A 57,671-nucleotide genomic window follows, 5' to 3' on the forward strand; every position below is an offset into this window, starting at 1 on the left:
TCCCGAAGACAGAGCGCGAGTATATAGCGATCGCTTCCAAAAAGGTGACTACTTAGTAATTCTCGATGGTACAGACGCTGAAATCCACCAAGCTGAAGGGATTCTCAAGCATCGAGGTATTGAAGAATTTGCAATCTATGATGCCACTGAAATTAGTGAATATCGTCCAGGTTCCGACCGAGTAACGCATAATGACGCAGCAGTAGTTGATCCCATTCGCCCCAATTACTCAACAGAGCCTAATAGAAACGATCCTGCTGTAGTTATTGTCGATCGTCGTGATGAAGTACTTTAAGCTAAAGTAGTTTTCACTCGCACAAAATTGCAGGAGCAATAATTTGAAAACTTTGCTCCTGACTACCAAAACTTGCTCCTCACTTTTGCCGTAAATATCCACATATTTCACTTTCTGATTCAGAATTAAACCAATGAAAAAGCTAACCCCCTTTGTAATTAGTTGCCTTTTAGTGTTTGGTGTTGCTGCTTGTGATAACGCTTCTAAAACAAGTGAATCTGCGCCTAACAATCCTAATGAGGCTCCCCAAACACCGACTGCAAAAACAACAGAAGCTTCTCAAAAAGACGCACAAAGTGAAGTTCGGAGAAGACAAGCTAATTCTGATATTCGCGCCCGCGAACAGCGCAATAATACCACTGGTGGCGATACAAAAAGAGCTAAAGCTGACTTAGAAAGTGAAGTTCGCTCCAAATTAGAGGTTAATATACCCAAGAGCCAATTAACAGTTAACGCCGCAGACGGCGGTATTGTGACTGTCGCCGGAACTGTCACCAATCAGCAAGAGTTGGCTAAAATTGAAAAATTAGCTAAGGAAATTAAAGGTGTCAATAGTGTAGTTGTGAAAGCAACTGTTGCCAAAGTCACTAACTAAGGCAACTAACTAATAAATCAAAGCGAGCAGGTAGGCGTAAAGAGATTTAAATGCACCTGCTAAACCTGAGTGGTCAGTAATAAGTTTAACTGACCACTAATAATTGACAACTGACAACCTTAATAACTATATTTATTGATGCTCAGTTCAGTTATACAAAGTCTTGTAGTTATCAAACATAAAAACTATGGAAACCGAACAACAGCAACGTGAATCCATCAATACTTCCTCATCACAAGGTACGCTAGCACTTGAAGGTACTGATACTGCAAACTTGCCAAAGTTACCGCCAGCACCTGAACCTGAATCTCAATGGCAGCAAATTAGCAGACAAATTTCTCAATTTTTAGAGCAACTACCCCAATACTTAAGTGACTTTTTTCGGGACTACAAGCAGACTCTAATAACTATTGCTTTAATTTTGGCGGCAATTGTTACAGCTAGAGTAGTACTGACTGTACTAGCTGCAATCAATGATATTCCCCTACTCTCACCACTTTTTGAGTTAGTTGGAATTAGTTACACCAGTTGGTTTGTTTTCCGTTATCTACTGAAGGCTTCAACTCGCCAAGAATTAGCCGATGAAATTCAATTACTGAAAAGCCAATTCGTGGGCGAGTAAATTTACTCACCATTAAATTAGGATTTCCACGGGCAAATAGAATTTACAGCTATACAAACTCTCGCCCGCCTCTGCGGGCTTGGGTAAACCCTTCTATAGTTGCGTTTTCTAATTGCCCTTTTAATGTTAGGTTGACTCAACTAAAACCCTTGTTCTACCAAGAAATGTAAATCAACAGTATTTAGCCGGATTCCATTTTAGTCTTTTAGATACATCAAAAGATAGAGAATATAACATTATTTTAATTTTAAGTCACTTCTCAAGATAGTAGTTCGGAGATGAGAAACAACCTAATCTAGTTTTTGAAGTTATTTAATAGATTCTTTAACGAGGACATAAATTATGGCTAATGAAGCAGTTAAGAGAGATACAGATTCATCCGATCGCGCACAAGCCGATACATACGATCGCGGCATTATCCCAGCGGAAACAGCTGCTCGGATCGAAAGAGAAGGAGCTAATTACAAAAAACTCCCCACAGAAGAAGGCCAAGCAGATACATCTACCAATGACCAAACCGATCCAGAAAGTATAGACACCACTGGGGGTTACACTGTAGACAAAGAAGGTTTGTCGAATAACTATGCAGTTGAACCAGAAATGTACTACGAAGAACCGGGTGATGCACGCAAAGCAGCAGCAGAAGATACGGCACAACGTGTTGAAGAACTTGGAGAAATTAATCAGGACGAGGAAGGCAAGTTGACAGATAAGGGTGACAGCCGCGGTAGAGGCCCAGGAGTAATTTAATTAACAACTCTTTTGCTGGGTGTAATTATACGTAAGAAAGCTAAATAGGTGTTTTCTAGAGACGCAATAACTGCGTCTCTAATTTTATGGGCAAATAAAGCACAACCTGACATATCAGAATTTTTTAGCTTTTGATACATTGGGCTTGTAATAACTTGTGGTAGCCCATGTTAGAAGAAAAGCCCTTAGTTATCACTAAAGAAGATGATTTATTGCCGCTATTCCCACGTTTACCAATTCTCACAAGTCTTCAAGCAGGTTGGCACGGTGCTTCATTTGGATATATGTGTCAACCTGCTTATGAATTTCCTGAAGTTTGCACTTCCTTGTGGCACTCTCTTGTCATTTTTACTCATGGAGCGCGGGTAATTCACGCTGAACGGAAAATGGATGGACGCAAGCGCCATGACGCTGTAGTTGGAGGTGATATTATGATTACTCCCGTTAACGTCGGGCATCAGGCGACTTGGGATGCAGAAGGGGACTTTATTGTACTTGCTATTGAACCACAGATTTTTGCTTGTGCAGTTGACGAAACAGCAGATGCCAGACAGATTCAACTTTTGCCGCACTTCGCCACACCCGATCCCCTAATTTATCAAATAGGGCTAGCACTGAAAGGCATTTTGGAAAGTGATCCTCTAGGGAGCCGTCTTTACGCAGAGACGATGGTAAATGCCTTATCAGTACATTTGATGCAACACTATTCCACGCGCAAACCGATATTAAAAACATATAAAAATGGTTTACCACGTCGTCAATTACAGCAAGTTATAGACTACATTCACGAACATCTTGACCAAAATTTAGGTTTAGCAGAGTTGGCGGCGTTACTACCAATGAGTTCCCATTATTTTTCCCAGCTTTTCAAACAATCTACGGGGATGACTCCTCATAAATATATAATTTACTGTCGCGTGAAACGTGCCCAGGAATTATTACTGAAGGGGAAAATGACAATAGCTGAAATTGCTGGTGCAGTTGGTTTTACTAGCCAAAGCCATCTAAATTTTCACTGTAAGCGACTAACGGGTGTAACTCCTAAAGCTATTCAACAAAGATAGGATAAATCTGCAAAAAATCGGACGATTTTGCAAGACTCCATCTCGTAAATTCTCTAAAATTTTCAAAAACAGTATCTTGTTCCGAAATATTAGAGATTAGGGAAACCTTTTATTTATGGGCAGAATTGAAACCAAGACTGAGCCAATGGTGATTAACTTTGGCCCCCATCATCCTTCTATGCATGGGTGCTTTCGGATTGTTGTCACCTTGGATGGCGAAGATGTGATGGACTGCGAACCTGTTATCGGCTACCTGCACCGAGGTATGGAAAAGATTGCTGAAAACCGTACCAATATTATGTATGTACCTTACGTGAGTCGATGGGACTACTATGGCGGGATGTTTAATGAAGCTGTAACGGTGAATGCTGTCGAGAAATTGGCAAATGTTTCTATCCCCAAACGTGCTAGCTATATTCGGGTAATCATGCTGGAGTTAGCCAGAATTGTCAACCATTTGCTATGGTTGGGGCCTTTTGTGGGAGATACTGGCGCACAAACTCCCATATTTTACACTTTGCGCGATCGCGAAATGATTCTCGATTTGTTTGAAGCTGCTACAGGCTACCGAATGGTCAACAATAATTATTTTCGCATCGGCGGTGTTGCTGTTGACCTTCCTTACGGCTGGGTGGATAAATGCGAAGAATTTTGTAACTACTTTGCACCAAAGATTGATGAGTATGAAAGACTAATTACCAATAATCCCATTTTTCGCCGACGAGTTGAGGGTGTAGGTGTTTTAAGTCGCGAAGATGCGATTAATTGGGGAATTTCTGGCCCGATGTTACGCGCTTCTGGGGTGAAGTGGGATTTACGAAAGGTTGACCACTACGAATGCTACGACGATTTTAACTGGGAAATACAATGGGATACAGCAGGAGATTGTTTTGCCAGGTATATCGTCAGAATTGGGGAGATGCGTGAGTCAGTCAAGATTATTCACCAAGCACTTAAGGGATTACCTGGTGGTGCATACGAAAATTTAGAAGCTCAACGTATGGTAGCAGGTTATAAATCTGAGTGGAACGGGTTTGATTACCAATTCATTGCCAAAAAAGTTGCACCCACATTTAAAATTCCTCAAGGTGAAAATTATGTCCGTGTAGAGTCAGGAAGAGGAGAATTAGGAATCTATATTATTGGAGACGATCGCATTTTCCCTTGGCGTTGGAAAATTCGTCCAGCCGATTTCAATAATTTACAAGTTTTACCTCAGTTAATCAAAGGTCAAAAAGTAGCAGATATTTTCGTCATCTTGGGAAGTATTGATGTTGTGATGGGATCGGTAGATCGGTGAGTGGGGAGCAGGGGAGCAAAGGAGCAGAGGAGCAGGGGAGAAGTAGTAAGTCTTTCCCCAATGCCCAATGCCCAATGCCCATTCCTTAAATGATTAGTGGCTCAAGTTCACGATTATGCCATTGCCGCTGATACCATTCGGCAACCAAAGGACGGACAATAAACTTAGGCTGTCCATCGCCTTTAACGTCAATACGTAAACCTGAATAAGGTCGTCGCTTTTGAGAACCTTGACCGTTGCGACCAATGAAGAGATGCGATCGCGCCACTAATCTATTCTCCTCCATCAAATCTGCTCCCTCAATTCGCTGGCGTCGCAAACTAAACCCGCTACCGCCACAAACAATCCAGTGGATATGAGAATCAGCGTGTCCCGTATCCATCGTTTCCAGGTGTTCCAAGCAGTGGGCGTGACCGTTTAATACCAAATCGACCAAAGGACGACCCTGATTTAAAGAACCGATTTCTTTAGCTACCGCATCCAACACGCCACGCAAGCGATCGCGAACGATTAGAGTTTGTGCTTGTTGCCACTTCGTCGCCTCAGTTACATAAGGAGGATGATGAAAATAAATTATCCTTCCCCGAACTTCAGAATTATTCCAAGATTCAATTAATCTTTGCTTGAGCCAATCCAGTTGTTCAGTGTCAGTCAGCGTTGTTTTATTAGTGGCTAGTTGCTTATCGATATCAACAATAATTTCTTCAATTTGTGACAGCTTGGCATGGAAGTCATCTAATTGATCGGCTTCATCGGGATTTTCCGGGCGAAGTTTGGCTGAGGTTTCAATAATTTGCTGCTTTTCTTGCTCGAAATCTTCACGGCGTTTTTCTAAGAGTTTGCGATCGGCGTTACCTTTTTTTGTTTTCGGTAGCGGTGGTGGATCGTTGAATGTATTAGAATCCAAAGCAAAGAAATCAATACCGCCATAACGAAAAGTGTAATAGCGATTAGGAAGGCGGGTAAATTGCCCAGGTTGATAAGAAAGACAACGACCTGTATCTGTCTTGGCTGTGTAGTGCCGATCTAAGTGACTGGCTAACTCTTCTGGAAGCTGAAACGCCTTCAGATAGTCGAGAAATGCCTTTGCGTAAGCTTCACCGCATCCTGAGCCATGTAAACCCACATCTAGGTCTAAGCGCGATCGCAACAGGTTACGAATGGGTAATGTTGTTAGAGACGCCAAGCTCAATAAAATCGGTAAGTTATAGTAATCGTGATTTCCCGGCACTGGTAAAATGGGCAGCTTAAAAACCATCTGGTCATAAGCAATCCGTTTACGATGCTCTATGCCGGAGATAAACTCTCGGTAAGGCTGGATGAAGTTTTGCTGGTAATATTCACTCGATCCCACTAAATAGATTACATCCCCCGTATGCAGCATAAACCGGGATTCGTTGTGATGAGGCAGCATAAGTTCAGCTACTTGTCGCTGGGGATTGTGTCCTCTATGTCTACCGGAACCACTATCACCGACAACTAAAAATGAGAACTCAGAATTGTCTGTTTGACCATCTTCCAAAACCAGCCGAGTTTGGTCGATATCCCGTTCCACAATTAACGGATCTTGCCACCGCACCCGCTGATTCATTTTCCGAATTTTCTTAGCGATCGCTGGATCAGATACAAGTTTCAATGCAACCTACTCCTGAGTTTTCAATTGAAGGGGAGCAGGAGAATGAGGGCAGGGGAGCATGGGAGCAGGGGAGCAGAGGAAGTTGCAGTAAATTTTCCCCTCTGCCCCTCTGCCCCTCTGCCCCTCTGCCCCTCTGCCCCTCTGCCTCTTATGCCCCATACCCTCATTCTTCTACTGTGTCTTTCATCTCAATAATCAAATTAGGGAGTCCCTCTAGTTTTTCGGTAGGCTCAACTTCTTCTACTAATGGCACAAAAATTCTTAAGCCTGCTGGTACACACTTAATTTCTACAGGTGTTGTGCCGACTATTTCACCATCTAGAACAACTTTTTGTGGTGGCTCAGTCGTAATTTTAAATTGTTTCGCTCGCAGAAAACCAATATCATCCCGTTCAACGGCGTTACCTGTGGAAGCCGTTTGAAATAGATGAAACGTGGCAGCGATCGCTCCTGCCTTGTTAGTTGAAGCTACAATCGTTAAATCTAGTAACCCATCATCATAAATCAGACCTGCTGGGCCTTGAGCCAAAACTGAAGTGGGAGGCGCGGCATTTGCTACCGTTACTGCACAGGCACTAGTTTTAATTATCCTATCTTCAGTTTCAATCTCAACATCAAAGTTTTTTAAATTTCTTAATTGCTGGATTCCTGCCAAAACGTAGGCCATCATCCCAAAGCGATTTTTGGCGTCTCGGTCTGCCAATTCTACAGTGTCAGCTTCAAAGCCAATACCTGCCAAAAGTACCATTGGGCGATCGTTGCAATAAGCTACGTCTACATGGGTGGTTGCTCCCTGCAAAATTGTCTGACACGCACCTGCGATCGTGTCAGGAATTCCTAAAGCTGTGGCAAAAGCGTTTGCTGTTCCTCTGGAAATGATCCCAAAGGGGATATCAGTTCCCACTACCGCCGCCGCCGCTATTGAGAGAGTACCATCCCCCCCAGAAGCAATGATTGCATCTACTCCTCGCTCTACAGCTTGATATGCCAGTTGGTCAGCATCAATTTCTTCAGTTGTAAAATGAATATCTAGATCGATCTCTGGCTCTAATATTGCCCGAATTTCTGCTAGCTCTGTATCTGGGTCGCCCTGACCCGCAACAGGATTGAAGATTAAACAGGCGGAACGATTCATAAGGTATAATAACTAAGCTTGGATAACTAATGAAGATAACAAATTATTCTTAGCATTCGTGGAAATTTTCGACTTCTCTTTTAAGTCTGAGTTTTTTAGAGATATTGAGCAAGTTCAGCGGAATGTGCGATCGCATCATACACCAAGAAAAGCCAAGAATCTTTAAAACCTTCCCAAAGAAGTCTATTTTTAGCCGTCTGTTTCAAAAGACTCGCTCAACTGGAAGGGTATTTGGTTAGTCGGTAGAAAAATTTAAAGTCATCATCAGAATTGTATATAGACAGGTTTTAGGAAATTCCTATATTATGGGAAGTGAGCAAATTACTGTTCTTGAGTCGTAGTTTCAGCAAAGTGAAATCAGCGATCGCAAGTTTATCCGTTTAATAGCGAAATTTGAGTTGTATCGTTGCCTATTTTTTAGCAGTTGCCATTGTTATCGGGCAATTGGATTGAATTTTAGGCATCTTTTCAGTTGCGCTCCCATCAATGCGTAAATCCAGCTACCATCTCAATTGCTTAAGCAACTTATTAAAGGTAGACAAAGTTCCACTATAGCCTACTAGTAAAATGTCTAAATTAATCTTGAGAGTTTGTAGTAAGCACTTTAGTGCTTAGAAAATAAGGACTTCAGTCCTTACTACGAACTTAAACTTGACATACCACTAGTCAGTTTTGCGGCAATTACAACTCAAAGGGCTAATAACTGGGGATAAGGGAGACAAGAGCAACAAATGCTCTTAAGGATTGCTGAGTTGGAAATCTTCAGAACTCGGAACTGACTCAACGCCTCGCTAACAGAACTGTTTTGCCTCATACATAATGCCCAATCCCTGCAAATTTCTAGCTCTAATATGTCTATTCCTTTGTTAAGCTATTCCCCTTCATCTCGAAATCATCGTGTATCTGGATATGAGATTCTTGGCGACGAGCAACCTAGAATTTATACAGCCGAATATCTGCAATCATCACTAGAAATGGATGCCTTGATTAAGGCAGCCTATCGCCAGATTTTCCACGAACAACAGATGCTAGATAGCAACCGCCAAACCTGTCTAGAATCACAACTGAGAACTGGTCAAATCACAGTCAGGGATTTCATTCGAGGGTTAGCAATATCTGATGCATTTCGGCGACTCAATTACGAAAGCAACAACAATTACCGCTTTGTGCAGATATGCGTACAGCGCTTATTGGGTCGTGAGGTTTACAATGAACGCGAAAAACTAGCTTGGTCGATTGTGCTAGCTAGTAAAGGACTGCACAGGTTTATCGACGATTTGGTGGATAGTGAGGAGTATATGAGTAACTTTGGTTACAATACAGTCCCCTATCAACGGCGACGGATTTTACAAGGACGCTCTCTAGGGGAATTACCTTTTGCCAGAATGGCTCGTTATGGCGAAGATTATCGCGATAAATTGCCGCTTCCCTTGACGAGAAAGCAGGTTGAGCCTTTTAATTTACAGACCTTCTTACGTAGTTCTGACAGAGATGTGGTGTTATTGCTATTAGCTTCGACGCTGGCACTGATTGTCTTGTTTAGTTTGCTAACTACATTTGGTTATTTCCCAAAATTTGGTGGGTACTAGCTGATACTTGAAGGTGTTGCGATCGCCATTGTGAGCGATCGCAATATCCTCAATGCATAAAAATTCTATTATTTGAGATTTCACAAACAAGCTTTTGGTAAAGAATTGTAATCCAAAATCCAAAATCCAAAACCCAAAATTCGCATGAGTCCCTGACTACGGTAGTCTAGATGAAAGTGAATTTATCGCGTGCGATATTATATTGTTTTATGACTTCAGTTGTTTCTAGTCCCCCACGCACTATTCGGATCGGCTCACGTAAAAGCCAACTTGCTCTGGTTCAGACCTATTGGGTACAAGAGCAGCTCCAGAAAAGCTTTCCTGATATAACTTTTGAAGTCCACACCATGTCTACCCAAGGCGATAAAATCTTGGATGTAGCATTAGCTAAGATTGGCGATAAAGGACTTTTTACTAAAGAACTTGAAGTTGGAATGCTCAATCAAGAGATTGACTTTGCGGTTCATTCTCTCAAGGATCTGCCGACTCACTTACCAGAAGGGTTAACGTTAGCAGCAATTACTGAACGAGAAAACCCAGCAGATGCATTAGTGGTGCATGAAAAGCACAAAGATAAACAAATCGATACGTTGCCAGAAGGCGCGGTAATTGGTACATCTTCTCTACGGCGGTTAGCACAGTTACGCCATCATTTCCCTCACTTTACCTTTAAGGATGTGCGGGGAAACTTGATTACACGGTTGGCAAAACTGGATGCAGGCGAATACGATGCTTTGATTTTGGCAGCAGCAGGATTAGAGAGATTGGGAATGGGCGATCGCGTTCATCAAGTTCTATCCAAAGAAATCTCCCTCCACGCCGTTGGACAAGGAGCTTTGGGGATAGAATGCCGTGCTGATGATAGTGAAGTGCTATCTCTACTCAAAGCGATCGAACATACCGAAACACGCGATCGCTGTCTCGCCGAACGATCTTTTCTCCGTTCTCTAGAGGGCGGATGTCAAGTACCTATCGGTGTAAATACAGAAATATCTGGTGAGAATTTGACCTTAACCGGGATAGTCGCTAGTGTAGATGGTCAAAAGTTCGTCAAAGATACTGTCACTGGACTGGCCAACAACGCCGAAGCACTAGGCACAGAACTAGCAGAACTGTTGCGACAACAGGGAGCGCAAGAAATTTTATCAGAAATTTTTGCGGTGATTCAGCGCGGTTCCTGAGCAATTGGGCAAGCCAATGTGATTAGATAAGAATTGATCGCCGTTGCACTAAAGATGTGCCAGACGCGACAAATCGCGTTGAGCGGGATTTCAGAAAGTTAATTTGACAATATAGACTCAGGGAAGCAAAAATTACCATGCGGATTCTATTTGTTGCAGCAGAAGCAGCACCCGTTGCGAAAGTAGGAGGAATGGGTGATGTTGTCGGGGCATTACCCAAAGTCCTGAGAGAAATGGGGCATGATGTGCGGATATTCTTGCCTTACTACGGCTTCCTGCCAGACAAAATGGAAATTCCCCAAGAACCGATCTGGTGGGGAGATGCCATGTTCCAGCACTTTGCAGTATATGAAAGTATTCTGCCTGGTACTGATGTTCCCTTGTACTTATTTGGACATCCGTCCTTCATGCCGCGCCGCATCTATTCTGGAGATGATGAAGATTGGCGGTTCACATTGTTTGCTAATGGTGCAGCCGAGTTTGCCTGGAATTACTGGAAGCCAGATATTATCCATTGTCACGATTGGCATACAGGGATGATTCCCGTGTGGATGCACCAAGATCCTGATATTACCACAGTGTTTACCATCCATAACCTGGCTTATCAAGGGCCGTGGCGTTGGTATTTAGAGAAAATTACTTGGTGTCCCTGGTATATGCAAGGACACAACGTCATGGCGGCGGCGGTACAATTTGCCAACAAGGTAAATACAGTTTCGCCCACCTATGCCGAGCAAATCAAGACAGCTACTTACGGTGAAACATTAGAAGGTTTGCTGTCCTTTATTAGCGGTAAATTATCTGGGATTATCAACGGTATTGATACTGAGGTATATAACCCAGAAAATGACAAATATATTGAGCAAACCTTTACTGCTGATACTTTAGATAAACGCAAAGCCAATAAAATTGCTTTGCAACAAGAATTAGGATTAGAAGTTAATTCAAAAGCCTTTTTTATTGGGATTGTTACCCGATTAGTTGAACAAAAAGGCATTGATTTGATATTGCAAATCCTCGATCGCTTCCTATCTTATACAGATGCCCAGTTTGTGCTGTTAGGGACAGGCGATCGCTACTATGAAACTCAGATGTGGCAATTAGCATCTCGCTTCCCCGGACGCATGGCAACTTACTTACTGTATAACGATGCCCTGTCTCGCCGGATCTACGCTGGTACTGATGCCTTCTTGATGCCTAGCCGTTTTGAACCATGCGGTATTAGCCAAATGATGGCTTTGCGCTACGGTTCTGTACCCATTGTCCGCCGCACAGGTGGGTTAGTTGACACCGTAACCCATCACGACCCTGAAAATGCTGCCGGTACTGGTTATTGCTTCGATCGCTATGAACCGCTAGACCTTTTCACTTGTATGATTCGAGCTTGGGAAGGCTTCCGTTTCAAACCGCAATGGCAAGAACTACAAAAACGGGGTATGAGTGAAGATTTTAGTTGGTATCAATCTGCTAAGGAGTACGTAAAGTTGTACAGGTCAATTTTCGGTTTGCCAGAAGAAGAGGAGACTCCAGAACCAAAGTTAGTTTTAAACGAAGCAGTCACTAGCACCAGTAGCAAGTAAAAGGGCGGTTAGAAACCACGTCTACACACAAGTCGAATTACCCCCCTTAATCCCCCCTTATAAAGGGGGGAAAAAAGAAATCTAGTTCCCTCCCCTTTATAAGGGGAGGGTTAGGGTGGGGTAAAACCTTGGGTTTTTCAGCTATTTCAGACTTGTGTATACACGGTAAGGGGGAGTTAGAGGGGTCAGAAGGACTTGTGTATACACCGTAGCTTACTAAGAGAAGGAGAGACAAAGCGTAGCTTTGGCGGGGTGGGGTTCAAATTTTATGATTTATGGGTTTATTCATTACTCGTTGCTTTCGCCCTAATTAGCCAATCACGATCGCTAGTGCAAATTTCCCGACCGGAGGAGTCTCCTAAGCGGTCTAGCGCTAATAAACAAGCGTATTTCAAATCCCAAATCGGTGTATTCAGGCAAATTTTGATTTCAGGAATCGCTCGTGAATCACCCAATTCACCAAGGGCGATCGCACACGCCGCACGAGATTTCTGGAACTGGGGTTCGCGGTTGTGCAGATTTTCTATTAATAAATCGTAGGCGGGTGCATATTTTAGCCAGCCGAAAAGTTTCATTACATGATAATGAGCGCCATAGTCGTTATATGCTTTGTCGCCATAGGTTACTAGAAGTGCTTGGGGTGCTTCTTGTGGATAGATATCTAGTAAGGTTTTTGTCGCTAAATAGCAACGTCCAAAATCGGTTTCGTAGAGTTCGTTAATCACAAAATCTAGAACAGGGGTAGCATCATACTCATGTACTAAATCGAGGTCGTTGGGACGATCGTAAAGTACTTGCTCTAAGTAAGGTTGAATTTCTGTAAAGGTAATTTCACCACTGGGAACACCTGCATCCAAAAGCATCCGCAATCCTCGCAAGCGAAACACCAGAGATACAGGACAACGGGCAATTTCTGGGATGGCTTTGTAGTAGCGGGAATCAATTAGGTCTTGAATAGAACCGCGTCGTGCATTGACGCTAGAACTTTGCAGTAGCGCCATCACCTCTGTAATTTGGGAGTAATCACCCGTGAACCGACAAACTGTAGCGATTGCTGCACTACGGGTAGGTTCATCCTCAACTTTGGTAAACTTCTGTACACGTTCTAGGGAAGGCTGATAGTCTGCGTTAGCTAGAGTGTGAATAATGACTCGATAGATTTGACCTGGTTTATCAAGCAGTTGTGCTACCTCTTCGAGAATTTCTGGCTCTTTAGTGCCAATTTCCCCGATTGCCCACACGGTATTTTCAACAGTATAAATATCATCATCTTTAAGACATTGCCGAATTACAGGTAAAGCTGATTCCGCCTGCAATCGCCCCAGACTTTCTACAGCTTTGCGTCGGACAATGCGGTGGTCTAACTCATCAGGGTTACTGTTTTCAATTGCCCGCACCAAAGCCGCGATCGATTGCTCAGTGGGGAAGTTAATTAAATGGGAAACAGCAATATACTTATCAGAAGCGTCTTCGAGTTGTTCTAATGGTGTATCGATAATTGCGATCGCTTCTTCTTCTGTTAGCCCAAACATTTTAAAAAAACGTTTATCCATTGATCTATAAATGGCTCTTGGATAATTGCTTGCAGGTCACTTTTACTATCGTACTAGGGACTGGGTACTAGTGATTGGGGACTGGGAAGAAGAAGCCTAGACGGGGCGAGTACAAAATAACAACGTTTGGCCGAGGTAGAGCCAAACAAACTAAAAAACCGCATCATTGCCCTCAAAAAAACTGTACAAAAAGCTATTCATCCTCATCTCCTGATGGTCGTTCGCTGTCACTTTGTTGGGTGTTCCACTCTAAAACAATACGCTCTAGCATTTCCGCCTGCGTACAGTTATTTACAGCAGCGTATTGCTTAATTAGCTCTCTGACGTTAGGACTAATATGACGTATATCTAGTGGGTTGTTTCTTGTCGTTTCCACGATCTTTTTCCAGAATGTAGTTGGGTTCAACTTTTGAAGATTTACGTAAAAAAGCTTTACCAGTGGTAACGCGATCTGAGAAGATCATAATATATGCATTTGTCAGCTATTAGTTCAGTTGCCTCTTGCTAATTGTTCAGTTTTATGTAGCAGCTAAACGTTGGTCTTTAGCGAGTAACCAAATACAAACATTTTTGGGAACACCGATCGCACATCATTCATATAAACACATACTTAGGAAACCAAACTTATGGATGAAACCTCAGAATTGACAACAACCAATAACGTCACTGCTCAAGATGTATCAGAAGTGATTGCAGAACTTGAGCAATATCGTGAACGTCTAGTTCAAGAAACTACGGAAACAGCAAAACGGGCTAAGTTGATGAAAGTAAACGTCATGGCAAAACTGGAGCCTGAACTTGCCAAGATTGATTCTGCCCTCCAGGAACTCCGCGATCAACAGGCTGCCCTGAGTGTCAGCAACTAGTCATTCATCTTGATAATTCAACCAGAAGTTATATGCTCAACTCCGAAACTCAATTTGGGGCAGATTCTTTAAATCTGTCCCATACAGAAACTGATGCTTTATTTGCAGTCGTGAGTGAGCAATTAAGCTTAAACACCTTCAACTCAGATGATCAAGAGCTACTAAAGCGAATGGTTGAGAGTATGGGAGACTCACGGGGCATGGTTAGGTTGAGTTTTGCAGAGGCTTTGGGTAAAATCGGTAAACCAGCGACCCCTTTATTGATGGAAGCTGTGGCAAATCATCCCAACCCAGTTGTGCGGAGAGCCAGCGCTAAAACCTTGACACTGATCGCTGACCCGATCGCAATTCCCACTTTGGTCAATGCCCTCTTAAATGATGAAGATATGGTGGTCAAAACCTCGTCGGTGGGAGGGCTTGCCAAAATAGGTGAGGCAGCTGTACCAGCATTGCTGAAAATCTTAGCGTCAACCGAGTATCCAGAAAGTACCAAAGGTCATGCGGTATGGGCATTAGGATTTATTGGGGCAGAAGCAAAGGAGCATTTATATCGAGAGATTAACTCCAACTCGGCTGAAGTTCGGGCTGCGGTGGTGGGTGCGATCGCTAAAATTGCTCAAGAAGGCACTCAAGAAGGAGCATTTAATATTTTAATTAATGCCCTCAACGATCCATCTGAAATTGTCAGGTGTGAAGCAGCAGCAGCTTTGGGTAGCCTCACCTATCGCTCGGCAATTCCTAGCCTTGTTGAATTACTACATCATCCCGATTGGGAAACTCGAAAAGCAGCGGCTCTGGCATTGATGAAGATTGGCGACGCTGCTGCTTTAGAACCCCTGCAAGCTGCATTAACTGAGGAAAAAGAAGCGGGGGTTCAGGCAGTGATCAAGTTGGCGATTTCTCAAATTGAGAGGCAGTTAGAGGAAGAGGCTTGGGAATAAGGCGATGGACATTTCCAATTTGACCCTTACTTTTGACCAAGCTGCTTATAGTAGTCTACTAGCTGAAGTCGCTCCCAAGGTGATTGAGACGGAAGCGGAATACAATGGCGCCCTAACCATAGCAGAACGCCTAACATTTTGCAAAAACCGGACTCCAGAAGAGCAAGCTCTGCATAAGCTGATAGTAACGCTGATTGAAGCGTATGAGGCGCAGAATTATCCAATGGATGAATCTACACCGCATGAAATTCTCCAACACATTATGGAAGTCAGTAACACCCGTCAGGCTGACTTGGTGGGCATTATCGGGTCGAGCGGCGTGGTGTCTGAGGTTGTGAACGGTAAGCGGTCGATTAGTAAGGCACAAGCTAAGGCACTCGGAGATTACTTCAAGGTGATACCCAGTCTTTTTATCTAAATGTATCGGCTCTATTTTGATTGATAAAAGTACTTGTATTTAAGAGCGATCGCTATCCTCTCTGATAATTAATCACCCGATCCAATCGAGGCAAAGCACTCACTGCTGATTCACGAACATATGGATCGACAGATTCATCAATTGTTAATGCCGTCAGCACTTCCACTCCCCGCATATCACCCATCGAACCGAGGGCATTTACAATTGCTACAGCCAGTGCAATATTATCTATTGTTTTCAAAGCCTCTGCCAGAATTTCAAAGGCAGGAGAACCAATCTCACCCAGCGCCATCACGGATGCGATATAAACAACCGCATTTGAATCATTGAGCGCTGTTTTCAATCCCTGTAAGCCCTCATCTGGGAAAGGAACATCATGATGCTTTGCAGCAACCTGTGCCAGGGCATTAGCACAACTACCCCGAATAGTTGCATTATCGCTATTTACTAATGACTCTACTAGTGGTGGTACTGCATCTGTACCAATAGCACCTAGTGCCTTTACCGCCGCTCGACGATAGGTGACATCTTCCGCATCCAAAATATCCATCAAGCGAGGAATGGTATTTTCATCACGGACATCAGCCAGTTCCCACATGGCTCGTTCCCGCAGATTAGGGTTGGGGTGTTTCAACTGTTCAAATAGAGAATCTATTGTCATAAGAAAATCTCCCTGTTTAAATCCCCAAATTTAATCATTCATTACGAATTACAAACTTGTACTGAGCGACTTGCCTTGAGCGAAGTCGTTGGCGCAGCCTCTCGTAGAGAAAGGAGCCGAAGTATTACGAATTACGAATTATTAACAACAGAGGGACTCTTGGTCAGTCACTCAACCAGATACAGGCAAAGCGATAGACTGAGAGTCCCTAAGTTTTAGAGTATGACGATCGCCCGTCTACGTCTAGTCAATCCCTATTACTATGAAAGGGAGTTGATTACGTAGTCAAGAAGAGAGCGGAACTCAACCAACGCTTGAGGAGACAAATCGCGAGGAGAACAAGCGCGATCGCGAGTATAAGTCAACGCGGTAACGTAAGGAGCGGTGGGCAGATTCAAAGAGCGATAAACTTCGCGAGCACCTGCAATACCCCACTCATCCAAAGGACCAGTACCGCCCACAACTAAGCTGTAGTTGATCAAGCGTAAGTAGTGCTTGATGTCGCGCAGGCACTTGTCTTTTTTAACTTGAGTGTCGCCAGCTTCACCTTCTTGGCTCAGGTAAGGATATTTCTTGAAGGCAGCATCATAACCTTCCTTAGCTACGTTATCGATACCAGAAGCTAGCTTTTCAGCAGCTTCTAGACGAGCATTAGCACGCTGAATGCTACCTTGAACGGATTCTAGATCGGAACTGCTGGGAAAACGACCTGCTGCATCAGCAGATCCAATAACTGTAGTGATAACTGATTTCATTGCTTTTTATACTCCAGATTAGATTTGATCGAGTTTTAATTTCAGTTTGCTTGGCTAATAGCCTTTAGCCATGAGCGATTAGCTCAGAGCAGAAATAACACGATCGAAGTAGCTAGCAGCTTCAGCAGCTAGAGCAGAGCAGTCACCTTGGACAACTTCTTGTTTGCGGAACTTTTTACCACCGTTAGCTTCAGTGTTGGTGTTGGTGATGTGAGCGACGCTGATAGCCTTCAGGATTTGGAAAGCCCGTACAGAAGAGCCAGTGGGTACGCCCAAAGCTGTGTAGGTTTCTTTAAGACCGTTCAAAGCACGATCGTCCAATACGGAAGAATCACCAGCCAACAGCGCATAGGTAACATAGCGCAGGATGATTTCGGCATCACGTAGACAAGCAGCAGTCCGGCGAGTGGGGTACAAGTTACCACCAGCTTGCAGCAAAGCTGTGTTTTCAGCAGCAATCCCAGCGATCGCATCAGAAACTGCGCAGCTAGCGTTGCTGGCGATCGCATTCACTGCATCAAGGCGCTTGTTGCCTTCAGCGATGAAAGACTTCAGGGCTGCCAAGTCAGCACCACCGATAGGAGCGGTTTTGGCATCAGCCGTAATTACAGCTCTGGAAAAAGCATCAAGAACCATGAGTTCTCCTTAATATTCACAAATGGCGGATATTATTTTTGGCGTGTTCTCGATCAGGTTAACTGTGAGTAGCCAAACAAAAACATAGGGGATCAACAGTACCCTAGTCTTTACTATGAGAGACAAAGTAATAATCTGTAATATTTACCTATAATTGGCTGTCCCGCTCAAAAAATCAAAATTTAGCCTAAATTTGGACAAAAAATTAAGACTTACGCATCTTTATGGAACTTTGCCATTGCGTAAGTCTTTAGGAAAAAATCTTGGTTTTTACTGTATCAAGCTTGTTTTAACAAATGTTTGACTAAATTATCTTTCACCATCATCTGCCGTAAAACTTCTAGTAAAAATTCTTGAGCCTCTTGTTGACTCAAACTTTTTACCTGGTCTTTCAAATTTTGTAAGCGAAACTGTTGTTCTAAAGTTAATTCGACTGGAAAGTCCATCATTCACTCCTGTGATTGACTGAATCGAAAGGTATTTGTTGTTAGTGGAAGACGATCGCTTTTTCCTAATGTAGCACTCAGATATTAAAATGTCTACATTGTCAAGCTATAAGAAATCACACTCATAAAAGTTTACAATTGCATAACAATACCTCTACATATCCCTTTTTAGGGTGTTTATTGAAGCTGGCCGCTAATCGCTGTAATGTTTAGAATGTTTATATACCAACTACTCTAAAAAGAAAGAACTCGTAAAACATCATCCGCAGGAGCAATAAGTAGGAGTCAGAAGATTGATAGACGCAATGGAATTTTTTCAGCTAAGTGCTGGTAAGTGGCGATCGCAACGTGCAACTCATCATCTGGCGTTCAAGCGCTCAGAGATAGGAGAATCAGATATACAGGTAGAAACTCTTGATGCCGATCATCCAGAGATCATTGAACTGTGCCAGTATCATGAGATTGACCCCAGCCTTTCAGTCGGTGGTTCGCGTGTGCGGTGGCTAGGAACAATGGCTTGGGATCGAGAGGGCGAGGAGAATCATCAGGGGAAAACCATATTTGCGATCGTGCCTGATGGCGATAACCCAAGGCAAGGTAAATTACTCCGCGAAAGAGGCTACGCCGAAATAGTGCCTGTAGTCGGTCTTTTTCACATGGATGATGAAGATGGACTAGTGTTGACAACCGAATACGAAACAATGAGTTCCATTGAGCGATTCTGGTTCGCCAGCCCAAATATGCGACTACGAACCAGTACAGTTAAACGGTTTGGTGGCTTTAGCACCGCATCATTTTGTAGTGAAAGCCGCATTGAAAGTTCTGTTGAGGTTTCCAGCCCAGAAGAAGTAATAGAAAAACTTGGGACGGATGTTTTAGAAAAAAGACAGTTTTATTCAGTTTTGGGCTGGTGAATTATCTCAAGCAGAGTGATGCTTTTACTCGTGGGCAAGATTATCTGCGTCTGGTACAGGGACTTGCCCTAGAACCGGGTATGGTGGATGTGTTTGATAACCTACGCGATCGCATCCCCATTTGCACTTGGATCGGCGAGAATATTAACGCCGTAAACGCTCAGATCAACGCCTATCTGGAAGTTTGTCATGAGTGCTTTCATCCCCAAGAGCGTCGCCAAATCCAAATTTTTGCAGTCCCCATAGCTCAATCCTTCGGCATAGATGGGCTGTGCAACATTCTCACAAACCCAATCACTATTCTGGTAGATGTTGGTCGAGTTGCACCTAGAGATTGGTTTGGTGTAGTTGTCCATGAATACGCCCATGCCCATCTAGGAGAGTTTGGCCACAACGAGCAATTTGCTAGCATCCTATCTCATCTATGCTTAGGACTGGGATTGGAACCACCCTCCTGGGAAGCAGGAATGGAAGCAACTTTGCGTAGTTGGCCTTACTGTAAATCAACTATAGATCCCCTGGAATTTTGGATAGGTCGCTGAGGGGGGCAGGAGGCAGGGGGGCAGCACTTCTCTACGAGACGCTGCGCGTAGCTTGCTTCCCCGGAGGGGTACGGCTACGCAGCTCGACTGCGCTCACCGTAAACTCAGTGACCGAGAAGCAGAGGAAATTGCAGTAAATTTTTCCCAATACCCCATTAATTTCTTTTGCTAAATGTTAAAAATTATTGCTTCAGATCAAAAAGGTGAAACTGAATCTCCTAATCTAAAATATGTGAATAAAATTTTTTACGTCTATTTACGTAGTCTATTAAGCTGGAAGCCTGACTCCCTATTTATTGATTAGCTATCGGTTGAATCCAGCAGACTAATCATTTATCCTACGAATGCTTAAATTACCCTTAGTTAAGTTTCGTGAAATTTTATCAGAATCTTAAGTTCTGATACAACTACTCCTTTAATATGTGATTAAAAGTTGTTAACTTTAATTAAGAACATGGAGGCTTTAGAGTGCCACTTCCTCTGTTAGAATATAACCCTTCAAGTCAAAATCAGCGTGTAGCTGCATACGAAATACCGGGTGATGAACAGCCCAGGATTTTTAATACCGACAATATACTTTCTCCGTCAGATTTAGGCGATCTGATCGAAGCAGCATATCGTCAAATTTTCTTTTATGCTTTTGCTGCCGATCGCGAAACCTATTTAGAGTCTCAACTCCGTAATGGACAAATTACAGTACGCGACTTTATTCGTGGGTTGGTGCTTTCCAACACATTTAAGAAAAGCTTCTACGACCTCAACAATAATTATCGCTTTGTTGAGCAAGTAATTCAGCGGGTTCTAGGACGCGATCCATACAGCGAGCGGGAAAAAATCGCTTGGTCAATTGTAGTCGCTACCAAGGGGATTGTAGGTTTTATTGATGAAGTGCTAAATACTGAAGAGTACCTGAGCAATTTTGGATACTCCACAGTGCCTTATCAGCGCCGTCGGATACTGCCATCCCAATCTGCGGGTGAGTTGCCATTCAACATCAAATCTCCACGATACGAAGATTATCACCGTGCCAAATTGGGTTTCCCCCAAATCATTTGGCAGGTCGAAGTACGCAGATTCCTTCCACAAGAGCAAAAAGCAAAGGCTGGAGATCCATCTCTATTCCTGGCTATGGCACAAAATATCAATGCAACTGGCAATGCTCCACAACGGATCTCGCCATACAACATCGATATCGAAAAGTCTGTACCTTATCGGCAACTGGCAGGAATTAAATAACGATTTTTGGTCGGTGGCTGGCTAGTACATCCATTCGATCGTTTTATAGCGTGCATAAGTCTTGGGTTATGTAGGAGTTTTATTTAGATATAACTAAGTGAAACAGACTCTATCCCATGTCTAATGCACGCTAGTTGTTAATGGTTTTTTATCAATGGTTGATGTATTTAAAACGGGGTTAGATTCAAGCGTGGATGAGCTTAAAGTGTAGTTCGTCTTTTTAGCATCTCTAAAAGTTTTGTAAAGTGAGCGGGAGGAGTAGCTGTCACTTCAATCAACTCCTCAGATATGGGATGCTGCAATTTGAGTCGCCAAGCGTGTAATGCTTGACCAGGTAAATTTACTCCTACTGAATGGCCAGAACTATAAACTGGGTCGCCGACAATGGGATGACCAATTTTGCTGCTGTGGACACGAATTTGATGGGTGCGTCCAGTTTCTAATTGAAAGTGAATTAAGGTGAAGTTACCAAGGCGTTCTAATATTTTCCAGTGAGTGACGGCGACTCGTCCGCCTTGTTCAACAGGCATAACAGCCATTTTTTTCCGGTCTTGGGGATGGCGACCAATTGGCAAGTCGATAGTGCCACTTTCAGTTTTTGGCGCACCGTAAACTATGCCCAAGTATTCTCGCCGTGCAGTTTTTGCTTTGAGTTGTGCTTGTAGATGATGGTGGGCAATATCTGTTTTAGCGATCGCGATCGCTCCTGTTGTATCCTTATCCAATCGATGGACGATTCCTGGACGCTGAACTCCGCCAATTCCTGGTAAATTAGGACAGTGAGCCAATAGAGCATTTACCAAAGTACCATCTGGATGACCGGGCGCAGGATGGACAACTAAACCTGCGGGTTTATTGAGAATAAGTAACTGGTCGTCTTCGTAAAGGATATCTAAGGGAATGTCTTCTGCAAGCAGTTCTAGAGGTTGAACTTCTGGTATTTCGAGAATGATGCGATCGCCTATTTTGACATTGATCTTCTTAGATGTGCAAACTTTGTCGTTAAGTTGGACGTTACCCTGTTCGATTAACTGTTGGATGCGGGAACGAGATAAGTCTGGTAATTCTTGGGAAAGGTAACGGTCGAGGCGATCGCCTTTAGTGTTGACGCAGTGTATCGTATTACTGGAGGAAAGTAGGCTAGGCGCTGCATCCTCCAGTGAAGTTGATAAGCGTTCGCCCTTGGCGTTGGCGTTCGCGTAGCGTGTCGCAGACAAGCCATCGCTATTTTCTTGGATTTGTAAATTAAATTCGGTCACAATTGCTCTAGATTAATTCCCGTTCTTTAAGTAAAGCGCGAAATACTTTAAAAGGGCGTTATAAATCGCGTCTACCCAGGCAAAACCTTGATTTTAACTTAGCGAACGAGAATTTGTGTACCCGCGAATTTTATTACCTTAGCTATTTTGTATTTGTTCTCTTGCCGATTGTCGAAACGCTCTAAGTGCTGAACTCATTCCTATAGTTCGCGCCATTTCCACAAACCGAGGAATAAGTTCTGTAATAGAAAAAGTAGGGAATGTGAGGCTGATAAGAGACTTGACATATTGCTCACCTTGCAGCAAGCTAATTTCTAGGTTTTTGCTTTCATATCGCCAAATTTCAGGTACTCTCAAAGCTTCGTAGGCACTAATTTGAGTTTTAGAGGTGACATCAATTTCAATCGCTAAATCAGGAGGAGGGTCAACAGTTAGGTCGATCTTGTCTTTCCCAATCATTACCTTATAGTTTTGAATATAAAAACAATCATCAGGTTCGATACCTGCACTTATATCTTTTCGCTTAAAAGTGGTTGAACCTAAAGACTCCCAATTCAGATTGAGTTCATCTAACAAAGCTTTCACCAAGTCTCCGATAATTACCTTAGATCGCTCATGTTCTGGTAATGGAGCCATAATTTCTAAAGTTCCTTGGCTGTATGCTACTCGGCTCCTGCGATGCTTCCCTAACTCGTTGAGAATTGCTTCAAATACTGGCCAACTAACATCTTCCAGTATTATTCTTTGCCCTGGTGGAACTCGAATTTGGCTGAGTTGGAGAGTAACCATAGGATGTTAGTTGTTAAATAATTTCATTTTTACTCAAATTTGAGATGTAGCAAATGCTCTAACCAAAAAGCGATGGCTTGTCTGCGACACGCTACGCGAACGCCAACGCCAAGGGCGAACGCTTAAATTCTTTCCATCTCTCCTCCTCCGTGTCCTCTGCGCCTCTGCGGTAGCCTGTGGCAAGCCGTTCGCGTAGCGTCTCGTAGAGAAGCGTCTACGTTATTCTAAATCTATAACTTCTTGCGGCAACTCAAATAAACCATCTTCTCCAGCTTCAAAATCAATCACCTGATACACAGCATCAATATTTAACTCACCATAAATGTGAGGAAATAATTCGCCTATTTCAGCAGGTTCATAGCGAATTTCAGCTTGGACTTTTTCAGAATCAATAAAAAGTAGTACCAGTTCTTTTTGATTATCAAAAAATCTTTTTGCAACTTTGAGTATTTGCGTTGATTTTGAACAGTGGATAAAACCTTCACTGTCTAACGAATTAGCGCGATATGTACCGAGATTTTTTGCTTGTTCCCATTGTTGGCGTTTGGTGATATGGAGAATGGTGTTCATATAATATCTAGGAATTGCTGCGGATTGTAATATTTTCAGGAAATCTTCTACATTTGTAAAGTCTTTAAGTACTTTGGTAGCGCCTACATTTGTTAATTTAGGATCACCTATTCCAATAAAAGCAATATTCAACCGATAGGCTGCTTTGACATCCCAAACACCATCACCTACAAAAACAATTTTTCGAAAATTTTCAACTTGATAAACATTCTTCGCTTTGATAATAGCTGTCTTAATAATATCTTCTCGTGAAAGTGCATCATTAGCTGAAGCCAATGGAATACCTTCTATTGGTAAATTAGGTTTTTGAAGTTTTAATTTAGCAGGTTCACACCAACCACCTGTTGCGATCGCAACACACCAATCAGAGTCTAGCTGTAATTTAGCTAATATATTTGCAGAACCAGGAATTTCGCTGAATAAATCTTGGTTATTAATAAACGCTTCCTGAAGTAGACTAACAAAACGTGCTTTAAGTCTAAGTAACTCTTCATTTGAAGGAAGACGTTCTAATTTTTCTTGGAAAATTTGCTGGGTAATTCCAGAATCTGTGGTGTATGTGTATTCAGTCCAATTTGTATTTATACCAAAAATTCCAAATTCCAATGCAAAAGCACGCACAAAACAATTTTCATCAATTTTGTAGGTATTGGTTAGTGTACCGTCAATATCAAAAATTACTAATTGCATATAGCGATCGCTCTAAAAAATTATTCTTTAAAATATCTCATCCAGATGTTAAATCTGTAACACAATCTACTTGAGTTTACTTTATAAATTGTTTTTCATAATCGAGTGAATGAGTGAATGCGATCACTTGCAATTATTTTTCTTTCCTTTTATTGTTAGCATCTGGCGATGTACAAGATAGCAATTTATGTTGATTGTATCATTTTCCGAAGATCATCTAAAGGTGATTCCGTTTCATTAGAATTATCAGGATAAAATTCTAGGGCTATCGTAATGTTAAGGTTGCCATCTTCTCTAATAAATTTATGTTGTAGGCATGGAGAAATAATTTCTGTAGATACTTTTATTTTGAGTTTACCTGCTTGCCAGTCTGTAGAGCCAACTTTAAAAACTTTACAGTTTATACCTTCTTTAGAAGATTGCCATGTGATATTTTCAGCTTGAAAGCTGTCTTCGTTTATGCACAGCTTATTAAAAAGTCCCGAAACTGAGAAATCACTATGATTTTCTTTTAATTGTGTACGAAATTTCTGGCTAAAGTTTTCAGATATCAATTCTTTGAATCTGCTAACAATATATGTATCGTTATTAAATAACAAAACATCAGCACCAAAGTCTAATAGTTGGTAGATATTGCTCATGTTAATCCTAGTAGTCAATGTAAATTAGGAAGTGTCCGCATGATAATTTAAACTAATTAACTATTTTAGCCCGCAATTGGTACTATCAATTCAGTGACAATACTGGTATTCAAGCTGCTAAAGATAATCACTCAACAATATTATTCTTTAAAATCTCATAGCCAGACACCCAAATAGAAAGTCTTTCTTTACGCTGTTGCATAAGGTTTTCATTCTATAAATTAGGTAGAATACAAACATCTGGCGCACACAAACCAGGAAATTCCAGCGTTGTCACCTCAAAGCTATCCAAATCTACACAACGAATAGCATGGTTATTAGTATCAGCAATATATAAATGTGAACTCAAAGCACTCAATCCCGAAGGTTCAAAAAAACGAGTATTTTTACCCTGACCATCTTGTAAACCCGCAGAACCATCTCCCAAAACTGTTTGACAATTCCCACTGGGGCTAACTAATTTAATTTTATGGTTATAAGTATCTGCTACCCACAAAAAATTCTGCGCGTATTCCACTCCTAAACAGTGTTGTAAACGGACATCTTCACCTTGTCCATCTACATCACCAAAACCAAATAAACCGCCACTGCCGCAAACAGTTCTTACTTGATAAGGTTCGACAATTCCAACACCACGAATTGAACTAACTTCACTGTCAGCAATATATAATTCTTGCCCATTATTAGTAATACCGCTAGGTTGAGCAAAAGCAGATTCAGTAAGTGAACCATCAATACACGCTTCTGCACCAGTACCAGCATAAGTTTTGATGATGCCAGTTTCTAAATCCATTTGCCAAATTTGATGCGGCCCAGCCATTGCAATAAATAAGATATTTCCTACTTTCACTAAATCCCAAGGGGAATTCAGTGCGGTTTCTAACCCAACACCTCCATGAGGATGGATATTGCGACTTTGTTCGCCAGTTCCCGCAATAGTTTTGACTACTTGGCGCTTTAAATCAACTCGCCGCAATGCATGATTTTCTGTATCAGCAACATAAAGAATCTGATTTTCGGCATCAAATGCCATTCCTTGCGGTGCAAAAAATTGCGCTTCGTTAAAAGCACCATCAGTTAAGCCAGATTGTCCAGTCCCAATTAACTGTAAAATTTCCCCATCAAAGCTACTCATAACTAGGCGGTGATGTCCAGAGTCAGCGATAAACAAACCTGCTTGAGTAGCTAGAACTTTACCAGGAAAAGCTAAAGGTGTGATTAATGGTTGACGCTGTTTTTCTAAAGTCAAGCTTATTTCTTGGAAATTAATTGTGCCTTTGTCTTGGTGTTGCTGAATTAACTTTTGAATCAACTCGTCTAAAGTGTCACGGTTTCCTTCACCAGAAATCTGGCCAATCACGTAACCTTCTGGATCGATAATTATTAATGTAGGCCAAGCACGCACAGCATACTCTTCCCAAATCCGAAAACCTCTGTCAACTATAACTGGATGTTCAATGTCATAGCGCAGGATAGCTTGGCGAATATTTTCTGTTTCTTTTTCGTTGTCAAATTTGGCAGAGTGAACGCCGATAATAGTAAGACTATCTTTATATTTTTGTTCTAAATATTTCAGGTTTGGCAGAATATGCAGACAATTGATACAGCAGTATGTCCAAAAGTCTAAAATTACGACTCTACCCTTAAGTTGTTTAAGAGACAATGGTTTATCGGTATTGAGCCAAAAGTAATTTTGCGGTAATTCTGGCGCTCTGACACGGGGAATCATACTAATTTGTAATTCGTAATTAAGCTCGACTTTATCCATTTTCTAGCAACGCGATACTCCTGCGGAGTCGTTGCACCAACGCTAATGCTAAAACCTATATGGGGTATTATTTTTACTTTTTACTAGGACTTACGCACGAGTTACGAAATAACGAACCACAGAGGCACAGAGGGCACGTAGAAATCAGAGTTTGAGAGATAATTTGCGTAAGTCCTATTTAGATATCACCGTGAATCAGTGACATCGAAAAAGTTTTTGCTAAAAAGTTAGGGTTTTTGCTCTATTGAGGAGAACCCAGTTGTTAATTTTGGATAAAGTCGAGTTAAAAAGATGTTTGAAAAGTCTCAAAGTATACGATAAACGCCACTTTCATTCCTCTCAAAGCATTGAGGAGATGCCGCAGGCTGTGGGGTTATTTCTATGCAGCTTCATAAAGAAATGGTAAAAACAAGGCAGTTTATCTGTTGGTATTTGTTGACCATACAGGAACATTAGAACCTGTATAAATTACCAAGTTTCCATTATTTTGAACTTCGAGACGACAATTAGAACCAAGCCCAGCTGTATTACTTGCCCACACAGCGGTTTCACTATAATTATAGCTGACTAAATTGCAGTCGGTTTGCATGACGGTGTAGTAAACTGATGTGTTAAGAACGTTTGATGCCCACAGAGGAGTGCTGTCAGCATAAAGAACAAAGTTTCCATCAGATTGCTGGATAGCTTTATATACCCCATTAGGTGAAATCAAGTATTGATTAGTGGCAGCGAATAAGTATTGCCCTGTATAAAGTACAGATTTAAGAGATGTAAGGATAGATATATCAATATCCGCTAGAGCCTTGTTTTGTTGAATCAGCAACGCAGCTTGTGATGAAATTGCAAATGCTGTTGCTAAACCTAGAATTTGAGACAGTTTAGATAATTTCACAAACCTACCTCCAATGCAGTTCTGTTGTTTATAGACAATGCTGAGGTTTGATAAGTAGTAGTGTAAAATTAAATCCGGGCGGTTCCCGACCTGGTGAGATACGTTTTTAAAGCTGCTTATTTTGTGAGAAAAGATTTAGGTGTACCTCAGTTACTTAGGAAACGCTATATACATTTGTCATTGTGAATGAAGCGAAGCAAAATGAGGCAATTCGCTTACGGTTTGGAATTGTTTCTCTATGAGACGTTACATTTCATTCCGCTTGCAATGACATAAATAATTTAATTTTGCGTAAACACTTAAGGGTAAATTCAGCTATTAATATCAGACTATACTGTTACTTGCCGTTTAAAAAATAAGTTGTTAAAAAGTTTACACTTTGAAAGGACTGGAAAAACTAACTACTACGAAGTTATCAGCCTGGGTGCAGCTAGCTCAAACCCAAGTTGAACGAGGACAAGTTGCCGATCGCATTCCGCTATTAGCTAAAGCTAATCCTGGTTGGTTTGCAGTTCATATCTGTTGTAAATCGGGGAAAACCATCAGCTTTGGGGATACAGCTTCTATTTTCCCGTTAATGAGCGTGATTAAGACATTTTCTCTACTTTATCTGCTAGAACATCTAGGAGCAGAAAAGATTTTTAGGTGGGTTGGGGTGGAACCATCAGATGCACCCTTCAATTCTTTAGAACAATTAATTAGCGATCGCGGTCATCCCCGCAACCCCATGATTAATAGTGGGGCAATTACTTTGTCTGATAAATTACCAGGAAAGGACGCTAATCAACGCACTCTCTTATTTTGTCAATGGCTTAACCAATTAGCAGGTTGCCAACTAAGTTTAGATGAGGAAATGCTGGCTTCAGTGCGATTAAGCCGTTCAAAAGCCAATGAAGCGATCGCTAATTATCTCACCCAAGCCGGTCATCTAGAAAATATTGAAACAGCACTTGACACATACGAGCAAATATGCTGTATTTCTGGGCAAGTTGAAGATTTAGCCTTGTTAGGAAAACTCCTCGCTTGTGAAAATAGCTATTTATCCCCACAAAACCGCCGGATTGTCAATGCTGTAATGTCAACTTGTGGACTATACGAAGCTTCTGCTCAGTTTGCAGTCAGAATTGGTTTACCGATGAAATCAGGGATTGGTGGTGGACTTGTAGCAATAGTACCAGGAGAGGGAGCGATCGCTTGTTACAGTCCTGGTTTGGATAATATCGGAAATCCTGTAGGAGCGATCGCATTGGTTGAAGTTTTAGCGCAAGAGTTACAGTTGAGTATTTTTGGTTAATTCTGGTTTTTCTGCGTCGGGAGCGGTTGTTTTAGATAACGGCGTAGATTGAGAATTTGGCGTTATAGCGTTTACTAATCACATGAGTTACATCATAATAGTCCCCTCCTCGCTTGCGGGGAGGGGGTTGGGGGTGGGGTGTACCTCACTCTAACTGAGAACCGCTATACCTCTGGCTCTGGTTCTGCTGTTGGCGTAATTATTTTTGGTACAGGAGACTCAATAATCTCTGGCAGTGTGGGTGACGAATTAGGAGATGGTGCAATTGTTACTTGTGGACTAGGTGTCTTACTCGTTAGACGATTAAAAAATCCGCCAAATCTAGATTTTTTTGGCTGAGGTGTTACTTTTTCGGGTAACGGCGTAGATTCAGGAGTTGGTGTTACCTCTGGCTGTGGTTCTGGTGTTGGCGTAATTATTTCTGGTGCAGGAGACTCAATAATCTCTGGCAGCGTAGGTGGCAAACTAGGAGATGGTGCAACAGTTGCTTCTGGGCTGGGAACTTTACCAGTCCCACGGTTAAAAAATCCACCAAATCTAGGTTTTGTTGGCTGAGGCGTTACTTTTTCAGGTAAAGGCGTAGATTCAGGAGTTGGCGTTATCTCTGGCTGTGGTTCTGGTGCTGGCGTAATTATTTCTGGTGGTGTCGGAGACAAAGTGGGAGATGGTACAGCCGTTGGAACTTCTAATTTTGGCTGTTCTGGCTGTGTTTTGAATTGTTCTGGAACTTCAGTTTCAGGAATAGGCTGTTTTTCTACCTTCGGTTGTGTTTGAGGTGTTTTTTCAACAGAAGGTGTGGGTTTAGGTGCAAGTTTATAATTCGGGTCTACAATAGGGCGCACCTCAGCTGCTGTGAGTTCTCCTCTAACAATTCTCGACAGAGTGTCTTTGCCCTTTGGCTGGTAGTCAATCAATCTAACTGTAGTATTAAAAGCATTTTTGACAGCATTTCCTTGATTATCGAGAAATTCTAGCTTTACCCAGTTTTTCCCTGGACGGAAGCCTTTAAGGTAAACTGCTTGCCAGCGATCGAAAATAAAGCTTTCACCATTAATTGTGACGCGAATACGCCAATCACTAAATCCTTCGTTAGCGTTTTCCTTCTCAACGAGATGTAGGGGCGCGTTAGTTAGGTAAAAGTCCAGTAAGATTGGTTCTGCCCCGTAGCTGCTTTGAGGACGGCTGTAAGTTAGCAGGGGTAATTTAGGATCTGGGGTGTTGTCGTCGGTTTTGGTGAAGACGTGAAATGTTGTTTGGGCATAAGCACCTTCATTCTTAAAGCTTTCATGCCAAGGACGAGAGGCAAAGACGCGCAGGGTATGACTACCTGGAGACAAGTCTGGCAAAACTAAGGACTGATTCAGGTCGTAAACAGGTATATAAGGTTGATTATCCAGAATTACGTGTAAATGTGGCCCCAGTTGTAATTGTGGGTCTTTAAATATTGGTAGATCCTTAACCTGAAAACTGGCTGTTACTTTGTTGTCTTGAAGAACTTCATCAAATTTTGGAGTAACAATTGTCACTTGTGGCTGATAAACTTCCAAAATTGGACGCAGTTCTTGAATAACAGATGGAGGGGAAACTTCCGAAAATTGCTTTGAAATTTGAGAAATCTTTGGGGAGTTTTCTTTATAGCCAGTAGATACTTCCTGGCTGTCGGCTTTCTCGCCGCAGCTGGTCAAGCTTAATACCAGCACTAATATCATTACCCACCTGAGAATCGGGAACCTCTGAGGGAGGAGCTTCTCTAACACCCTTTTCTGCCACGAGTTCATGCGTTGCATCCAGTGATAGTCTTCGACAATTGACAGATTATTTTGGCTCAAACTGTCCATCTGGAACTATAGCCCAAACAAAAGGTGAAATCTGCCTCACATCACATAAGTTTTCCTTGGTATTTTCATAAAATTTTAAAATAAATCATAATCCCTACAGCGTTTTACTTGCAAAAATTGAAATATGACATAAATGTTCATGAGTAATAGCAGTAAAAGTTGGAACATGGGCTACATACAGCCAAATCATAAATTTTACGAATTGTTATTCTTTGTAAATTAAATAGATAAACTATTGACTTTTGGACAAAAAGTTTGAAGTTAAAAGCCAGTTAAGGCATGAATTTCAGCAATATTTGACCAAGTTTGAATTATTGTTAAAATATCTCTAACAATGTACAAGTGAAGACTCTATAATTCAACGAGAAACAACAATCCACATAGGTCTTCATCGCGGCTTCAGCAAAATTCTGGAGTTTGCGGTAATGGTTAATTTTGTGGTATTCATGATTCCTCATTCCTTATCAAGAGAGGAGGTCGAATGACAATAAGTCCTCCGGAGCGAGAGGAAAAAAAGGCAAGAGTAATCGTCGATAACGATCCAGTTCCAACCTCATTCGAGAGATGGGCGCAACCTGGACACTTTGACAGATCCTTGGCCAGAGGTCCCAAAACCACCACATGGATTTGGAACCTGCACGCACTCGCCCATGATTTTGATACACATACAAGCGATTTAGAAGACATCTCCCGCAAGATATTCTCAGCCCACTTCGGCCACCTGGCTGTAGTGACAATCTGGTTGAGTGGGATGATTTTCCACGGCGCGAAGTTTTCTAACTACGAAGCTTGGCTAAGTGACCCGTTAAACGTTAAGCCTAGCGCTCAAGTCGTTTGGCCCATTGTCGGACAAGACATTCTAAACGGTGATGTTGGCGGTGGTTTCCACGGTATTCAAATCACCTCCGGTTTGTTCCAAGTATGGCGTGGCTGGGGAATCACAAACTCCTTCCAGCTTTACGTAACTGCGATCGGTGGATTGGTATTAGCAGGCTTGTTCCTATTTGCCGGCTGGTTCCACTACCACAAACGCGCTCCCAAACTGGAATGGTTCCAGAATGTGGAGTCGATGCTGAATCACCACTTGCAAGTACTGCTAGGTTGTGGTTCCTTGGGATGGGCAGGTCACTTAATCCACGTGTCGGCACCGACCAACAAGCTTTTGGATGCAGGCGTTGCTCTCAAAGACATCCCCTTGCCCCACGAGTTCATCTTGAACAAAGACTTGTTGACCGAGTTGTATCCCAGCTTTGCTGCTGGTTTAGCACCTTTCTTCACCTTGAATTGGGGTCAGTATGCTGACTTCCTCACCTTCAAGGGCGGTCTGAACCCAGTAACAGGTGGCTTGTGGTTGACTGATATTTCTCATCACCATTTAGCGATCGCAGTTCTCTTTATCGTTGCTGGTCATCAGTACCGTACCAACTGGGGTATTGGTCACAGCATTAAAGAGATCCTAGAAAACCACAAAGGTCCTTTCACCGGTGAAGGTCACAAAGGTCTCTACGAAAACCTGACCACATCTTGGCACGCTCAATTGGCTACTAACCTGGCCTTCTTGGGTTCGCTGACAATTATCATCGCGCATCACATGTACGCGATGCCCCCATATCCATATTTGGCAACTGATTACGCTACGCAGTTGTGCATATTCACTCACCATATTTGGATCGGTGGTTTCTTGATTGTTGGTGGAGCGGCTCACGCTGCGATCTTCATGGTGCGGGATTACGATCCAGTTGTGAATCAAAACAACTTGCTGGATCGGGTGATTCGTCACCGTGACGCGATTATTTCTCACCTGAACTGGGTGTCTATTTTCCTCGGCTTCCATAGCTTTGGACTTTACATCCACAACGACACAATGCGTGCATTGGGTCGTCCTCAAGACTTGTTCTCTGATACAGGGATTCAGTTGCAGCCAGTATTTGCCCAGTGGATACAAAATATCCACGCCTTGGCTCCTGGTACAACTGCACCTAATGCCCTAGAACCAGTTAGCTATGTCTTTGGCGGCGGTGTCTTGGCTGTTGGCGGTAAAGTGGCAGCTGCACCCATTGTTTTGGGTACAGCGGACTTCCTAATTCACCACATTCACGCTTTCACCATTCACGTCACCGTCCTAATTCTGCTCAAAGGTGTGCTGTACGCCCGTAGCTCTCGTCTGATTCCAGACAAAGCAAACTTGGGCTTCCGCTTCCCTTGCGACGGCCCCGGTCGTGGCGGTACCTGTCAAGTCTCTGGTTGGGATCACGTATTCCTCGGACTTTTCTGGATGTACAACTCCCTGTCTATTGTAATTTTCCACTTCAGTTGGAAGATGCAATCAGATGTTTGGGGAACCGTAGATGCAGATGGGACTGTAACTCATATCACTGGTGGTAACTTTGCCCAAAGTGCTATTACCATCAACGGTTGGTTGCGAGACTTCTTGTGGGCACAAGCTACACAAGTCATCAATTCCTATGGCAGCGCGCTATCTGCCTATGGTCTACTCTTCTTAGGCGCTCACTTTGTCTGGGCATTCAGCTTGATGTTCCTGTTCAGTGGTCGCGGCTACTGGCAAGAACTGATTGAGTCCATTGTTTGGGCGCATAACAAACTGAAGGTAGCACCAGCAATTCAGCCTCGCGCTCTGAGCATTATTCAGGGTCGGGCTGTAGGGGTAGCTCACTACCTCTTGGGAGGAATTGCCACAACCTGGGCATTCTTCCATGCACACATCCTTTCAGTAGGGTAGCAATCAGTTGTGGAGTGCTGAGTGCTGAGTGCTGAGTGCTGAGAAAATACTCAAAACTTGGTACTCAGAACTCAAAACTCAGGACTCTAGACGCTGGTATTTGATGGCTAAAGGTCAGAGGATTTATTAAACCTATGGCGACAAAATTTCCGAAATTTAGCCAGGATCTCGCACAGGACCCGACGACTCGTCGGATATGGTATGCGATCGCTACAGGCAACGATTTTGAAACCCATGATGGCATGACGGAAGAAAATCTTTACCAAAAGATTTTCGCAACTCACTTCGGTCACTTGGCAATCATCTTCCTGTGGGCATCCAGCCTCCTGTTCCACGTAGCCTGGCAAGGTAACTTTGAACAGTGGATTAAAGATCCCCTTCACATCCGTCCCATCGCCCATGCGATTTGGGACCCCCACTTTGGTAAACCAGCGATCGAAGCTTTTACCCAAGCTGGCGCTAGCAATCCGGTAAACATTACCTACTCTGGTCTCTACCATTGGTGGTATACCATCGGTATGCGGAATAACGGCGAACTGTACAACGGTTCAGTGTTCTTGCTATTATTCGCTGCTGTATTACTGTTTGCTGGCTGGCTGCACTTGCAACCCAAGTACCGTCCTAGCTTGGCATGGTTTAAGAGCGCGGAACATCGCCTAAACCACCACTTAGCAGGTTTGTTTGGTGTTAGTTCATTGGCTTGGGCTGGTCACTTAATTCACGTTGCTGTCCCCGAAGCTCGCGGTCAGCACGTAGGTTGGGATAACTTCCTGAATACCCCACCCCACCCAGCCGGTTTGACACCATTCTTTACAGGCAACTGGGGTGTTTACTCTCAAAACCCTGACACTCCTGGACATATCTTCGGGACATCACAAGGTGCAGGAACTGCAATTCTGAGTTTCTTGGGTGGTTTCCATCCCCAGACAGAAGCTTTGTGGCTGACTGACATAGCTCACCACCACCTAGCGATCGCAGTTTTATTCATCGTTGCCGGTCACATGTACCGGACAAACTTTGGGATTGGTCACAGTCTCAAGGAAGCATTGAATGCCAAGAGTTTCTTTGGTATTCCAGTTGAAGGGCCGTTTAACCTACCTCACCAAGGTATTTACGACACCTACAACAACTCTCTGCACTTCCAATTGGGATGGCACTTAGCAGCGCTAGGTGTTGTAACCTCCCTGGTAGCGCAGCACATGTACTCCATGCCTTCCTACGCATTTATTGCGAAGGACTACACAACCCAGGCAGCGTTGTATACGCATCACCAGTATATTGCTGGATTCCTGATGCTTGGTGCTTTTGCTCACGGAGCAATCTTCTGGGTTCGTGATTACGATCCAGAGCAAAACAAGGGTAACGTTCTTGAACGTGTACTACAGCACAAAGAAGCGATTATTTCCCACCTCAGCTGGGTATCCCTTTTCTTGGGCTTCCACACCCTTGGTCTGTACGTACACAACGACGTAGTAGTTGCTTTCGGCACTCCTGAAAAGCAAATCTTGATTGAGCCAGTGTTTGCTCAATTCGTCCAAGCTGCTAACGGTAAGGTATTGTACGGTTTAGATACATTGCTATCTAACCCCGATAGTATTGCTTACACAGCATGGCCTAACTACGCTAACGTTTGGCTTCCAGGCTGGTTAGATGCCATCAATGCTGGTACTAACTCCCTGTTCTTGACAATTGGCCCTGGCGACTTCTTGGTTCACCATGCGATCGCTTTAGGTCTGCACACCACCACCTTGATCTTGGTCAAAGGTGCTTTGGATGCCCGTGGTTCTAAGCTAATGCCCGATAAAAAGGACTTTGGCTATGCCTTCCCTTGCGACGGCCCCGGTCGTGGCGGTACTTGCGACATCTCAGCATGGGATTCCTTCTACCTCGCTACATTCTGGATGCTCAACACCATTGGTTGGTTGACCTTCTACTGGCATTGGAAGCATCTAGGTATTTGGCAAGGCAACGTAGCTCAGTTCAATGAGAACTCTACATATCTCATGGGCTGGTTCCGCGATTACCTCTGGGCTAACTCTGCTCAGTTGATTAACGGTTACAACCCTTACGGCGTGAATAACCTGTCTGTCTGGGCTTGGATGTTCCTGTTTGGACACCTAGTTTGGGCTACCGGCTTCATGTTCTTAATCTCCTGGAGAGGTTACTGGCAAGAGTTGATTGAAACCCTTGTTTGGGCACACGAACGCACTCCTCTAGCTAACCTAGTTCGCTGGAAAGACAAGCCCGTGGCTCTGTCCATTGTTCAAGCTCGTGTAGTTGGTCTAGCTCACTTCACTGTTGGCTACGTCGTAACTTACGCAGCATTCTTGATTGCTTCTACTGCTGGGAAGTTCGGTTAATTTCGGCTGCTAGTTTTGTAGATAAGTAATAAAAATCCCCTGCCGCAAGGTGGGGGATTTTTACATAAAATTGGCTCTTGTTGACTGATATATAATCTCTGGAGTAGGAAGTAATGTATTTGGTAAAATTATTATTGATTTACTAGAATAAAGTTCTATTAAAAGTGGGTGTGAGTTTTAAGCAGACCATTTACCAGTCTTGCACAATTTTCTAGTGATTTTCTGTATTAGGTTGTTGTAGTGCGATAGGGGCAATATGGAAGAACAGCAAATCCCAGACAGATATAAGCCTGGGTTCAAGCAACTCTTGAGCATCGACAGCAAAACTGTAGAAAAATTAATTGATGCTTTGAGACAAGCCTCGCCATCACTACTTATTGAGGATTTAGCATCAGCAGTGGCTTCGCAGGTTCAGGTTTTGACTTTAGAAGAAGTAGTAGATGTCATCGAAGCCTTAATTTCCTTATACAACTTCCGAGATTACACTGGTACATCGATAGATGACTTAGTAAAGAGCATCAGTCAGGCTGTTCAAGATGATGAAGAACTTCCAGATATTTCTGACATACAAAAACAAGACCTTGAGCAGCGATTGACTACTTTTTTAGAGTTTGACGGGGTACTTAGTGTTACCTCTAAAGCAATCGAAGTGATACGCGATCATGAACGTGTATTTACACGTTCTCGTGTTCTTACTGATATGCGTCCCATCTTTGAATCAGACTTAGAAAAAGGCCCAGCCGGTATAGCAATAGTTCATATGCTTAAAATTGAGTATGTAGATTTAGATAGCAAACACGAGTTTTTTGTAGCCTTAGATTCAATAGATTTAGAGCAATTACGTGAACAATTAGATAGAGCAGATAGAAAAGCAAAAGCTATCGAGTTGATGCTAAATCAAGCAAATATTACATTCTTAAATTACCGGGACGTAGAGTAAAGGTTAGAAAAATGGCAGTCGCAGAAAAGGCTAATTTTTGGCTTACTAATACTCAGAAGAGTTTAAAACACTCTCAGCCTGATTATAAAGGAAGCAAACTAAAATTAAAAAGTGAAGACTGGAATTATTCAGAAGATAAACGAAGAATACGTGATGAAAATAATCTTGAAAATTTACTCTTCTTCAAAAGTCCTAAAGGTCGTAAATATGGACAAAAAGATTGCTATCGATATCGTGCTACTTCTAGAGATGTAGACTTAGAAGCTACCTTTACGTCCCTTGTTAACCAATGGCGTGAAGAAAATCGTGGTGTGTCATCTACTAATCAAATGTCGATGCATCCTGCATACCAGCAAATCATTGGTATGGGAAAACCTGTAATCCCACTTTTACTTAGGGAACTGGAAAAGAAATCTGGACACTGGTTCTGGGCATTAAAATCCATCAGCAGAGAAGATCCTGTACCTCCAGAATATAGGGGAAAGGTAAAGGAGATGACTAAAGCTTGGCTAGAGTGGGGTAGGCAAAGAGGCTATAGGTGGTAGGTAATAACGCTTGGGTTAAGTTGGTTACAGAAAACATTGAGCGTGATTATCCTAACCTCACTGTCTATGGATACAAACTTAGCAGTCCAGATACAATTGATTACAACTGTATTGCTTGGGCAGCAGAAGATGATGAAACATGGTGGTGGCCAGATATTCAACATCAATTTTATTGGCCATTGAGTATTAAGAGAGAAGAAACTATAGAGGCTTTTCAACAGGCATTTGAAACACTTGGTTATGAAGTTTGTCAAGGTGATGTTTTAGAAAAGGGATTTCAGAGAATAGCGATATATGCTAATTCCAATAAAGTACCAACTCACGTTGCTAGACAACTACCTACTGGTAAATGGACAAGTAAGCTTGGATCGCTTGAAGATATAGAGCATAATAATTTACAAGGACTAACTGGAAATCCTGGTTATGGTGAGGTTGCCTGTATTATGAAAAAATCAATTCCAGTGTAGAAAATATTTAGCACTAATCTAATTACTAAGTTAAGCTTTAAAATTAAATACTTGAACAATATCAAAACAAGTTATAACTATAAAAAACGAGATAATTTTATAACTCTTGCAAGAAGAACCAATAACGCCACCAAAAGAAATAATTTTTAATCCCTCTTATACCCAGCAGAACGGAGCAGCATATTTAGGTGATAGCCTTAAACTTATTAAATTCATTGATGATAATAGTATTAATTTAATTATCACATCACCTCCATTTGCTCTGACACGAAAAAAAGAATACGGTAACGAAACTGCTGACAAATATATTGAGTGGTTCCTACCTTTTGCTTATGAATTTAAAAGAGTTCTCGCAGATAATGGCTCATTCGTACTAGATTTAGGTGGTGCTTACTTACCTGGTAATCCCGTGCGGAGTATCTACCAATACGAACTTTTAGTCAAATTATGCAAAGAAGTAGGTTTCTTTCTTGCTCAAGAATTTTACCACTACAATCCGGCTCGACTGCCAACCCCTGCTGAGTGGGTGACAATCAGGCGAATTCGCGTCAAAGATTCTGTAAACACAGTTTGGTGGTTATCTAAAACACCGCATCCTAAAGCAGATAACAGAAAAGTATTAAAACCTTATAGCCAAAGTATGAAACAGTTACTCAAAAATGGCTATAAAGCAAAAATACGTCCTAGTGGACATGATATTTCTGATAAATTTCAAAAGGATAACCAGGGTGCAATTCCGCCGAATTTGCTAGAAATTGCTAATACTGAATCGAATAGTGCTTATTTACGACGCTGCAAAACAGCAGAAATTAGACCCCATCCAGCACGGTTTCCGCAAGGGTTCGCCGAGTTCTTCATCAAATTCTTAACTGATGAAGGTGATATAGTATTAGACCCTTTTGCAGGTTCTAATACAACTGGGTTTGTTGCTGAAACTCTGCAACGCCGATGGATATCTTTTGAAATTAATGAAAATTATGTAATGGGAAGTCGTTATCGATTTAGCCAATAACCAAATTAAGTAAAGAGTCAGGAGTGAGAAGTTAAAATTGATAACCCTTCGGCAGGCTCAGGGCATCGCTTATAACTCTTAACTCATAGCTACTCAATTAAATTTCCCCATTCACCTGCATTTGATGAACTTGATCGGCTAGCTCTTGACGACCTCGATCATCTAGTTTATCAATAGCTAACATCCCCATGAGAATAACTTCTTTCAAGGTCAAACGTGTAGAATGTGCCTGTTTTTGCACAATCTCCTTAATAATGGGACTGACACCAATCGCTGTACTAGCTCTAGCCACGGAATAAAAGGAAAACACTAATGATTCAGCCTAAATCTTAGCACTTCAATGAGGTTATTCTCTAGAAGTAAAACTTAATTTAAATGTGTTTCAACTCATACTTCAATGAGTAAACATAAAATTTAAATTACGTCTAGTGAATTATCAAATTCTCAGTATGGCAAACCTGATACTTGCTCATTGAGGACACGTTATCGTATGATATCAATAATCTCAACAGTTAAAATTTAGGTTATTTTTTTCTAAAATTTCCACTAAGTTCTCAATCGTCATATTAAAAATATGAGCTAATGTTCGATATAGCAGGAAAGTCAACTTTTGTCATTTTTTGACGATGCGCATAAATTGTAACTGTGCTACAAATTACCCTACAATAGTCAGAAATTCCTTTTAGTGACCAAACTTTCACTTGTGCTACTTCTCGAAGCTTTAATCTGAACTAATCACATATTTAATAACTGGTGCATTTGCACTGCTTAATTTCACATGACAAAACGAAAAATGTAGACGTATTTGCGTATTGTAGAGAAACGGCTTGTAGAGCTAAATTTTATGCGATCGCGACAATTGACTAAAATCTAGAAACCTAAAATCTGATGCTTATTTTACATATTAGCAACATCAAAAGCAAAAACCTTTGTCCTGAGATCCTCAAAATCACTCACTAATCACCTAGTTTGCAAATACTTGCAATATTTGTGACAACTGAGTTATGAAAAGTAGTCGGCTGAAGAAAACAGTGCCCTAAGTAGAAGTATTCGCACAAACGAGACTTGTATACCACCGGGAAAACCGTACTTTAAAGAGATCGTAAATTGTCAAATATAATCTCATGAACACGCTTTACAGAACTATACAGCGTAAATAAGAATAATAACTTAACCGAAGTAAAATTTTCCTGAATACAGCCAATTAATGCCGTCATAAGGAAAAGCAGTGAGTAGAGGAGAGAGAAAGCGATGAGGGACCCTTATCTGTTGGCAGCAGGCTTGTTAACAGGATTAGCAATACCAGCATCGGCTCTTCCACATCTGTCAATTGTCCTGCCAGAAAGTTCTAGATTCCTGTGGGATTTAAAACAAGGTTCGCAGACAATAGTCAGTACAAAAATTATCCCCAGCGTTGATCTCTCCTTACCCGAACTCAGCGGCCAAGCGTTCCAACCCCTAAAAAGTTCGCAGCCAATAGTAAGTGAGAAAAACGTCTCTAGCGTACCAGAATTCAGCAGTCAGGGATTACCAGTATCAATAGAGTCATCACTCAACCCCAGCACCCAAGCAACTAGCCTCTTATTGACATCTGGAAATCAACTTTACTACCAAAGATTGGCAGCTCTGAAAACAGGTCAGATTTATACACGCGTAGATAGTGATAATTTGCAATCATTGTGGGAGTCGATCAAGAAACGTCAGCTAACTTATGATGACTGGAAAAGTTTATTAACTTTAGAAGCAAGAGCGATCGCTCAAGGTCAAGGCGCCAATCATCTAAGTATTTTAGTTGGTGATTCTTTGAGCATGTGGTTTCCGAGAGAAAAACTGCCTGCTGGTAAATTGTGGCTGAATCAAGGCATATCTGGAGATACTTCTAGTGGCGTTTTAAAAAGATTGGGGGCATTTTCAGCAACGCGGCCAGATGTTATTTACATCATGGCTGGGATTAACGACCTACGAAAAGGCGCTAGTGATGAAACAATTTTGCATAATTATCGCCGGATTGTCCGACGTTTACGCCAGACTCACCCCAAAGCTCAAATCATTGTCCAATCAATTTTGCCTACTCGTCTACCAAAAATTTCTAATAGCCGTATTCGTCATCTCAACATCCAACTAACCGTGATTGCCAAACAAGAAGGCGCTAATTATCTCAATATTTATAGCTGGTTTACGGATATGGAAGGTAATTTGCGCCCAGAATTAACCACAGATGGGTTGCACCTGTCTCAAGAGGGATATGATGTGTGGCGAACGGCACTACAGCAGATAGAATACACACTCACTCAGCGTCAGAATTGAGCGATCGCTTTGCCAACACTTGGAGGGATGTCTACGATGGTCACTGAGCTTATTGTACTGAGCGCAGTCGAAGTATGCCGAAGTGCGGGCTACGCCTACGCAATTTTTTAATTTATGGAAGTTACTGATACTGATGCTATCAATATACGTTCGGTAATTGAATACCAATTGGCAGCCTTTAAAAAAGATGATGCCCAAGGCGCTTTCGCCTTTGCTAGTCCAGCGATTCAGGCGCAATTCGTAACCCCAGAAAATTTTATACAGATGGTAAAGACAAGCTATCCAGCAGTATACCGTCCTCGTTCTGTCTTTTTTGAAAAAATAACAACCATCCAGGGAAACATAACTCAACCAGTGTTGCTACTTGCTCCTGATGGAGTTCCCTTGAGGGCTTTATATTTTATGGAAAAACAGCCCAATAATCTCTGGAGAATTAATGGTTGCTTTCTAGTTGCTCTAGAAGGTAAATAAACTCTATTTTATAGAACTAAAATCCGATACTTTAACGCCCAAGGCTTCCTTATTTAAAACCTGATTTAACTTACCGCTACGATAACCTTCTAAATCTAAGGTTACGTAGATAAATCCAAAATCTTGAAATGCCGAAACTAATGTTTGTAAATCGTTAGTTAACACAAACTCTTTGATTTGTTCTGGTGGTAATTCAATACGTGCTGTATCTCCTTCCGATCGCACGCGTAAATTCTGCCAACCTAGCTTTCGCAGATAAATTTCTCCTCTGCCGACTCGTTGCAACTTAGCGACAGTAATCTCTTCACCGTAAGGAAACCGGGAACTGAGGCAAGGTTGAGCAGGTTTATCCCACCAAGGCAAACCGAGTTGTTGCGAAAGTTGGCGAACTTCTATTTTGGTGACACCCACTTCTGCTAAAGGCGATCGCGCCCCTCTTTCCTTAGCCGCTTGAATTCCTGGGCGATAATCATGCAAATCATCAGCATTCACCCCATCCACCACGTAAGGATAACCCAGTTCTAAAGCTAAAGGTTTGAGAGTGTCGTGCAACTCACTTTTGCAAAAATAACAGCGATTAACAGGGTTAGAGGTGTAATTGGGATTTTCCATCTCGTGAGTCTGGACGATTTTATGAGGAATCCCAATGGTTGCAGCTTGAATTTTCGCGTCTTCCAATTCTTCTGGTAATAGCGAAGGAGAAACAGCCGTGACAGCTAAAGCGCGATCGCCCAACACATCATAAGCAATTTTGGCAACCAAAGTGCTATCAACGCCCCCAGAGTAGGCAATCAATGCCTGCTCCATTTCTTTAAATAAGGCTTTTAATTGCTCAAATTTTTCTGTCAGCATCATTTCCCAATCCTGCCAAAACCCTATAGCACCCAATCATTTATATTGTAGTCATTAGTTATAGAGCATTGGGCACAAAAGGCAGAGGAACTTACTGTAACTTCCCCTCTGCTCCCCTGCTCCCCTGCTCCCCTGCTCCCCTGCTCCCCTTCTCCTCACTCCCCATCAACCAAAGTTGGTGCTTTACTGTACTTAGCCACCAGACTGGCTAAAAGTGGTAAATCAATTGGTTTAGAAATATAGTCATTTACTCCAGCCGCTAGACAGGTTTCGCGATCGCCTTTCATCGCCATTGCTGTTTGAACAATTACCGGAATCTTCCAATATTGCTGATGTTCTCGCAGTTGTTGCACCAAGTTAAGACCATTTCCATCTGCCAAACAAACATCCATCAAAATCACCGCTGGATCTAACTGTGTTAGAGCTTCCCACATCTCGGCAGCATTCTTAACCCAAGTCACTTGATATCCCAAATTACGTAGATAAATTTGCATCAAATTGGCATTGGGTAAATCATTTTCTACCAGCAAAACTTCTACAGAATAACTAGGCGTCAAAGGCAGAGGAAATGAGGAAAATTCTGCTTCCCCTGCTTCCTCATCTTCCTCTCGACCCTCATCTTCTCCTACTCCTAGTTCTTGCTTAAGGGGAAGTACAAGAGTAAAACGGGAGCCACGATCCATTTCAGATTCAACTTTCACCGAACCACCATGAATTTGGGCGAGTTTCTGAGTCACTGCTAAACCCAAACCAGTACCTTCAATACCATCTGCTACAGCCTTAGCAATTTGGAAATATGGCTGAAACAGTTGAACTTGATCTTCCTGGGAAATGCCAGTGCCAGTATCCCAAACTGTAAAATGCATAAATACACCTTTGGAAGCAACTTGTAAGCCAACACTTCCTTTAGTGGTAAACTTTAGGGCGTTGAAGAGTAAATTCAACAACATTTGCTTGAGTCGTAAGGGGTCAGCTACTAGGGTTGTAATATCGGGTTCAAGTTCTAGGCACAGTTTCAAGCCCTTATTAGCGGCTTTCTCTTTCACCAGTGCCAAAACATTGTTACACAACAGTGGCACATCTACTGTTTCCCACTGTACTTCTAGCTGATTTGCTTCAATTTTAGAGAGATCCAAAATATCATTAATCAGAGCTAGTAAATGTTTACCGCTAGACTGAATGATATTTAAATACTCCTGCTGACGTTCTTTACTTGGTTCGTACCCTGGAGCTAAAAGCAGATGGGTAAACCCAATAATGGAACTAAGCGGTGTGCGAATTTCGTGGCTAGTGTTTGCCAGAAACTGATTTTTCAGTTGATTAGTGCGCTCCAATTCTTGATTAGAGTTACTTAACTGTTGACACCGTTGCGGCCAAGACAGGATGTGTCTAAGTTGTATTAAGGCTGTAGTACAGTATTTGGCAGACCTTGCCATCAATTGCGATCTGAGTTGAACTTGTGATTCTACAAGCGACTCACGATGAGAGCTTAGGGGCGCTGTAGCGATAATTAGCCAGCCCATAACACTGCCAGAATCATCAGCTAACCGCCAAGCGCTCGGTAGTTGTTGATTCTCAAGCTGTTGCAAATCTTCAAGTTTTATCACCTCTTGCAATCTCAACAGCAGCTTGTTTTCTGCTGTCAGCACTTCTAGAAATAAAGGCGCTGAATTTGGGGACGGAGAACGGGAAACATAGCAAACTGTGGCAACAGCTTCTTGTGGTTGACACATAGCGATGCCTACGGCACATTCTGTAAGTGCCAGATTACTGCTATGAACAGCACTGTTAATCTCGTTAACCACGATTTGGAAAATTTCCGCTTGTGCGGTTTCTGGCTGTGGGACAGTGTTACAAGCAGAAAGCAAGCAATCATTAAGGCGACTTTGCAACTGGTTTAAGCTGCTCTCCAGCCACAGCTGTGCGCGAAGTTGCTCAATTGTTCTCAAAAGTTTTGGCGTTGCATCTATCAGTGAGTTCTGGTCTGGTAAGCTTGAATACTGCTGCATGGTCAACTAGACCGCTGAACAAGTTTAGCTTCGCATAAAAATCCCAACAGGATTTTATGTATATTAGCGGACAATTCTTTTTTATTTACAAATTACAACTTATGTTGTTATAAACCATAACTTATGATGTCGAGTTTAGCAGCTAGTCCAAAAAAAAATTATTGTATGAACCACTAACCTAAAATTTTTTAAACCCAACTTAAGATTTATGGATATACAATTCGCCCAACTAATCGTTAATGGGATTGCGGTGGGGAGCATTATTGCTCTAGCCGCAGTCGGACTGACTCTTACTTATGGCATTTTACGGCTATCGAACTTTGCTCATGGTGACTTTCTCACTTTAGGAGCATATCTGACTTGGTTGATAAACACCATTGGAGTCAATATTTGGCTGTCGATGATCCTAGCGGCGGCGGGAACAGTAGCAGCAATGCTGTTATCGGAAAAGTTACTGTGGTCAAAGATGCGCTCTATCCGTGCTACTTCCACTACGCTGATTATTATTTCTATCGGACTTGCCTTATTTCTTCGCAATGGGATTATTTTTATCTGGGGTGGCAGGAACCAAAATTATAATTTACCTGTTACTCAGGCTTTAGATATTTTGGGTTTAAAGATACCGCAAAATCAATTATTGGTATTAGGATTGGCAGTACTAGCAATTTTGGCGCTGCATTATCTGCTGCAAAATACCAAAATTGGTAAGGCGATGCGAGCAGTTGCGGACGATCTGGACTTAGCCAGGGTTTCAGGTATCAATGTTGACCGAGTAATTTTATGGACTTGGGTAATTGCTGGCACTCTTACATCATTGGGCGGCAGTATGTATGGATTAATTACAGCCGTGCGCCCGAATATGGGATGGTTCTTAATCTTACCATTATTTGCCTCAGTAATACTTGGTGGAATTGGCAATCCCTACGGTGCGATCGCAGCAGCTTTTATCATTGGCATCGTCCAGGAAATCAGCACTCCTTGGCTGGGTTCCCAGTATAAACAAGGTGTCGCACTGTTGATCATGATTTTGGTGCTGCTCATTCGTCCCAAAGGTTTATTTAAAGGAACGATTTGAGCAGCACCATTCCACTTCTAATTATTCAATAATGTGGAAATAGTAGGCTGCTACCAGGAAATTGATCGCTAACAAGAACAGTGCCCAGCCTGTGCGATAGGCGTAGGGAGGTTTAGCGCCGCTGTCGGCAACTGGGGAAATCTTAGTTTTAGCAGTCATAATGCGATTCTCCTTATGTCATGACTTTTTAAGAAATACCAAACTGGGGTACCAAATACTCAAATTCTTTAAGAATATTTGTGTGAAGTTGGGAATTGGGGATTGGGGATTGGGGATTGGGGATTGGGGACTGGGTATTGGGTAGGAGCATTGGTTATTTCTTCCCCTGCTCCCCCTGCCTCCCCTGCCTCCCCTGCTCCCCCTGCTTCCTCATCCCCCCGCTTCCTCCTCTCCAGCATGATAGGAACTGCGAACCAGAGGCCCAGAACGAACGTGGTTGAATCCCATTTCCCATGCTAATCTGCCAAGCCGATCGAATTCCTCTGGAGTCCAATATTTTTGGACTGGCAAATGTTCTAAAGAAGGACGCATATACTGCCCAATAGTCAAGCGATCGCATCCCACAGCCCTTAAATCAGCCATTGCTTCGATAACTTCATCAACTGTTTCTCCGTGTCCCAGCATCAAACCTGATTTGGTGGGAATTGTCGAATCGATTTCTTTAACCATAGCCAGCACCAAGAGCGAGCGATCGTACTTGGCTCCCCGGCGCACTGGGCCAGTTAACCGCCGCACTGTCTCGATATTGTGATTGAAACAAGCTGGTTTGGCTTTGACAATCATCTCTATCCGCTGGCGTTGACCTGATTCCCCAACACCAGCACCACCCCAAAAATCGGGGGTCAGCACTTCAATTTGAGCCTCTGGATTCAATTGGCGGATAGTCGCGATCGTCTCTACAAAGTGCCCTGCACCTTGATCGGGCAAGTCATCACGGGCTACAGAAGTCAGCACCACATAACGCAATCCCAAAAGCTGTACCGCCTGAGCAACCTTTTCGGGTTCCTCTAAATCAAGAGGCATTGGTGCATGACCTTTATCTACTTGACAGAAAGCACAAGAGCGTGTGCAGGTAGGCCCCATTAGCAAAAAAGTTGCAGTTTTTTGGGCATAGCACTCCCCCCGGTTAGGGCAGCGTCCTTCTTCGCAAATCGTATGAATTTGGCGCTGCTTAATAATGCGTTGTACGGTAGAGATTTCACTGGCTTTACCAATCGGGCGACGTAACCAGCTAGGCATTGCCTTAATTTCAGACTTTAGTTCGGCTTGTTGTGACGAAATCATAGACATCCAAGCAAGATGCGGATATAGATGTAGTGGTTTGTTGATTAAATATCACAATGACACAAATTTAAAAGAGCGCAAGCAAAAGTTTTGCAAAACACCTCTAACAATGTGATTTATACCGAAATATACTATCCCCCAATTGCTAGAAATTATGTATATAGTGGGAGGATTCTCAAGGACAATCGGCAAAGCCGCATTTACACTTATAGTTTCTGTTAGAGCAAACAGTCGTGGCAAGCAACAAGATTTTAGTTATCGATGACACTACAGTTGTCAGGGTAAAAGTACGAGAAATGTTGCCTCCGGGCAACTTTGAGGTACTGGAAGCAAAAGACGGTTTGGAAGGACTAAATTTCATCCTTCAGGAAAAACTCAGCCTGATTATGCTGGATTTCCTGTTGCCTAAAATGAGTGGCTGGGAGGTTTTCCAGAAAGTTCAAGCCGATCCGGAGTTAAGGAAAATTCCTTTAGTGATCATGTCTGGTCGCAAGGAAGAGGTGACTGAGAAAATCACAGAACCATTTGAATATTTTGAATTTTTGGGCAAGCCTTTTGATCAGAAACAACTAATTGGCGCTATTAAGTTAGCTATGGCTAAGGCGAAACAGCCACGCCCAGAACTAGTCGCAGTAGGAGCAGGAGTTTCCGTAAAAAACAGCACGTTATCAACCTCTGCTGTCGCCAATGGTACGGTAGTAGCCCCTAGCGTCGCAACCCCTAGCGTCGCAACCCCTAGCGTCACAACCTCTAGCGTCGCAACCCCCACAACCCCCAGTACTGGAGGAGTCTCCGAGGCAGAAATTAATGCATTGAATGAGAAAATTGTCAAAATGCAAGCAGAAATTGATGGTTTGAAGAAACAGCTAACTCAGGTTGTGACTTTTATTAAACAAAAAATCAAGTAGTATTTGTGCTCGTTATTATTATCGCAGCCAAAAATACACCATATATCCTGGTGTCCGATTAAAAGCGGATAAAAATAGTTAGTTCAAAAACACTTATGTTGACAAATCATCATTATTTAGTGAGGTACAGCTTCACCGGGCTAAGGTCAAGCTGTGCTTTATCTTCCCTCTTCGTAAGTTCTGAGAGGGGTTATAGTTGAGGTTTTAATATGTACTTAACTTGATGAGGAAACGCTACAATTCAAGATTCAGATATTTAGTAAAAAAATATATTAAAAGTCATATTTTATAATACAAATTAAACAAAAAATCCTATTTTAGGATGAGGATAGTCTTGGCGCGGGAATAATAAGCCATAGAAACAATAATTATGAGCATAATCCGCAATGTTAATAGTATTGGATACATTATATTCATTTCCTGGCTATCGCATTACTGAACAAATCTACTCAGGTAAATCAGGGTGATTTAAATCATCTAATTGCTGATACACTTCATTGTTCTGAATTAGTTGCTTTTTCTCTCACCCAGATGGTGTTTGCTAAAACTAAAGGGAACCCCTTCTTTTCTGTTCAATTTCTCAAATCTTTACATGATGATGGGTTGATTGTATTAAATTTTGATGCTGGGTATTGGCAGTATGATATTTCCAAAATTAAAGATTTAACTCTTACTGATGATGTAGTAGAATTTATCGCCCTGCAAATAGAAATATTGCCAATATATACCCACCAAAAAATTTTGAAACTAGCCGCCTGTATTGGGAATCAATTTGACTTAAAAACTCTGGCGATCGTTAATGAAAAATCTATAGTAGATACAGCATCAGACTTGTGGCAAGCATTACTTGATGGGCTAGTTTTACCACAGACTGAAAATTACAACATTTTTTCAAAAGATAATACTAATCAATAATTCATTGTTGATGGAATAGAATCTACACAATTTTCAAATTTTAATTTACAGCTACCTAAATATAAATTTGTCCTCAACATGCTTACTGATATGCGATGAAAATGGGCAATATAAATCAGAATAAATTAGTTATTTCATAAAAACATATTAGTTAGAAGTAGCGAAAATTAATTATAGGAAAACAAAATCAATAGACTCACGGAGAGCCTATGACATTTTTTTGAAGCCACTTAAATTACTAAAGCACAACATATTATACAGTGCGTAAATTATATTTACGTCACTGTAGTGGTGTCTAAATCTAGATGAATGTTTTCAAACTTAAGTAACATTGAACAATATTTTTTTAAATAAATAACCGTAATTATCTGTGACTATATTTTTTTATAAAACTTTTATAAAAAAATACATTTAGGGATACTCATGGTAAACACTGTTGACTAACTGAAAAGATTAACTTATGGCATCAAGAAGATTGTTCTTAGCTAGCATTAACTTTCTAATAAAACAAGGGTGAAAATAACTAATTTCAGAGCGATCGCCTTCATAAAAGAGGATTTTCAATTTTGGTGAAAATTAAAATTGGTGATTTATATCCATTAGCGATCGCCCCAACGCAAAGTTATAGGCAATTTAGCGTCAAAATGTTGCTGTTATCAGAGTTTTTGGGAACTATAGGGTTGTCTGACGATAAATTTGCAGTCTGTCTACCAATAAAATAGAGGGGACTTAGCGGCGATCGCAGGGCAAATAGGGAATAACTAACAATGAATAAAATTAATTTAAATATATGAATGAACAACCAGATGTAAAAATGCTTTATACCCCAGAAGATAGTTTAATCTTAGTGGTAGATGATACTACTACTAATTTAGAAATTGTCTTTGATATATTAACTAATATCGGCTTTAAAGTTATAACAGAAAATGATGGAGAAAGAGCAATTAAGCAGGTTGAATTCCAGCTTCCTGACTTAATTCTATTAGATGTGATGATGCCTGGAATAGATGGGTTTGAAACTTGTAAAAGACTGAAAGAAAATTCAGCTACTTGTGATATACCAGTAATTTTTATGACAGCTAATTCGGATACTCCTAGTAAGGTAAAGGGTCTAAATATAGGAGCAGTTGATTACATCACAAAACCCTTTCATGAAGAAGAATTATTAGCTAGAATTAAAACCCATCTTCAATTACGAAATCTCACAAAAACTTTAGAAAAACGAGTTTTAGAAAGGACATCAGCATTATCGAGAGCATTAAAAGACCTACAAGAGTCTCAACTTCAGCTTGTACAGACAGAAAAAATGTCTGCCCTTGGTCAATTAGTAGCAGGAGTTGCTCATGAAATAAATAATCCAGTTGGTTTCATTCATGGCAATCTTGGACACGCTTCAGTATATTTCCAAGACATGATGAAGATTATTGACCTCTATCAGCAGCACTATCCTAATCCAGTTCCAGAAATTCAAGAGGAAATTGCAGCGATAGATTTGAAGTATATACTTGCCGATCTACCTAATTTAATTTCCTCAATGAAAGAGGGAGTTCAGCGCATTCGTAACATTAGTACCAGCTTGAGAACCTTTTCTCGATCAGATAGCGATCGCAAAGTTTATTGCAATATTCATGATGGCATAGACAGTACAATTATGATTCTCAAACACCGTTTAAAAGCATCCGAAGATCGACCCGATATTCAAGTAATTAGAGATTACGATATATTGCCAGAATTAGAATGTTTTATCGGACAACTCAATCAGGTGTTTATGAATTTATTAGCTAATGCTATTGATGCTTTAGAAGATTCTAATGTAGGACTTACCTATATGGAGATTGAAGCAAATCCTAATCAAATTTTGATTCAAACTATTCTCACTGAAGATAAAAATTATATCTTGATTAGGATTAAAGATAATGGCGTAGGCATGTCGGCTGATGTCCAGCAAAAAATCTTTGACTATTTATTCACCACCAAGCCTGTGGGTCAAGGTACAGGATTAGGGTTATCAATTGCTCGTCAAATTGTTGTCGAAAAACATGGAGGAACTCTAGAGGTAAGTTCATCAATAGGGCAAGGTTCAGAGTTTATCATTAAACTTCCCATTTAATAATTATAGTAAGTTCCGTTTATCAACATAATAAATAAATTTATGTTCAAGGCAGTAGTAGGTCACAGTAACGATCCAGATTCTCTTGCAGCAGTTGAAGAAGTTCTTCAGCAATGTGCCAGTTCTCTTGCAGGAGATATACCAAAAGCTGGGATTATATTTGCTGCAATTGACTTCGATCATGCTCTTATTTTGCAGCAAATCGATCGGGTTTTTCCGGGTATTGAGTTGATTGGTGGAACAACAGATGGAGAAATTTCTTCAGTCTTAGAGTTTCAGCAAGACTCAATCACCTTGATGTTGTTTTGCTCAGACGAAGTTGAAATTCATGCAGGAGTTGGACGTAAAGTTTCAGACGATCCAATTACTGCAACTAAACAAGCTGTGGAGCAAGCCAAAGCAAAAAGTACCGCAGATCCAAAGCTATGCTTAACTCATCCAGAGAGCCTCACAACTAGTGGTGTCTCTATATTAAATGGCTTAAAGCTAGCTCTTGGTGAATATGTACCAATATTCGGTGGTTTGGCAGGCGATCAATCAAGATATCAAAGTACATATCAATTTTTTCAAACAGAAGTATTAAGTGATTCTGTACCAATTCTACTTTTTTCCGGCACAATATTGTTTTCCCACGCTGTTGCAAGTGGTTGGCATCCCATTGGTCAAAGAAGCAAAGTGACTAAGGTAGATAAAAACATAGTCTATGAAATAGATGGTAAACCAGCTTTAGATTTTTATCATCATTATCTAGGTTTGCTTCCACCTTCAATGGAATATCCACTAGCAGTGTTTGATGAGAATGAAGACAATTTTTATATAAGAGCACCTATTGCTTACAATCAAGAATCTAGTAGCATAACCTTTTTTGGAGATATTCCCAATCAAGCAATTATTCAAATTTCCGAAGCAGATTATGAAGATATTTTGGCAGCTTCCAAAGCATCATTTATGAATGCCTTAGATAATTATCCGGGTACAGAGCCAAGTGCTGTTTTATTTTTTTCATGTGTAGCTCGTCGGCAAATACTTGGTACTAGGGCACAAGAAGAGTATCAGAATACAAAACTTTGTCTGACTGACTATTTACCTGCCTGTGGATTTTATTCTTATGGAGAAATTGCTCCTATAGATGGAATTAGCCAGACGCAATTCCATAATGAAACTTTTGTAACTTTAATTTTGGGAAATCAGTAAAGATTAATGGAAATATTAGATTATCAACAAGAAATTAAAGAATTAAAAAAAGCCAATCGAATTATCCAAAAGAAATTAGAGCGCTCTGAATCAGACCGAAGAAAACTTGAAGAAACAAATCGAAAAAAAGAATCTTTGCTCAGAAGAGTAATTGATGAATTAAAGGAATATCAACATAAGTTAGAAGAAAGAAGCCATGAGCTAGAAATGATGCTTCTTAATCTTCAGATAATGGAGAACAAGATGTCTACTTTGGGAAGTATGGTAGCGGATGTAGCTCATGAGATTAATAATCCAGTTGGGTTTATTGTAGGTAATCTGACTCCGGCTAAAGAGTATATTGAGAATTTATTACATCTAATTGAACTCTATCAGCAGACTTATCCCAAAGCATCTCAGCAAATTCAAGAAACAATCAAAATGATTGACTTAGAATATGTGCGCGAGGATCTACCTAAACTCATTTTCTCAATGAGAGAAGGTACAGATCGTATTTCCAAGATTAGCGACAGCCTAAGAATTTTCTCTAGAGCAGATATAGAACAAAAAATCCTGTTTAATATTCATGAAGGCATTAACAGTACTCTGCTCATTCTCAAGCACCGTTTACAAGCTAATACGACTCGTCCGGCTATTCAAGTAGTTCAATCTTACGAAGAATTTCCCCTAGTAGAATGTTTTCCAGGACAATTGAATCAGGTATTTATGAATCTATTGGCAAATGCCATTGATGCTTTAGATGAATCTAATGCTGGACTGAGTTTTAATGATATTAAACTAAATCCTAATCAAATTACAATTAATACTGCCCTCACAGAAGATAAGAATCATGTCTCGATTCGGATTCAAGATAATGGGGTGGGAATATCGGCTGATGTTCAGCAAAAAATGTTTGATCATTTATTCACAACAAAACCTGTGGGAAAAGGAACAGGATTAGGGTTATCAATTGCTTATCAAATAATTGTCCAAAAACACAAAGGAACTCTAGAAGTAAATTCTGTCTTAGGAAAAGGTTCTGAATTTATCATCAATATACCTATTTATTAAATCATCAAAAATATAAGTTATTTAAAATTTAAAAAAATAAATATCCTAGAGTAATAGCAAGTTACAGTGATGAAATTTTTCAAATTTCTACCTCATAATTAATTACATTTTCAAAGCAAAATTTTTTATTTTCTATAAATAAAAAATTTGTATGCTGGTTGCAAACAAGTAAATTTTTGCGCGGGTTGATAATAAAATATTTTTAGTGTTAACAATATTTTGTCCCAGAAGATTCTCCCAACCCAAGCCCACTACTCATGGGGAAAACACTTAATATTTTGCTGGCTAACTTTTTAAGACTCGATCTAATTCCCCACTTTTTAAGGAGGGTTAGAAAGGATAATGAGGACTTAACCTAGAAGAGACTATGCAAAACCGTAAACTGTCACAACGATAAGGCTCAGAATTGCTTATGGAGATTATTTTTCATTAGAACCAAAAGCAAACATTATAATTCTCAGAATAAAAATATTAAGTAGTTACTTTAGAGATATTTTGGGGAACTCTATAACTGTAGTTCCTAGATTGTATCCTCAAAATTTATGATCAATGTACCCAAGCAGTCAATAGCTACCCTTAATCTTTCTTTAGAACGCGATATATTTTTACGTACACTAATCAGAGAATTATCTGGTACTTTGCAGGATGTAGTTGGTTTAGAAGAAGCTTCGGGATTTATTAGCGTTGTTGGTGAAAGGATGGGAAGGCAGATTAACCAAGATTATAAATCTGCCCTGGAAATCTCTAACCTTTCTCGCAAGCAGGTAGCTGATGTCTTGATTGATTTAAAAAAACGAATCCAGGGCGATTTTTATGTGATTGAGCAGAATGATGAAAAAATTGTCTTTGGCAACCGTGTTTGCCCATTTGGCGACAAAGTAATTAATCGCCCTGCCATGTGCATGATGACTTCAAACGTTTTTGGAACGATCGCAGCTAATAATCTAGGATATGCGAAAGTAGAATTGCAAGAGACGATAGCACAAGGTTATTCTGGATGTAAAGTTATTGTTTACTTAAAACTTACAGAAGAGGCAGAAGATGCAGAAGGTCGAGAATACTTTAGGGGACTAGAATCTGTGTAAATCTTCAGCATCGAACAAAATAACTCCAGGATTAAGCTTAGTGCAGATATGTAAAGTAGAGTCAAACCGTGAAAGTGGAAGCTCCATGACTCCTGAACAATTTCTTGAATTTGCCAGAGTTTTACCAGAACCTTTACTTCTGGTAAGTGGAGAGGGCCAGTTGTTAGCGACGAATCAACCAGTAGCAGATATGCTGGGGTTACGCCGTCAAGAACTGCGGGGAAGAATGCTCTTGGAACTCGTAACTGAGTCTAGCAACGATATTGTAAAGTATTTACAAGCTTGTTCAAGCAGTAGGGCAATGGTGATTGGCTCTTTGACTTTACGAATGAATGATGGAAAAACCTTAATATGTCGTAGTCAAGGAGCAGTTATTCAACCTTGGTCTCCTGAATCTTCAGCTTTAATTCTCTTACGCTTGGAAAATAGAGTTTTAGCCAGTAGTAATTTCGTTCTGTTGAACGAAAAAATTGATGAGTTAGCCAAAGAAGTTCAGAGACGAAAACAAGCAGAGGAAGCGCTTAAGAAAGCGAATCAAGAGCTAGAAATTCGGGTCGAGGAACGTACAACTGCTTTACAAGACACACTAAATGAACTACAGCTTACCCAAACTCAGCTTATCCAAGCTGAGAAAATGTCTAGTTTAGGTCAGATGGTCGCTGGTATTGCTCATGAAATTAATAACCCCGTGAGTTTTATTTATGGGAACCTTCACCACGCCCATAAATACACTCAAGATTTACTGAAATTGGTGGAAGTTTATCAACAAGCTTTTCCAAATACTCCTCCAGAAATCCAACAGCAAGTAGAAGAAATAGATTTAGATTTTTTGATTCAAGATATAACCAAACTCTTCCAGTCAATGCAAGTGGGAGCAGAACGCATTCAGGAAATTGTTAAATCACTACGTAATTTTTCCAGGCTGGATGAAGCAGAACTTAAGCAAGTCAATATTCATGAAGGAATTGATAGTACTTTAATGATTTTGGAGCATCGCTTGCAAGCTAGGCATGAGTACCCAGAAATCACAGTCATCAAAAAATATAGTCAACTGCCAAATGTAACTTGCTATCCTGGTCAACTCAATCAAGTGTTTATGAATATTATTGCTAATGCGATTGATGCATTGGAACCATCGGCGCTCAACAGTCAGTATTCAGAAGTAAATATACAAAAAACTGAAAGTCAAAAACTGATAAATAATAATCCCCAAATTCAAATTAAAACTGAGCTAATCGATGAAAAATGGATAGCGGTTAGTATTGCTGATAATGGTTTGGGGATAAATGAACAAGTTCGCTCAAAGCTATTCGATCCATTTTTTACCACTAAAACTGTGGGCAAAGGTACTGGATTAGGGCTATATATAAGCTATCAGATTATAGTTGAAAAACATAACGGGCAACTTAATTGTTTTTCTGTTCCAGGAAAAGGTGCAGAATTTGTAATTAAGATACCTATTAACTCAGTATCATAAAATTTAACTTAAAAGATATGACAAAGCCTGTCTGCTAATTAGCAAACAGGCTTTGTCTTTGAGGACAAAGTATGGTTGAGACTCGGTTATATCTTGGCGGTAGAATCAACTGAGGGTTGAGACTGACTAACCGAATCTAATTTTGGTAAAAGCAGGAGATTTTGTGCTTTTACATTACTGTTGATTGTTGCTTGCAAAAATGGGGTATGGGAAACGGAATTGTTAGCCAATGTAAACAGTGGATTTGACAAAATCCCTGCTACGGTAGTGGCAATTAATGTTACCACCAACCCAACCTGCAAAGGTCTTAGCCCAGGCAAATCCCAACGCACTTGTGGATAATTCTTCACGGCGTCGGACATTTCATGGGGTTCTTTGACTACCATCATCTTAACTACGCGAATGTAGTAGTAGATGGAGACGACGCTGGTAACTAAGCCCAACAAAACTAACCAATAAAGTCCTGCCTGCCAACCAGCCCAGAATAAGTAAATTTTGCCGAAGAACCCAGCTAATGGTGGAATACCACCCAAGGAAAGCAGGGAGATACTCAACGCCAGCGTTAGGAGTGGGTCTTTTTGATATAAACCAGAGTATTCGGCAATCTGGTCGGTTCCCGTGCGTAGTGAGAATAGGATGATGCAGGTAAAGCCGCACAGGTTCATGAACAGGTAAACCAGTAGGTAGAATATCATACTGGCATATCCTGCTTGTGTACCAGCAATCAAGCCAATCATCACAAACCCAGCTTGGGCAATGGATGAATAAGCTAGCATCCGTTTCATGCTGGTTTGAGCTAGGGCGACTACGTTACCCAAGATCATGCTGAGAACGGCTAGAGCTGTGAAGACAAACCTCCACTCGTCAGCAACAAGGGGGAAGGCTGTTGTCAGCAAGCGGATGGCTAGGGCAAACCCAGCTGCTTTGGAACCGACAGATAAAAAGGCGATGACTGGGGTGGGAGCGCCTTCGTAAACGTCTGGTGTCCACTGGTGGAAGGGTGCGGCGGAGATTTTGAAGCCAATCCCGGCGATCGCAAAAACCAGGGCAATCACTAAACCTAAAGATTGTCCCACTTTCGCTGTGGCAATGCCATTTGCGATCGCACTAAGTTCGGTTTGTCCTCCAGATAGTCCATACAGCAGGGATACACCGTACAAAAATATTGCTGTACTGGAAGCTCCAATTAACAAGTATTTCAGCGCCGCTTCGTTAGAGCGGGGATCACGCTTGGTATAACCTGTCAACAAGTAAGAGGAGATACTCAGGGTTTCTAGGGAGATGAAAATCATCACCAACTCACTAGCCCCAGATAAAAACATCCCTCCTAAAGTAGCACTCAGCAAAATAGCGATGAATTCGGCTAAAGCAGTGCCACTCTGCTCAACGTAGCGAATTGACATCAGTATAGTGGCGATCGCAGACAAGGCAATAATACCGCGAAAGACAATACTCAGGTCATCACTGTTAAAGCTACCGGTAAAACCGATGGGATTAGGAGAGTCCCATTGAAAATATAGGGCGATAATCGAAGCAAATAAACCTGCGATCGCTAGATATCCAATCCAGCGTGCCGATGTACGCCCCAAAATCAAATCAACAATCAAAACCCCCAAGAGGGTGAGAATAACAATCCCCTCTGGTAAAATCGTTCCAGCGTTTAGCTGGGATGCAATATTAGCAAAATCCATGAGATGTATAGGTTTTGGCGATTAGACATTAAGGCTAACTCTGTTCACTCTAGCAAGTTTTCTAATCCCCGGACTAGCTCTTTTAACAAGAGCTTAACAGCTTGGATGCAGATGGCGATTGCACCAACCTTACTACTTTACCAGCAGCTTTCTCAGTATCCAGGGATTCACTTAACAACTTTCCTACTTCGTTTTTCAGGCGTGACTTTTAGCGAATATCATCAATAATTATGCTGCAACCAGTGCAATAGTTACGTACAAAAAGCTTATAAAATTAATAAGGGCACAGCATTGCTGTGCCCCAAGAATATTCATAACTCCTAACTTTATTAAAAACCGACTGATGGCAGCTTGCCTTGTAGCGACTGAAATTTAGACTGAACACAGTTGGCACAATTGCAACCAACTCGATCAATTATCGGATTAGATGTTTGAATCAAGTTTGGTGTTGCCAGATCGGGAATTTGTTGTGTAGATACTACCGTCATAATTTGGGTAGCGTATAAAGATTTCAGGCTAGATGCGTTTGCTGGATTGACTACCAGCAGCATGGATACCAGAAATGCGGGACAGGCGAGTAAAATCAGTTTGACAATTTTCATAATTCACACAAAGATAGCTTTGCTGATACAGCATAGCTAATAAATTGTCCTGCTTCAATTTTAATTACCAAGTATTGCTTAACTACGCCCGAATCCTTGACCCCGCAAAACCTTTGACCAT

General features: G+C 41.5%; 54 protein-coding genes and 3 pseudogenes (2 of these 57 cut by a window edge). 33 read left to right on the forward strand and 24 right to left on the reverse strand.

The window, feature by feature from the left end; translation table 11 throughout:
* From V7K61_RS01775 to V7K61_RS01800, 6 genes are all read left to right on the forward strand, one after another.
* Positions 1 to 295 carry the final stretch of a general stress protein gene (locus V7K61_RS01775; protein ID WP_335050411.1) on the forward strand. It extends 986 nt beyond the left edge of the window, so 295 of the gene's 1,281 nt are visible here — the last part of the coding sequence; the start codon falls outside the window, past its left edge; the stop codon is at positions 293 to 295.
* A 133-nt stretch (positions 296 to 428) separates the two neighbouring features.
* Positions 429 to 890: a BON domain-containing protein gene (locus V7K61_RS01780; RefSeq protein WP_335050413.1), complete on the forward strand. Its 462-nt coding sequence runs from the start codon at positions 429 to 431 to the stop codon at positions 888 to 890.
* Between the two features lie 187 nt (positions 891 to 1,077).
* Entirely contained in the window at positions 1,078 to 1,512 is a 435-nt protein-coding gene (locus tag V7K61_RS01785; protein WP_335050415.1) for a CAAD domain-containing protein, read from the forward strand.
* Positions 1,513 to 1,854: 342 nt separating this feature from the next.
* The gene (locus V7K61_RS01790) at positions 1,855 to 2,262 is read left to right on the forward strand and encodes a hypothetical protein (protein ID WP_335050417.1); all 408 of its coding nucleotides are present in this window, start codon (positions 1,855 to 1,857) and stop codon (positions 2,260 to 2,262) included.
* A 167-nt stretch (positions 2,263 to 2,429) separates the two neighbouring features.
* The gene (locus V7K61_RS01795; protein WP_335050420.1) at positions 2,430 to 3,326 is read left to right on the forward strand and encodes an AraC family transcriptional regulator; all 897 of its coding nucleotides are present in this window, start codon (positions 2,430 to 2,432) and stop codon (positions 3,324 to 3,326) included.
* 115 nt (positions 3,327 to 3,441) lie between these two features.
* A complete protein-coding gene (locus tag V7K61_RS01800; RefSeq protein ID WP_335050422.1) occupies positions 3,442 to 4,626 on the forward strand; it encodes an NAD(P)H-quinone oxidoreductase subunit H in 1,185 nt (394 codons plus the stop codon).
* Positions 4,627 to 4,711: 85 nt separating this feature from the next.
* Here the strand turns inward: V7K61_RS01800 and V7K61_RS01805 are convergent, their stop codons facing one another.
* Positions 4,712 to 6,262: a metallophosphoesterase family protein gene (locus V7K61_RS01805; protein WP_335050424.1), complete on the reverse strand. Its 1,551-nt coding sequence runs from the start codon at positions 6,260 to 6,262 to the stop codon at positions 4,712 to 4,714.
* Between the two features lie 163 nt (positions 6,263 to 6,425).
* The gene (locus tag V7K61_RS01810; protein WP_335050426.1) at positions 6,426 to 7,397 is read right to left on the reverse strand and encodes a YegS/Rv2252/BmrU family lipid kinase; all 972 of its coding nucleotides are present in this window, start codon (positions 7,395 to 7,397) and stop codon (positions 6,426 to 6,428) included.
* A gap of 353 nt (positions 7,398 to 7,750) precedes the next feature.
* Here V7K61_RS01810 and V7K61_RS34045 point away from each other — a divergent pair.
* From V7K61_RS34045 to glgA, 4 genes and pseudogenes are all read left to right on the forward strand, one after another.
* A pseudogene (locus V7K61_RS34045) lies at positions 7,751 to 7,891 on the forward strand (phycobilisome rod-core linker polypeptide); the annotation flags it as partial.
* A gap of 357 nt (positions 7,892 to 8,248) precedes the next feature.
* Entirely contained in the window at positions 8,249 to 8,986 is a 738-nt protein-coding gene (locus V7K61_RS01815; protein WP_335050428.1) for a phycobilisome rod-core linker polypeptide, read from the forward strand.
* A gap of 209 nt (positions 8,987 to 9,195) precedes the next feature.
* Positions 9,196 to 10,167 (forward strand): hydroxymethylbilane synthase, encoded by a 972-nt coding sequence (hemC, locus tag V7K61_RS01820; protein WP_335050431.1) that lies wholly within the window; start codon positions 9,196 to 9,198, stop codon positions 10,165 to 10,167.
* A 137-nt stretch (positions 10,168 to 10,304) separates the two neighbouring features.
* A complete protein-coding gene (gene glgA / locus V7K61_RS01825; RefSeq protein ID WP_335050433.1) occupies positions 10,305 to 11,747 on the forward strand; it encodes a glycogen synthase GlgA in 1,443 nt (480 codons plus the stop codon).
* A 281-nt stretch (positions 11,748 to 12,028) separates the two neighbouring features.
* Here glgA and V7K61_RS01830 read toward each other — a convergent pair whose 3' ends face one another.
* Positions 12,029 to 13,300, reverse strand: a complete 1,272-nt coding sequence (locus tag V7K61_RS01830; RefSeq protein WP_335050435.1) for a HEAT repeat domain-containing protein — start codon at positions 13,298 to 13,300, stop codon at positions 12,029 to 12,031.
* Positions 13,301 to 13,493: 193 nt separating this feature from the next.
* Complete coding sequence (locus tag V7K61_RS01835; RefSeq protein ID WP_194041202.1) at positions 13,494 to 13,676, reverse strand: hypothetical protein; 183 nt, start codon at positions 13,674 to 13,676, stop codon at positions 13,494 to 13,496.
* Between the two features lie 250 nt (positions 13,677 to 13,926).
* Between V7K61_RS01835 and V7K61_RS01840 the strand changes: the two genes are divergently transcribed.
* The 3 genes from V7K61_RS01840 to V7K61_RS01850 are packed head-to-tail and all read left to right on the forward strand — an operon-like array spanning position 13,927 to position 15,525.
* Positions 13,927 to 14,166 carry a hypothetical protein gene (locus tag V7K61_RS01840; RefSeq protein WP_335050436.1) on the forward strand — a complete coding sequence of 80 codons (240 nt, stop codon included), beginning with the start codon at positions 13,927 to 13,929 and terminating at the stop codon, positions 14,164 to 14,166.
* Between the two features lie 32 nt (positions 14,167 to 14,198).
* The gene (locus tag V7K61_RS01845; RefSeq protein WP_335050438.1) at positions 14,199 to 15,107 is read left to right on the forward strand and encodes a HEAT repeat domain-containing protein; all 909 of its coding nucleotides are present in this window, start codon (positions 14,199 to 14,201) and stop codon (positions 15,105 to 15,107) included.
* A 19-nt stretch (positions 15,108 to 15,126) separates the two neighbouring features.
* Positions 15,127 to 15,525, forward strand: coding sequence for a helix-turn-helix domain-containing protein (locus V7K61_RS01850; protein WP_335050700.1), 399 nt, complete (start codon positions 15,127 to 15,129; stop codon positions 15,523 to 15,525).
* Between the two features lie 52 nt (positions 15,526 to 15,577).
* Here the strand turns inward: V7K61_RS01850 and V7K61_RS01855 are convergent, their stop codons facing one another.
* From V7K61_RS01855 to V7K61_RS01870, 4 genes are all read right to left on the reverse strand, one after another.
* Positions 15,578 to 16,186, reverse strand: coding sequence for a HEAT repeat domain-containing protein (locus V7K61_RS01855; RefSeq protein ID WP_335050440.1), 609 nt, complete (start codon positions 16,184 to 16,186; stop codon positions 15,578 to 15,580).
* Between the two features lie 260 nt (positions 16,187 to 16,446).
* Positions 16,447 to 16,941 (reverse strand): bleomycin hydrolase, encoded by a 495-nt coding sequence (locus tag V7K61_RS01860; RefSeq protein ID WP_292775942.1) that lies wholly within the window; start codon positions 16,939 to 16,941, stop codon positions 16,447 to 16,449.
* Between the two features lie 78 nt (positions 16,942 to 17,019).
* On the reverse strand, positions 17,020 to 17,577 hold the full coding sequence (locus V7K61_RS01865; protein ID WP_335050442.1) for a bleomycin hydrolase: 558 nt from the start codon (positions 17,575 to 17,577) through the stop codon (positions 17,020 to 17,022).
* A 278-nt stretch (positions 17,578 to 17,855) separates the two neighbouring features.
* Positions 17,856 to 18,026 (reverse strand): NblA/ycf18 family protein, encoded by a 171-nt coding sequence (locus tag V7K61_RS01870; protein ID WP_012410163.1) that lies wholly within the window; start codon positions 18,024 to 18,026, stop codon positions 17,856 to 17,858.
* Between the two features lie 293 nt (positions 18,027 to 18,319).
* Here V7K61_RS01870 and V7K61_RS01875 point away from each other — a divergent pair, with 293 nt between their 5' ends.
* From V7K61_RS01875 to V7K61_RS01885, 3 genes are all read left to right on the forward strand, one after another.
* Positions 18,320 to 18,937 carry a phycobiliprotein lyase gene (locus V7K61_RS01875; RefSeq protein WP_335050702.1) on the forward strand — a complete coding sequence of 206 codons (618 nt, stop codon included), beginning with the start codon at positions 18,320 to 18,322 and terminating at the stop codon, positions 18,935 to 18,937.
* Entirely contained in the window at positions 18,934 to 19,479 is a 546-nt protein-coding gene (locus tag V7K61_RS01880) for a hypothetical protein (RefSeq protein ID WP_335050444.1), read from the forward strand. Before V7K61_RS01875 ends, V7K61_RS01880 begins: the two co-directional genes overlap by 4 nt.
* A gap of 468 nt (positions 19,480 to 19,947) precedes the next feature.
* Entirely contained in the window at positions 19,948 to 20,715 is a 768-nt protein-coding gene (locus V7K61_RS01885) for a phycobilisome rod-core linker polypeptide (protein WP_335050446.1), read from the forward strand.
* 200 nt (positions 20,716 to 20,915) lie between these two features.
* Here the strand turns inward: V7K61_RS01885 and V7K61_RS01890 are convergent, their stop codons facing one another.
* From V7K61_RS01890 to V7K61_RS01920, 7 genes and pseudogenes are all read right to left on the reverse strand, one after another.
* On the reverse strand, positions 20,916 to 21,833 hold the full coding sequence (locus tag V7K61_RS01890) for an RluA family pseudouridine synthase (RefSeq protein ID WP_335050705.1): 918 nt from the start codon (positions 21,831 to 21,833) through the stop codon (positions 20,916 to 20,918).
* A gap of 279 nt (positions 21,834 to 22,112) precedes the next feature.
* Complete coding sequence (locus V7K61_RS01895) at positions 22,113 to 22,763, reverse strand: Uma2 family endonuclease (protein ID WP_335050448.1); 651 nt, start codon at positions 22,761 to 22,763, stop codon at positions 22,113 to 22,115.
* A 219-nt stretch (positions 22,764 to 22,982) separates the two neighbouring features.
* Positions 22,983 to 23,333, reverse strand: a complete 351-nt coding sequence (locus V7K61_RS01900; protein WP_335050707.1) for a DUF952 domain-containing protein — start codon at positions 23,331 to 23,333, stop codon at positions 22,983 to 22,985.
* A gap of 120 nt (positions 23,334 to 23,453) precedes the next feature.
* Positions 23,454 to 24,023 (reverse strand): annotated as a pseudogene (locus V7K61_RS01905) (HAD family hydrolase); the annotation flags it as partial.
* A 185-nt stretch (positions 24,024 to 24,208) separates the two neighbouring features.
* The gene (locus tag V7K61_RS01910; RefSeq protein ID WP_335050450.1) at positions 24,209 to 24,664 is read right to left on the reverse strand and encodes a KGK domain-containing protein; all 456 of its coding nucleotides are present in this window, start codon (positions 24,662 to 24,664) and stop codon (positions 24,209 to 24,211) included.
* 214 nt (positions 24,665 to 24,878) lie between these two features.
* Positions 24,879 to 26,393 carry a thioredoxin-like domain-containing protein gene (locus V7K61_RS01915; protein WP_335050709.1) on the reverse strand — a complete coding sequence of 505 codons (1,515 nt, stop codon included), beginning with the start codon at positions 26,391 to 26,393 and terminating at the stop codon, positions 24,879 to 24,881.
* 457 nt (positions 26,394 to 26,850) lie between these two features.
* Positions 26,851 to 27,324 carry a hypothetical protein gene (locus V7K61_RS01920; protein WP_335050452.1) on the reverse strand — a complete coding sequence of 158 codons (474 nt, stop codon included), beginning with the start codon at positions 27,322 to 27,324 and terminating at the stop codon, positions 26,851 to 26,853.
* 379 nt (positions 27,325 to 27,703) lie between these two features.
* On the opposite strand from V7K61_RS01920, the gene glsA reads away from it, so the two are divergent.
* Positions 27,704 to 28,618 (forward strand): glutaminase A, encoded by a 915-nt coding sequence (glsA, locus tag V7K61_RS01925; protein WP_335050454.1) that lies wholly within the window; start codon positions 27,704 to 27,706, stop codon positions 28,616 to 28,618.
* Positions 28,619 to 28,782: 164 nt separating this feature from the next.
* On the opposite strand, the gene V7K61_RS01930 is transcribed toward glsA, so the two are convergent.
* Entirely contained in the window at positions 28,783 to 30,396 is a 1,614-nt protein-coding gene (locus V7K61_RS01930; RefSeq protein WP_335050711.1) for a hypothetical protein, read from the reverse strand.
* Positions 30,397 to 30,937: 541 nt separating this feature from the next.
* Between V7K61_RS01930 and psaA the strand changes: the two genes are divergently transcribed.
* The 6 genes from psaA (at position 30,938) to V7K61_RS01960 (ending at position 38,520) form a co-directional block, all read left to right on the forward strand.
* Complete coding sequence (gene psaA, locus V7K61_RS01935) at positions 30,938 to 33,196, forward strand: photosystem I core protein PsaA (protein ID WP_335050456.1); 2,259 nt, start codon at positions 30,938 to 30,940, stop codon at positions 33,194 to 33,196.
* A 134-nt stretch (positions 33,197 to 33,330) separates the two neighbouring features.
* Positions 33,331 to 35,556, forward strand: a complete 2,226-nt coding sequence (psaB, locus tag V7K61_RS01940) for a photosystem I core protein PsaB (RefSeq protein ID WP_335050458.1) — start codon at positions 33,331 to 33,333, stop codon at positions 35,554 to 35,556.
* A 256-nt stretch (positions 35,557 to 35,812) separates the two neighbouring features.
* A complete protein-coding gene (locus V7K61_RS01945) occupies positions 35,813 to 36,496 on the forward strand; it encodes a hypothetical protein (protein WP_335050460.1) in 684 nt (227 codons plus the stop codon).
* Positions 36,497 to 36,507: 11 nt separating this feature from the next.
* Complete coding sequence (locus tag V7K61_RS01950) at positions 36,508 to 37,041, forward strand: hypothetical protein (protein WP_335050462.1); 534 nt, start codon at positions 36,508 to 36,510, stop codon at positions 37,039 to 37,041.
* Positions 37,035 to 37,508: a DUF7689 domain-containing protein gene (locus V7K61_RS01955; RefSeq protein WP_335050464.1), complete on the forward strand. Its 474-nt coding sequence runs from the start codon at positions 37,035 to 37,037 to the stop codon at positions 37,506 to 37,508. Before V7K61_RS01950 ends, V7K61_RS01955 begins: the two co-directional genes overlap by 7 nt.
* Positions 37,509 to 37,614: 106 nt before the next feature.
* Entirely contained in the window at positions 37,615 to 38,520 is a 906-nt protein-coding gene (locus V7K61_RS01960; RefSeq protein WP_335050466.1) for a DNA-methyltransferase, read from the forward strand.
* Between the two features lie 97 nt (positions 38,521 to 38,617).
* Here the strand turns inward: V7K61_RS01960 and V7K61_RS01965 are convergent, their stop codons facing one another.
* Positions 38,618 to 38,830, reverse strand: coding sequence for a hypothetical protein (locus tag V7K61_RS01965; RefSeq protein ID WP_094349429.1), 213 nt, complete (start codon positions 38,828 to 38,830; stop codon positions 38,618 to 38,620).
* Positions 38,831 to 39,771: 941 nt separating this feature from the next.
* On the opposite strand from V7K61_RS01965, the gene V7K61_RS01970 reads away from it, so the two are divergent.
* Together V7K61_RS01970 and V7K61_RS01975 are read left to right on the forward strand one after the other, a co-directional pair.
* Positions 39,772 to 40,827: an SGNH/GDSL hydrolase family protein gene (locus tag V7K61_RS01970; protein WP_335050468.1), complete on the forward strand. Its 1,056-nt coding sequence runs from the start codon at positions 39,772 to 39,774 to the stop codon at positions 40,825 to 40,827.
* Between the two features lie 114 nt (positions 40,828 to 40,941).
* On the forward strand, positions 40,942 to 41,298 hold the full coding sequence (locus V7K61_RS01975) for a DUF4864 domain-containing protein (protein ID WP_335050470.1): 357 nt from the start codon (positions 40,942 to 40,944) through the stop codon (positions 41,296 to 41,298).
* 3 nt (positions 41,299 to 41,301) lie between these two features.
* Here V7K61_RS01975 and larE read toward each other — a convergent pair whose 3' ends face one another.
* Positions 41,302 to 42,150, reverse strand: coding sequence for an ATP-dependent sacrificial sulfur transferase LarE (gene larE, locus V7K61_RS01980; RefSeq protein WP_335050713.1), 849 nt, complete (start codon positions 42,148 to 42,150; stop codon positions 41,302 to 41,304).
* Between the two features lie 155 nt (positions 42,151 to 42,305).
* Positions 42,306 to 44,159: a hybrid histidine kinase/response regulator HrmK gene (gene hrmK, locus V7K61_RS01985; RefSeq protein ID WP_335050472.1), complete on the reverse strand. Its 1,854-nt coding sequence runs from the start codon at positions 44,157 to 44,159 to the stop codon at positions 42,306 to 42,308.
* A gap of 208 nt (positions 44,160 to 44,367) precedes the next feature.
* Here hrmK and V7K61_RS01990 point away from each other — a divergent pair, with 208 nt between their 5' ends.
* Complete coding sequence (locus tag V7K61_RS01990) at positions 44,368 to 45,234, forward strand: branched-chain amino acid ABC transporter permease (protein WP_335050474.1); 867 nt, start codon at positions 44,368 to 44,370, stop codon at positions 45,232 to 45,234.
* A 21-nt stretch (positions 45,235 to 45,255) separates the two neighbouring features.
* Here the strand turns inward: V7K61_RS01990 and V7K61_RS01995 are convergent, their stop codons facing one another.
* Both V7K61_RS01995 and lipA read right to left on the reverse strand, forming a co-directional pair.
* Positions 45,256 to 45,393, reverse strand: coding sequence for a photosystem I protein PsaX (locus tag V7K61_RS01995; protein WP_179065841.1), 138 nt, complete (start codon positions 45,391 to 45,393; stop codon positions 45,256 to 45,258).
* 210 nt (positions 45,394 to 45,603) lie between these two features.
* Positions 45,604 to 46,518, reverse strand: coding sequence for a lipoyl synthase (gene lipA, locus V7K61_RS02000; RefSeq protein ID WP_335050478.1), 915 nt, complete (start codon positions 46,516 to 46,518; stop codon positions 45,604 to 45,606).
* A 233-nt stretch (positions 46,519 to 46,751) separates the two neighbouring features.
* On the opposite strand from lipA, the gene V7K61_RS02005 reads away from it, so the two are divergent.
* The 7 genes and pseudogenes from V7K61_RS02005 (at position 46,752) to V7K61_RS02035 (ending at position 55,257) form a co-directional block, all read left to right on the forward strand.
* Positions 46,752 to 47,426 (forward strand): response regulator, encoded by a 675-nt coding sequence (locus tag V7K61_RS02005; protein ID WP_335050480.1) that lies wholly within the window; start codon positions 46,752 to 46,754, stop codon positions 47,424 to 47,426.
* A gap of 453 nt (positions 47,427 to 47,879) precedes the next feature.
* Positions 47,880 to 48,309, forward strand: a pseudogene (locus tag V7K61_RS02010) (ATP-binding protein); the annotation flags it as partial.
* Positions 48,310 to 49,131: 822 nt separating this feature from the next.
* Positions 49,132 to 50,451: a hybrid sensor histidine kinase/response regulator gene (locus tag V7K61_RS02015; RefSeq protein ID WP_335050482.1), complete on the forward strand. Its 1,320-nt coding sequence runs from the start codon at positions 49,132 to 49,134 to the stop codon at positions 50,449 to 50,451.
* Positions 50,452 to 50,493: 42 nt separating this feature from the next.
* Positions 50,494 to 51,645 (forward strand): FIST signal transduction protein, encoded by a 1,152-nt coding sequence (locus tag V7K61_RS02020; RefSeq protein WP_335050484.1) that lies wholly within the window; start codon positions 50,494 to 50,496, stop codon positions 51,643 to 51,645.
* A gap of 6 nt (positions 51,646 to 51,651) precedes the next feature.
* Positions 51,652 to 52,695, forward strand: coding sequence for a sensor histidine kinase (locus V7K61_RS02025; RefSeq protein WP_335050486.1), 1,044 nt, complete (start codon positions 51,652 to 51,654; stop codon positions 52,693 to 52,695).
* A gap of 542 nt (positions 52,696 to 53,237) precedes the next feature.
* Positions 53,238 to 53,780 (forward strand): methanogen output domain 1-containing protein, encoded by a 543-nt coding sequence (locus V7K61_RS02030; protein ID WP_335050488.1) that lies wholly within the window; start codon positions 53,238 to 53,240, stop codon positions 53,778 to 53,780.
* A gap of 85 nt (positions 53,781 to 53,865) precedes the next feature.
* Positions 53,866 to 55,257, forward strand: coding sequence for an ATP-binding protein (locus tag V7K61_RS02035; RefSeq protein WP_335050490.1), 1,392 nt, complete (start codon positions 53,866 to 53,868; stop codon positions 55,255 to 55,257).
* Between the two features lie 86 nt (positions 55,258 to 55,343).
* Here the strand turns inward: V7K61_RS02035 and V7K61_RS02040 are convergent, their stop codons facing one another.
* From V7K61_RS02040 to V7K61_RS02050, 3 genes are all read right to left on the reverse strand, one after another.
* The gene (locus V7K61_RS02040; RefSeq protein ID WP_335050492.1) at positions 55,344 to 56,948 is read right to left on the reverse strand and encodes an NAD(P)H-quinone oxidoreductase subunit N; all 1,605 of its coding nucleotides are present in this window, start codon (positions 56,946 to 56,948) and stop codon (positions 55,344 to 55,346) included.
* Positions 56,949 to 57,277: 329 nt separating this feature from the next.
* Positions 57,278 to 57,550, reverse strand: a complete 273-nt coding sequence (locus tag V7K61_RS02045; RefSeq protein ID WP_335050494.1) for a hypothetical protein — start codon at positions 57,548 to 57,550, stop codon at positions 57,278 to 57,280.
* Between the two features lie 78 nt (positions 57,551 to 57,628).
* A protein-coding gene (locus V7K61_RS02050; protein ID WP_335050496.1) for a WD40 repeat domain-containing protein crosses the window boundary here: on the reverse strand, positions 57,629 to 57,671 show its end. Its footprint extends 1,019 nt past the window's final position; only the last 43 of its 1,062 coding nucleotides appear in the window; the start codon falls outside the window, past its right edge; its stop codon occupies positions 57,629 to 57,631.

The organism is Nostoc sp. (genome assembly GCF_036918015.1).
Lineage (GTDB): Bacteria > Cyanobacteriota > Cyanobacteriia > Cyanobacteriales > Nostocaceae > Nostoc.

Coding starts and splice junctions, on each gene's coding strand:
- hemC (WP_335050431.1), top strand. CDS start 9,196: ATGACTTCAGTTGTTTCTAGTCCCCCACGCACTATTCGGATCGGCTCA.
- V7K61_RS01870 (WP_012410163.1), bottom strand. CDS start 18,026: ATGATGGACTTTCCAGTCGAATTAACTTTAGAACAACAGTTTCGCTTA.
- V7K61_RS01790 (WP_335050417.1), top strand. CDS start 1,855: ATGGCTAATGAAGCAGTTAAGAGAGATACAGATTCATCCGATCGCGCA.
- V7K61_RS01795 (WP_335050420.1), top strand. CDS start 2,430: ATGTTAGAAGAAAAGCCCTTAGTTATCACTAAAGAAGATGATTTATTG.
- V7K61_RS01780 (WP_335050413.1), top strand. CDS start 429: ATGAAAAAGCTAACCCCCTTTGTAATTAGTTGCCTTTTAGTGTTTGGT.
- V7K61_RS01900 (WP_335050707.1), bottom strand. CDS start 23,333: ATGAACACCATTCTCCATATCACCAAACGCCAACAATGGGAACAAGCA.
- V7K61_RS02040 (WP_335050492.1), bottom strand. CDS start 56,948: ATGGATTTTGCTAATATTGCATCCCAGCTAAACGCTGGAACGATTTTA.
- V7K61_RS01865 (WP_335050442.1), bottom strand. CDS start 17,577: ATGGTTCTTGATGCTTTTTCCAGAGCTGTAATTACGGCTGATGCCAAA.
- V7K61_RS01915 (WP_335050709.1), bottom strand. CDS start 26,393: ATGATTCCCCGTGTCAGAGCGCCAGAATTACCGCAAAATTACTTTTGG.
- V7K61_RS01910 (WP_335050450.1), bottom strand. CDS start 24,664: ATGAGCAATATCTACCAACTATTAGACTTTGGTGCTGATGTTTTGTTA.
- V7K61_RS01810 (WP_335050426.1), bottom strand. CDS start 7,397: ATGAATCGTTCCGCCTGTTTAATCTTCAATCCTGTTGCGGGTCAGGGC.
- V7K61_RS01830 (WP_335050435.1), bottom strand. CDS start 13,300: ATGGATAAACGTTTTTTTAAAATGTTTGGGCTAACAGAAGAAGAAGCG.
- V7K61_RS01970 (WP_335050468.1), top strand. CDS start 39,772: ATGAGGGACCCTTATCTGTTGGCAGCAGGCTTGTTAACAGGATTAGCA.
- V7K61_RS01840 (WP_335050436.1), top strand. CDS start 13,927: ATGGATGAAACCTCAGAATTGACAACAACCAATAACGTCACTGCTCAA.
- V7K61_RS01845 (WP_335050438.1), top strand. CDS start 14,199: ATGCTCAACTCCGAAACTCAATTTGGGGCAGATTCTTTAAATCTGTCC.
- hrmK (WP_335050472.1), bottom strand. CDS start 44,159: ATGCAGCAGTATTCAAGCTTACCAGACCAGAACTCACTGATAGATGCA.
- V7K61_RS01860 (WP_292775942.1), bottom strand. CDS start 16,941: ATGAAATCAGTTATCACTACAGTTATTGGATCTGCTGATGCAGCAGGT.
- glgA (WP_335050433.1), top strand. CDS start 10,305: ATGCGGATTCTATTTGTTGCAGCAGAAGCAGCACCCGTTGCGAAAGTA.
- V7K61_RS01990 (WP_335050474.1), top strand. CDS start 44,368: ATGGATATACAATTCGCCCAACTAATCGTTAATGGGATTGCGGTGGGG.
- lipA (WP_335050478.1), bottom strand. CDS start 46,518: ATGATTTCGTCACAACAAGCCGAACTAAAGTCTGAAATTAAGGCAATG.
- V7K61_RS01950 (WP_335050462.1), top strand. CDS start 36,508: ATGGCAGTCGCAGAAAAGGCTAATTTTTGGCTTACTAATACTCAGAAG.
- psaB (WP_335050458.1), top strand. CDS start 33,331: ATGGCGACAAAATTTCCGAAATTTAGCCAGGATCTCGCACAGGACCCG.
- V7K61_RS02020 (WP_335050484.1), top strand. CDS start 50,494: ATGTTCAAGGCAGTAGTAGGTCACAGTAACGATCCAGATTCTCTTGCA.
- V7K61_RS01975 (WP_335050470.1), top strand. CDS start 40,942: ATGGAAGTTACTGATACTGATGCTATCAATATACGTTCGGTAATTGAA.
- V7K61_RS01895 (WP_335050448.1), bottom strand. CDS start 22,763: ATGGTTACTCTCCAACTCAGCCAAATTCGAGTTCCACCAGGGCAAAGA.
- V7K61_RS01855 (WP_335050440.1), bottom strand. CDS start 16,186: ATGACAATAGATTCTCTATTTGAACAGTTGAAACACCCCAACCCTAAT.
- larE (WP_335050713.1), bottom strand. CDS start 42,150: ATGCTGACAGAAAAATTTGAGCAATTAAAAGCCTTATTTAAAGAAATG.
- V7K61_RS02030 (WP_335050488.1), top strand. CDS start 53,238: ATGATCAATGTACCCAAGCAGTCAATAGCTACCCTTAATCTTTCTTTA.
- V7K61_RS01945 (WP_335050460.1), top strand. CDS start 35,813: ATGGAAGAACAGCAAATCCCAGACAGATATAAGCCTGGGTTCAAGCAA.
- V7K61_RS01930 (WP_335050711.1), bottom strand. CDS start 30,396: ATGAACTCGTGGCAGAAAAGGGTGTTAGAGAAGCTCCTCCCTCAGAGG.
- psaA (WP_335050456.1), top strand. CDS start 30,938: ATGACAATAAGTCCTCCGGAGCGAGAGGAAAAAAAGGCAAGAGTAATC.
- V7K61_RS01815 (WP_335050428.1), top strand. CDS start 8,249: ATGTCTATTCCTTTGTTAAGCTATTCCCCTTCATCTCGAAATCATCGT.
- V7K61_RS01785 (WP_335050415.1), top strand. CDS start 1,078: ATGGAAACCGAACAACAGCAACGTGAATCCATCAATACTTCCTCATCA.
- V7K61_RS02045 (WP_335050494.1), bottom strand. CDS start 57,550: ATGAAAATTGTCAAACTGATTTTACTCGCCTGTCCCGCATTTCTGGTA.
- V7K61_RS02015 (WP_335050482.1), top strand. CDS start 49,132: ATGAATGAACAACCAGATGTAAAAATGCTTTATACCCCAGAAGATAGT.
- V7K61_RS02035 (WP_335050490.1), top strand. CDS start 53,866: ATGACTCCTGAACAATTTCTTGAATTTGCCAGAGTTTTACCAGAACCT.
- V7K61_RS01995 (WP_179065841.1), bottom strand. CDS start 45,393: ATGACTGCTAAAACTAAGATTTCCCCAGTTGCCGACAGCGGCGCTAAA.
- V7K61_RS02025 (WP_335050486.1), top strand. CDS start 51,652: ATGGAAATATTAGATTATCAACAAGAAATTAAAGAATTAAAAAAAGCC.
- V7K61_RS01800 (WP_335050422.1), top strand. CDS start 3,442: ATGGGCAGAATTGAAACCAAGACTGAGCCAATGGTGATTAACTTTGGC.